General features: G+C 50.4%; 71 protein-coding genes (2 of these 71 cut by a window edge). 17 read left to right on the top strand and 54 right to left on the bottom strand.

Annotation, left to right across the window (positions count from 1 at the left end):
• Positions 1-105 carry the 5' portion of a LysE family translocator gene (locus MUG06_RS03655; RefSeq protein ID WP_243077762.1) on the bottom strand. 519 nt of this gene lie to the left of the window's left edge, so the window shows 105 of its 624 coding nt (coding positions 1-105); the start codon lies at positions 103-105; its stop codon lies beyond the left edge, outside the window.
• A 169-nt stretch (positions 106-274) separates the two neighbouring features.
• Between MUG06_RS03655 and MUG06_RS03650 the strand changes: the two genes are divergently transcribed.
• Positions 275-1,372, top strand: coding sequence for a glycerol dehydrogenase (locus tag MUG06_RS03650; RefSeq protein WP_215846592.1), 1,098 nt, complete (start codon positions 275-277; stop codon positions 1,370-1,372).
• 27 nt (positions 1,373-1,399) lie between these two features.
• Here the strand turns inward: MUG06_RS03650 and MUG06_RS03645 are convergent, their stop codons facing one another.
• Complete coding sequence (locus MUG06_RS03645) at positions 1,400-2,251, bottom strand: hypothetical protein (RefSeq protein ID WP_215846591.1); 852 nt, start codon at positions 2,249-2,251, stop codon at positions 1,400-1,402.
• A 275-nt stretch (positions 2,252-2,526) separates the two neighbouring features.
• On the opposite strand from MUG06_RS03645, the gene MUG06_RS03640 reads away from it, so the two are divergent.
• Both MUG06_RS03640 and MUG06_RS03635 read left to right on the top strand, forming a co-directional pair.
• Positions 2,527-3,642, top strand: a complete 1,116-nt coding sequence (locus MUG06_RS03640; protein ID WP_243077761.1) for a site-specific integrase — start codon at positions 2,527-2,529, stop codon at positions 3,640-3,642.
• Positions 3,632-3,898 carry a hypothetical protein gene (locus MUG06_RS03635; RefSeq protein ID WP_243077760.1) on the top strand — a complete coding sequence of 89 codons (267 nt, stop codon included), beginning with the start codon at positions 3,632-3,634 and terminating at the stop codon, positions 3,896-3,898. The genes MUG06_RS03640 and MUG06_RS03635 overlap by 11 nt, the downstream gene beginning before the upstream one ends.
• Before the next feature lie 643 nt (positions 3,899-4,541).
• Here MUG06_RS03635 and fumD read toward each other — a convergent pair.
• The 4 genes from fumD to MUG06_RS03615 form a co-directional block, all read right to left on the bottom strand.
• A complete protein-coding gene (gene fumD, locus MUG06_RS03630) occupies positions 4,542-4,748 on the bottom strand; it encodes a fumarate hydratase FumD (RefSeq protein WP_243077759.1) in 207 nt (68 codons plus the stop codon).
• Between the two features lie 464 nt (positions 4,749-5,212).
• Complete coding sequence (locus MUG06_RS03625; protein ID WP_243077758.1) at positions 5,213-5,398, bottom strand: general stress protein; 186 nt, start codon at positions 5,396-5,398, stop codon at positions 5,213-5,215.
• A gap of 147 nt (positions 5,399-5,545) precedes the next feature.
• Positions 5,546-6,028 (bottom strand): tail fiber assembly protein, encoded by a 483-nt coding sequence (locus MUG06_RS03620; protein ID WP_243077757.1) that lies wholly within the window; start codon positions 6,026-6,028, stop codon positions 5,546-5,548.
• 1 nt (position 6,029) lies between these two features.
• A complete protein-coding gene (locus MUG06_RS03615) occupies positions 6,030-7,199 on the bottom strand; it encodes a pyocin knob domain-containing protein (RefSeq protein ID WP_243077756.1) in 1,170 nt (389 codons plus the stop codon).
• A gap of 164 nt (positions 7,200-7,363) precedes the next feature.
• Between MUG06_RS03615 and MUG06_RS03610 the strand changes: the two genes are divergently transcribed.
• Positions 7,364-7,588: a lipoprotein gene (locus MUG06_RS03610; RefSeq protein WP_243077755.1), complete on the top strand. Its 225-nt coding sequence runs from the start codon at positions 7,364-7,366 to the stop codon at positions 7,586-7,588.
• Here the strand turns inward: MUG06_RS03610 and MUG06_RS03605 are convergent.
• The 41 genes from MUG06_RS03605 to MUG06_RS03405 all read right to left on the bottom strand — a co-directional run bounded on the left by MUG06_RS03605 (position 7,577) and on the right by MUG06_RS03405 (position 38,405).
• Positions 7,577-8,554 (bottom strand): hypothetical protein, encoded by a 978-nt coding sequence (locus tag MUG06_RS03605; protein WP_243077754.1) that lies wholly within the window; start codon positions 8,552-8,554, stop codon positions 7,577-7,579. The two genes, MUG06_RS03610 and MUG06_RS03605, sit on opposite strands and share 12 nt — an antisense overlap.
• Positions 8,551-11,781, bottom strand: a complete 3,231-nt coding sequence (locus MUG06_RS03600) for a DUF1983 domain-containing protein (protein WP_243077753.1) — start codon at positions 11,779-11,781, stop codon at positions 8,551-8,553. Before MUG06_RS03600 ends, MUG06_RS03605 begins: the two co-directional genes overlap by 4 nt.
• A 55-nt stretch (positions 11,782-11,836) precedes the next feature.
• Positions 11,837-12,460, bottom strand: a complete 624-nt coding sequence (locus MUG06_RS03595) for a tail assembly protein (RefSeq protein WP_243077752.1) — start codon at positions 12,458-12,460, stop codon at positions 11,837-11,839.
• On the bottom strand, positions 12,453-13,172 hold the full coding sequence (locus MUG06_RS03590; RefSeq protein ID WP_243077751.1) for a C40 family peptidase: 720 nt from the start codon (positions 13,170-13,172) through the stop codon (positions 12,453-12,455). Before MUG06_RS03590 ends, MUG06_RS03595 begins: the two co-directional genes overlap by 8 nt.
• 2 nt (positions 13,173-13,174) lie before the next feature.
• Positions 13,175-13,912, bottom strand: coding sequence for a phage minor tail protein L (locus MUG06_RS03585; protein ID WP_243077750.1), 738 nt, complete (start codon positions 13,910-13,912; stop codon positions 13,175-13,177).
• 49 nt (positions 13,913-13,961) lie between these two features.
• On the bottom strand, positions 13,962-14,303 hold the full coding sequence (locus MUG06_RS03580) for a phage tail protein (protein ID WP_243077749.1): 342 nt from the start codon (positions 14,301-14,303) through the stop codon (positions 13,962-13,964).
• A 59-nt stretch (positions 14,304-14,362) separates the two neighbouring features.
• Positions 14,363-14,704: a hypothetical protein gene (locus MUG06_RS03575; protein ID WP_243077748.1), complete on the bottom strand. Its 342-nt coding sequence runs from the start codon at positions 14,702-14,704 to the stop codon at positions 14,363-14,365.
• A 50-nt stretch (positions 14,705-14,754) separates the two neighbouring features.
• The gene (locus MUG06_RS03570) at positions 14,755-18,093 is read right to left on the bottom strand and encodes a phage tail tape measure protein (RefSeq protein WP_243077747.1); all 3,339 of its coding nucleotides are present in this window, start codon (positions 18,091-18,093) and stop codon (positions 14,755-14,757) included.
• A 22-nt stretch (positions 18,094-18,115) separates the two neighbouring features.
• Positions 18,116-18,385 (bottom strand): DUF4035 domain-containing protein, encoded by a 270-nt coding sequence (locus MUG06_RS03565; RefSeq protein WP_243077746.1) that lies wholly within the window; start codon positions 18,383-18,385, stop codon positions 18,116-18,118.
• A gap of 23 nt (positions 18,386-18,408) precedes the next feature.
• Positions 18,409-18,801 (bottom strand): phage tail assembly chaperone, encoded by a 393-nt coding sequence (locus MUG06_RS03560; RefSeq protein WP_243077745.1) that lies wholly within the window; start codon positions 18,799-18,801, stop codon positions 18,409-18,411.
• Between the two features lie 48 nt (positions 18,802-18,849).
• The gene (locus MUG06_RS03555) at positions 18,850-19,305 is read right to left on the bottom strand and encodes a phage tail tube protein (protein ID WP_243077744.1); all 456 of its coding nucleotides are present in this window, start codon (positions 19,303-19,305) and stop codon (positions 18,850-18,852) included.
• Positions 19,306-19,355: 50 nt separating this feature from the next.
• Entirely contained in the window at positions 19,356-19,685 is a 330-nt protein-coding gene (locus MUG06_RS03550) for a DUF3168 domain-containing protein (RefSeq protein WP_243077743.1), read from the bottom strand.
• On the bottom strand, positions 19,682-20,128 hold the full coding sequence (locus MUG06_RS03545) for an HK97-gp10 family putative phage morphogenesis protein (RefSeq protein ID WP_243077742.1): 447 nt from the start codon (positions 20,126-20,128) through the stop codon (positions 19,682-19,684). Before MUG06_RS03545 ends, MUG06_RS03550 begins: the two co-directional genes overlap by 4 nt.
• Positions 20,125-20,466 (bottom strand): phage head closure protein, encoded by a 342-nt coding sequence (locus MUG06_RS03540; protein WP_243077741.1) that lies wholly within the window; start codon positions 20,464-20,466, stop codon positions 20,125-20,127. The genes MUG06_RS03545 and MUG06_RS03540 overlap by 4 nt, the downstream gene beginning before the upstream one ends.
• The gene (locus tag MUG06_RS03535; RefSeq protein WP_243077740.1) at positions 20,463-20,789 is read right to left on the bottom strand and encodes a head-tail connector protein; all 327 of its coding nucleotides are present in this window, start codon (positions 20,787-20,789) and stop codon (positions 20,463-20,465) included. Before MUG06_RS03535 ends, MUG06_RS03540 begins: the two co-directional genes overlap by 4 nt.
• A 9-nt stretch (positions 20,790-20,798) precedes the next feature.
• The gene (locus MUG06_RS03530) at positions 20,799-20,981 is read right to left on the bottom strand and encodes a hypothetical protein (protein WP_243077739.1); all 183 of its coding nucleotides are present in this window, start codon (positions 20,979-20,981) and stop codon (positions 20,799-20,801) included.
• 45 nt (positions 20,982-21,026) lie between these two features.
• Positions 21,027-22,244, bottom strand: a complete 1,218-nt coding sequence (locus MUG06_RS03525) for a phage major capsid protein (RefSeq protein WP_243077738.1) — start codon at positions 22,242-22,244, stop codon at positions 21,027-21,029.
• A 9-nt stretch (positions 22,245-22,253) separates the two neighbouring features.
• Entirely contained in the window at positions 22,254-23,102 is an 849-nt protein-coding gene (locus tag MUG06_RS03520; RefSeq protein ID WP_243077737.1) for a head maturation protease, ClpP-related, read from the bottom strand.
• Positions 23,103-23,113: 11 nt separating this feature from the next.
• Positions 23,114-24,418, bottom strand: a complete 1,305-nt coding sequence (locus MUG06_RS03515; protein ID WP_243077736.1) for a phage portal protein — start codon at positions 24,416-24,418, stop codon at positions 23,114-23,116.
• The gene (locus MUG06_RS03510; RefSeq protein ID WP_243077735.1) at positions 24,418-26,148 is read right to left on the bottom strand and encodes a terminase TerL endonuclease subunit; all 1,731 of its coding nucleotides are present in this window, start codon (positions 26,146-26,148) and stop codon (positions 24,418-24,420) included. Before MUG06_RS03510 ends, MUG06_RS03515 begins: the two co-directional genes overlap by 1 nt.
• 3 nt (positions 26,149-26,151) lie before the next feature.
• Positions 26,152-26,625 (bottom strand): phage terminase small subunit P27 family, encoded by a 474-nt coding sequence (locus MUG06_RS03505; protein WP_243077734.1) that lies wholly within the window; start codon positions 26,623-26,625, stop codon positions 26,152-26,154.
• A gap of 196 nt (positions 26,626-26,821) precedes the next feature.
• Positions 26,822-27,487 (bottom strand): HNH endonuclease, encoded by a 666-nt coding sequence (locus MUG06_RS03500; protein WP_243077733.1) that lies wholly within the window; start codon positions 27,485-27,487, stop codon positions 26,822-26,824.
• Positions 27,488-27,504: 17 nt separating this feature from the next.
• Complete coding sequence (locus tag MUG06_RS03495; protein WP_243077732.1) at positions 27,505-27,861, bottom strand: HNH endonuclease; 357 nt, start codon at positions 27,859-27,861, stop codon at positions 27,505-27,507.
• Entirely contained in the window at positions 27,861-28,322 is a 462-nt protein-coding gene (locus MUG06_RS03490; protein ID WP_243077731.1) for a hypothetical protein, read from the bottom strand. The genes MUG06_RS03495 and MUG06_RS03490 overlap by 1 nt, the downstream gene beginning before the upstream one ends.
• Positions 28,323-28,349: 27 nt before the next feature.
• Complete coding sequence (locus tag MUG06_RS03485; RefSeq protein ID WP_243077730.1) at positions 28,350-28,679, bottom strand: GIY-YIG nuclease family protein; 330 nt, start codon at positions 28,677-28,679, stop codon at positions 28,350-28,352.
• 295 nt (positions 28,680-28,974) lie between these two features.
• Positions 28,975-29,136 (bottom strand): YnfU family zinc-binding protein, encoded by a 162-nt coding sequence (locus tag MUG06_RS03480; RefSeq protein WP_279233915.1) that lies wholly within the window; start codon positions 29,134-29,136, stop codon positions 28,975-28,977.
• 307 nt (positions 29,137-29,443) lie between these two features.
• The gene (locus MUG06_RS03475) at positions 29,444-29,725 is read right to left on the bottom strand and encodes a hypothetical protein (protein ID WP_243077729.1); all 282 of its coding nucleotides are present in this window, start codon (positions 29,723-29,725) and stop codon (positions 29,444-29,446) included.
• A gap of 12 nt (positions 29,726-29,737) precedes the next feature.
• Positions 29,738-30,208, bottom strand: a complete 471-nt coding sequence (locus MUG06_RS03465) for a lysis protein (RefSeq protein ID WP_279233914.1) — start codon at positions 30,206-30,208, stop codon at positions 29,738-29,740.
• Positions 30,192-30,701 carry a lysozyme gene (locus tag MUG06_RS03460; protein WP_279233913.1) on the bottom strand — a complete coding sequence of 170 codons (510 nt, stop codon included), beginning with the start codon at positions 30,699-30,701 and terminating at the stop codon, positions 30,192-30,194. Before MUG06_RS03460 ends, MUG06_RS03465 begins: the two co-directional genes overlap by 17 nt.
• A 3-nt stretch (positions 30,702-30,704) precedes the next feature.
• On the bottom strand, positions 30,705-30,947 hold the full coding sequence (locus MUG06_RS03455) for a phage holin (protein WP_215846368.1): 243 nt from the start codon (positions 30,945-30,947) through the stop codon (positions 30,705-30,707).
• A 558-nt stretch (positions 30,948-31,505) separates the two neighbouring features.
• A complete protein-coding gene (locus MUG06_RS03450; RefSeq protein ID WP_243077728.1) occupies positions 31,506-31,922 on the bottom strand; it encodes an antiterminator Q family protein in 417 nt (138 codons plus the stop codon).
• 21 nt (positions 31,923-31,943) lie between these two features.
• Entirely contained in the window at positions 31,944-32,960 is a 1,017-nt protein-coding gene (locus MUG06_RS03445; protein WP_243077727.1) for a DUF968 domain-containing protein, read from the bottom strand.
• A complete protein-coding gene (locus MUG06_RS03440) occupies positions 32,957-33,841 on the bottom strand; it encodes an ORF6N domain-containing protein (protein WP_243077726.1) in 885 nt (294 codons plus the stop codon). Before MUG06_RS03440 ends, MUG06_RS03445 begins: the two co-directional genes overlap by 4 nt.
• Positions 33,842-33,988: 147 nt before the next feature.
• Positions 33,989-34,354, bottom strand: a complete 366-nt coding sequence (locus MUG06_RS03435; protein WP_243077725.1) for a RusA family crossover junction endodeoxyribonuclease — start codon at positions 34,352-34,354, stop codon at positions 33,989-33,991.
• On the bottom strand, positions 34,351-34,548 hold the full coding sequence (locus MUG06_RS03430) for a hypothetical protein (protein ID WP_243077724.1): 198 nt from the start codon (positions 34,546-34,548) through the stop codon (positions 34,351-34,353). Before MUG06_RS03430 ends, MUG06_RS03435 begins: the two co-directional genes overlap by 4 nt.
• Positions 34,545-35,858, bottom strand: a complete 1,314-nt coding sequence (locus MUG06_RS03425) for a ParB N-terminal domain-containing protein (RefSeq protein ID WP_243077723.1) — start codon at positions 35,856-35,858, stop codon at positions 34,545-34,547. The genes MUG06_RS03430 and MUG06_RS03425 overlap by 4 nt, the downstream gene beginning before the upstream one ends.
• A complete protein-coding gene (locus MUG06_RS22790; protein ID WP_279233912.1) occupies positions 35,855-35,977 on the bottom strand; it encodes a hypothetical protein in 123 nt (40 codons plus the stop codon). Before MUG06_RS22790 ends, MUG06_RS03425 begins: the two co-directional genes overlap by 4 nt.
• Positions 35,974-36,405, bottom strand: a complete 432-nt coding sequence (locus tag MUG06_RS03420; RefSeq protein WP_243077722.1) for a PerC family transcriptional regulator — start codon at positions 36,403-36,405, stop codon at positions 35,974-35,976. The genes MUG06_RS22790 and MUG06_RS03420 overlap by 4 nt, the downstream gene beginning before the upstream one ends.
• Before the next feature lie 11 nt (positions 36,406-36,416).
• Complete coding sequence (locus MUG06_RS03415; protein ID WP_243077721.1) at positions 36,417-37,370, bottom strand: replication protein 15; 954 nt, start codon at positions 37,368-37,370, stop codon at positions 36,417-36,419.
• 186 nt (positions 37,371-37,556) lie between these two features.
• On the bottom strand, positions 37,557-38,135 hold the full coding sequence (locus MUG06_RS03410; RefSeq protein WP_243077720.1) for a YmfL family putative regulatory protein: 579 nt from the start codon (positions 38,133-38,135) through the stop codon (positions 37,557-37,559).
• A 51-nt stretch (positions 38,136-38,186) separates the two neighbouring features.
• Positions 38,187-38,405: a helix-turn-helix transcriptional regulator gene (locus MUG06_RS03405; RefSeq protein ID WP_243077719.1), complete on the bottom strand. Its 219-nt coding sequence runs from the start codon at positions 38,403-38,405 to the stop codon at positions 38,187-38,189.
• Between the two features lie 107 nt (positions 38,406-38,512).
• Here MUG06_RS03405 and MUG06_RS03400 point away from each other — a divergent pair, with 107 nt between their 5' ends.
• The 10 genes from MUG06_RS03400 (at position 38,513) to MUG06_RS03355 (ending at position 43,881) form a co-directional block, all read left to right on the top strand.
• Positions 38,513-39,160 (top strand): LexA family transcriptional regulator, encoded by a 648-nt coding sequence (locus MUG06_RS03400; protein ID WP_243077718.1) that lies wholly within the window; start codon positions 38,513-38,515, stop codon positions 39,158-39,160.
• A 128-nt stretch (positions 39,161-39,288) separates the two neighbouring features.
• Positions 39,289-39,987: a hypothetical protein gene (locus tag MUG06_RS03395; RefSeq protein ID WP_243077717.1), complete on the top strand. Its 699-nt coding sequence runs from the start codon at positions 39,289-39,291 to the stop codon at positions 39,985-39,987.
• Entirely contained in the window at positions 39,984-40,565 is a 582-nt protein-coding gene (locus MUG06_RS03390; RefSeq protein WP_243077716.1) for a type II toxin-antitoxin system VapC family toxin, read from the top strand. The genes MUG06_RS03395 and MUG06_RS03390 overlap by 4 nt, the downstream gene beginning before the upstream one ends.
• 803 nt (positions 40,566-41,368) lie before the next feature.
• Positions 41,369-41,905: a hypothetical protein gene (locus MUG06_RS03385; protein ID WP_243077715.1), complete on the top strand. Its 537-nt coding sequence runs from the start codon at positions 41,369-41,371 to the stop codon at positions 41,903-41,905.
• A 29-nt stretch (positions 41,906-41,934) separates the two neighbouring features.
• Complete coding sequence (locus MUG06_RS03380; protein WP_243077714.1) at positions 41,935-42,099, top strand: DUF1317 family protein; 165 nt, start codon at positions 41,935-41,937, stop codon at positions 42,097-42,099.
• Positions 42,100-42,110: 11 nt separating this feature from the next.
• The gene (locus MUG06_RS03375; RefSeq protein ID WP_243077713.1) at positions 42,111-42,551 is read left to right on the top strand and encodes a hypothetical protein; all 441 of its coding nucleotides are present in this window, start codon (positions 42,111-42,113) and stop codon (positions 42,549-42,551) included.
• Positions 42,548-42,952 (top strand): hypothetical protein, encoded by a 405-nt coding sequence (locus MUG06_RS03370; RefSeq protein WP_243077712.1) that lies wholly within the window; start codon positions 42,548-42,550, stop codon positions 42,950-42,952. The genes MUG06_RS03375 and MUG06_RS03370 overlap by 4 nt, the downstream gene beginning before the upstream one ends.
• Positions 42,953-42,961: 9 nt before the next feature.
• The gene (locus MUG06_RS03365) at positions 42,962-43,231 is read left to right on the top strand and encodes a phage protein NinX family protein (RefSeq protein ID WP_243077711.1); all 270 of its coding nucleotides are present in this window, start codon (positions 42,962-42,964) and stop codon (positions 43,229-43,231) included.
• On the top strand, positions 43,224-43,571 hold the full coding sequence (locus MUG06_RS03360) for a hypothetical protein (protein ID WP_243077710.1): 348 nt from the start codon (positions 43,224-43,226) through the stop codon (positions 43,569-43,571). Before MUG06_RS03365 ends, MUG06_RS03360 begins: the two co-directional genes overlap by 8 nt.
• A 52-nt stretch (positions 43,572-43,623) precedes the next feature.
• Entirely contained in the window at positions 43,624-43,881 is a 258-nt protein-coding gene (locus MUG06_RS03355; RefSeq protein ID WP_243077709.1) for a pyocin activator PrtN family protein, read from the top strand.
• Positions 43,882-44,120: 239 nt separating this feature from the next.
• On the opposite strand, the gene cutC is transcribed toward MUG06_RS03355, so the two are convergent.
• The gene (cutC, locus tag MUG06_RS03350; RefSeq protein ID WP_215846590.1) at positions 44,121-44,873 is read right to left on the bottom strand and encodes a copper homeostasis protein CutC; all 753 of its coding nucleotides are present in this window, start codon (positions 44,871-44,873) and stop codon (positions 44,121-44,123) included.
• 86 nt (positions 44,874-44,959) lie between these two features.
• On the opposite strand from cutC, the gene MUG06_RS03345 reads away from it, so the two are divergent.
• Positions 44,960-46,105 (top strand): PatB family C-S lyase, encoded by a 1,146-nt coding sequence (locus MUG06_RS03345; RefSeq protein ID WP_215846589.1) that lies wholly within the window; start codon positions 44,960-44,962, stop codon positions 46,103-46,105.
• On the opposite strand, the gene MUG06_RS03340 is transcribed toward MUG06_RS03345, so the two are convergent.
• Positions 46,102-46,662, bottom strand: coding sequence for a VOC family protein (locus MUG06_RS03340; protein ID WP_243077708.1), 561 nt, complete (start codon positions 46,660-46,662; stop codon positions 46,102-46,104). The genes MUG06_RS03345 and MUG06_RS03340 overlap by 4 nt on opposite strands.
• 314 nt (positions 46,663-46,976) lie before the next feature.
• On the opposite strand from MUG06_RS03340, the gene MUG06_RS22785 reads away from it, so the two are divergent.
• On the top strand, positions 46,977-47,099 hold the full coding sequence (locus MUG06_RS22785) for a hypothetical protein (protein ID WP_256449270.1): 123 nt from the start codon (positions 46,977-46,979) through the stop codon (positions 47,097-47,099).
• A 186-nt stretch (positions 47,100-47,285) separates the two neighbouring features.
• Complete coding sequence (argS, locus tag MUG06_RS03335) at positions 47,286-49,016, top strand: arginine--tRNA ligase (protein WP_243078491.1); 1,731 nt, start codon at positions 47,286-47,288, stop codon at positions 49,014-49,016.
• A gap of 50 nt (positions 49,017-49,066) precedes the next feature.
• On the opposite strand, the gene MUG06_RS03330 is transcribed toward argS, so the two are convergent.
• From MUG06_RS03330 to cheY, 5 genes are all read right to left on the bottom strand, one after another.
• Positions 49,067-49,459, bottom strand: coding sequence for a flagellar protein FlhE (locus MUG06_RS03330; protein WP_215846587.1), 393 nt, complete (start codon positions 49,457-49,459; stop codon positions 49,067-49,069).
• Entirely contained in the window at positions 49,459-51,558 is a 2,100-nt protein-coding gene (gene flhA, locus MUG06_RS03325; protein WP_215846586.1) for a flagellar biosynthesis protein FlhA, read from the bottom strand. The genes MUG06_RS03330 and flhA overlap by 1 nt, the downstream gene beginning before the upstream one ends.
• Positions 51,551-52,699: a flagellar biosynthesis protein FlhB gene (gene flhB, locus MUG06_RS03320; RefSeq protein ID WP_243077707.1), complete on the bottom strand. Its 1,149-nt coding sequence runs from the start codon at positions 52,697-52,699 to the stop codon at positions 51,551-51,553. The genes flhA and flhB overlap by 8 nt, the downstream gene beginning before the upstream one ends.
• Before the next feature lie 212 nt (positions 52,700-52,911).
• On the bottom strand, positions 52,912-53,553 hold the full coding sequence (cheZ, locus tag MUG06_RS03315; RefSeq protein WP_215846585.1) for a protein phosphatase CheZ: 642 nt from the start codon (positions 53,551-53,553) through the stop codon (positions 52,912-52,914).
• A 9-nt stretch (positions 53,554-53,562) separates the two neighbouring features.
• Positions 53,563-53,575, bottom strand: partial view of a chemotaxis response regulator CheY gene (gene cheY / locus MUG06_RS03310; RefSeq protein WP_215846584.1) — the final stretch only. The gene runs 377 nt beyond the window's last position; only the last 13 of its 390 coding nucleotides appear in the window; its start codon lies off the right edge, out of view; its stop codon occupies positions 53,563-53,565.

Raw genomic sequence — 53,575 nt, 5'->3', positions numbered from 1 at the left:
CCATCCCTGCGCCGCAGCAGATCGCAGTACCAACGCGGTGTCGAATCCTGGTGTTAGCGTCAAAATCGTAATGGCGAACAGAAAAGAGATCAAAGTCGTGGTCATGTATAGCGTCCTGATTGATTCAGCACAACATAGCAAGATCTGTGGCTGGTGTAACCTTAACGTAATAAATGAGACGTATTTTCATTACCCCAACTAGTACTAAAGCAGCGAAAGCATTTTGTGCCAGGCTGATATCGGCCTTCTATTTTCATATCAAGGAGTTGTGATCATGAGTAAATTTATCTTCTCTTCACCCCGTAAATATGTGCAAGGCGCTGGTGTGTTGGACGAACTGGGTCCTTACATCGCTGAATTGGGCAATCATGCTTTTCTGGTCGCGGATGATATCGTCTGGAAATTGATTGGTGAGCGTGCACAACAGGCGCTGAAAACCGCCAATATTGACTTCGTCTGGCAACAGTTCAATGGCGAAGCCTCTAGCAACGAAATTAACCGCCTGAGCGAATTAGCCAAAGCGCAAGGCTGTAACGTGATTGTTGGCCTTGGCGGCGGTAAAACGCTGGATACGGTGAAAGCCATTGCTGACGAATTGAAGCAGCCGGTGGTGATTGTGCCGACGATCGCCTCAACCGATGCGCCTTGTAGCGCCCTTTCAGTGATCTATTCCGACAGCGGCGTGTTTGAAAGCTATCGCTTTTACAACAAAAACCCTGATTTGGTGTTGGTCGATACCGCCGTGTGCGCCAATGCGCCTGCGCGACTGTTTGCTTCAGGTATTGCCGATGGTTTGGCAACCTGGGTCGAAGCACAAGCCGTGGCCCGCTCACATGCGAAATCAATGGTCAACGGCGATCCCACCATTGCCGGTTTGGCGATTGCGCGTGCCTGTGAAGAAACGCTGCTGAAATGGGGTTTCAGTGCCTATACTGCCGTCAGTGAGAAACGTGTTACCCCTGCGGTGGAAGCGGTAGTGGAAGCTAACACGCTGCTTTCCGGTTTAGGATTTGAAAATGGTGGACTGGCGGGTGCCCATGCGATCCACAACGGCTTTACGGCCATCGACGGCGAGATTCATCACCTCACGCACGGCGAGAAAGTCGCTTACGGCACGTTAACGCAAATGGTATTAGAACAGCGCCCGGATGAAGAGATTGCCCGCTATATTCGCTTCTATCGCTCCATCAATATGCCTACCACGTTGAAAGCGTTGCATCTTGAAAACGAGAGTTGGGAGAATTTAGTTAAAATCGGTGCGCTAGCCAACAGTGACGGCGACACGCTGAAAAACCTCAACCCGAATCTCTCGCCAGAAGATATCGCTAATGCGATTGTGGCGTTGGACGCGTTTAGTAAAACAGTTAACTAATCTGTTCGGGGCGATCGGTGGATCGCCCTATTCTTCTGACGCTGCCGGATTATCCCAATACTGATATTTGTATGCTGAGCTAAGGTGTCGCTCAATCGTGCCTTTATCGAAAATTTCGGTTTCGTGCAGGTAACTCAGTGTGCAGTTTCCCACTTCGTCCCACAATTGACACTCATCTACCGAACGGATTGTACTGACCGGTGTGCTGGCAGTGCCATTAAGGCGCAACTCACGGAATTGCTGATCGTAGGTATAGGTATCTTTGCTGCGCGATGAACTGGCGCTTACCACTAAACCTTGCGGATTCCAGCGATAATGGTTTTCACCGTTGGTCATTTCATCGGTGCCGCGCGCCACGCTTTTTTCCAGCCGATACTGTGCGTCGTAGCGATACGTGGTGTCAGTGAAACCGTTTTGTCCCATGCTGATAAATTTGTCTGAGGAGCTGACAATGTTACCGTTTTTGCCCATTTGCCAGTTGATGGTGCCTTGACGATTGTCGACCACCACTTCTTTGCCTTCCTTCAGCACTTTGACCAAATAGGCATACTCTGCAACCCAACCGCCTTGTACCCGAGCAATATGTTGCTCCATGCTGAGAATCACGTTGCGCTCATTCTTGTCATAGCTGACATCGGCAACCATCAAATCGCCGCAGGGATCAAACTGACCGAGCACGCGTTTTTGCGAGTTTACATCTTTGCCAAATTCTCCGGCGATGACCTGCCGCACTGCACCTTTCGCACTGCCGCCTAACATAATCCAGTTATTGCTGCTGGCAATGACGCCGCTTTGTGGTCCGCAATTGCTGGCCGCAAAAAGTGGACTGCTCAACGCAGCCGCTAACAAGGATACGGCAGAGATCAGGAAGCTTTTCATGATGTAAGTCCCAGACAACAGTACGTTAAGTGTAATCGCAACGGCGTTTATCGGCGGGAAAAAGCGTAAATAGCAGGCAAAAAATACCCCAGCAAGCGTGTTGTGTAACGAACTTAACCAGCAGATAAAAAGCTATTTAAATACAGCAAGTTGAATGTATGTGTGAATATTTAAACTTGCTTATTGCTGTATATTATTACAGTATTTTATATCTTAATTTGCCGCTCAGGTCCCCTCACAGCACCCCTTGGGGTTCCCTTAATTCTGGTGGAGATATGGCCTTTTATTCAATTGAAAAACGCACAACCTCTGAAGGTGAAATTCGCTATCGCTGTACCGTTGGCGTAAAGAAAGATGGCAAGTATCTTTTCCGTGAGAGACAAACGTTTAGCAAGCAGGCTCTTGCTAAAACTTGGGGCGTTTCTCGCGTTGCAGATTTGGAAGCTAATGGCCTCCCCTCTGAATCAAAAGTCTCGACCATGACATTTGGTGATTTGATGGATTTATATATGAAGCACCCTCACATCACGTATGGAAAAACAAAATCCGAGACTCTCAGCTTAATCCGTAAGTGTGAGATAGCCAATACACCTTTGTCAGAAATGAATCAGAACACCTACATTCAGCATTGTCAGTTTCGCGCTTCACAAGGTGCAGGCCCGGCCACAACTAGGAATGATATAGTTTTTATAGGTTCTGTACTTTCTGCAGCTAAACCCATGTTCAACGTAGATGTCAGGCTGGATGATTTTAGCTATGCGAAGTATCAAATGAATAAGCTTCGCATGACCACCTCCTCTCAAAAAAGAAGTCGCCGGCCAACGCAGGACGAAACAGATCGTCTTATTGAATCCCTAAAAGCCAGAGAAAAAAGTTCATATAAAAACATTCCTTTCTCCGAAATATTCATGTTTTCAATTTTGACATGCATGCGAGTTGGAGAGGTCACCCGCATTCGGTGGGAAGATATAGATCACGTGCAGAAGGCGGTAGTTGTACGAGACAGAAAAGACCCTCGCAAAAAGATAGGGAATCATATGAAAGTGGCCTTGCTTGGTGAGGCGTGGGAGATTGTTATGCGTCAGCCTAAACGTGAGGAGTGTATTTTCCCATTCAGACCAAAAAACATTTCCCTTACGTTTGCTCAGGAACGTAACAGGCTGGGTATTTCCGATCTGCGCTACCACGATTTGAGAAGAGAGGGAGTTAGTAGATTGTTCGAAGCTGGGTTCACTATTGAGGAAGTTGCGCAGGTGAGCGGACATCGCTCTCTTAGCACGCTGTGGCAGGTCTATACCGAGCTTTTCCCTAAATCTCTGCATGATCGATACGATGAATTGCAGAAAATTAAGCTTTCATTAAAACAAGAGGAGCCTGTTGATGAAAAATGAAAGAGAGTCCAATGTTGGAAGAATGCGCGATTTAGTTGAATTCGGTTCAATTTACAGCTCTATGGCTCAACTGATGGTGCTCAAGATGTCCTTCAAGGATACCCTAGCCGAGCACGTATTAACCGAAGAAGAGTTTCCTGACGTTTCTATGTCGATATCCTTAGATATGGCAAAGAAGCTAATTACTGAAATGCAGCGTAACGTAGATGCTATTGAGGCGGGACTGAATCATCCATCCCTTAAGTTTATGGACTGAGCAATTCCAAGGGTAACACCTGATAAATTTACAGCTAAGTCCTGTGGATAACAGGTGATATCATCTCCCCCGCCTATTATTTCAGATACCAAATTTTATCTAACAAACCAACACCAGGGTTTGTCAGGACGATAGCACCTCACGGATGAGTCCCCTTTAGTGGACGAAAGAGAGGTTTGCCTAACCAGTTGTGTTTACTTCTGGTTCTAACTCAGAAACTTCCCAAGGGAGCATAACATGAAGATTTATCTGCCTCCTTTTTGTGCGGCGATAGTAGTACTCATGCTGATTGATGCATTGCTGCAAAAGGGGCTTTACTTTTCATAGGAGCCGGAGGGTGAAATGAGGTCGTAGAGATGCGGCTTTTTGTGCGCCAGCAAGCGTTAAAATAACTCACATCACATAATCAAGACAGAGTGATTTCTTTACCAAAATCTGGCGATTAATATCATACGGTAACGCACAGCAAGTGTTGCGAACGATAAGATAAAGACACCTCTTAGCCCGCCTTGTGCGGGTTTTTTTGTCTCTCAGCCTGAAGGATGACTGATCCATGTCGATAACAATCTTACCAGGGAAATTAAACCCAAATAAGATCGACAGCATTACGTTTCAAGCCCGCCATGTGCGGGCTTTTTTGTGACTAACGATCCAGCACCCGCACCGCAGCTTCCATTGCCTTTACCATCAACTCCGTCCTTTCCTCTCCCTTATGCGCCAGCGCGGTTCTCAGCGCATCGGCTATCACGATTTGCTTAGAATCAACGCCAAAATCATGCAGCGTGAACACCATATCGCCTACTACGCGGCACATCTCATCGTAGAGTTCATCTGCTTCGTTTGAGTACATAGCCCACCCCACTCGCTTTTCGACCAAATCACGATATCACGTTCTGTTATGGCGGGTTTCTTATGGCCTCATAAAACTCCGCATCAGTCTGACTTACGATTCCCTCACAAAATATAAAGCGAAGTCGGGACGATTTAGTGTTTAGCTGTGCAGGTTATGTGTGTTTTTTCATCTAAATAGATGACCCGGTGTCCATACCGGGCTTTTTTATCTCTTCGGGCCGCCTCTCTGATTTACGTGAGCCTGATATTTAATCACTCACCCCGTAAGCCTGCTCAGACAGAAGCAGAACTCTCACTGCCCGGTCGCTATGCATTTTCATGGCTAATAATTAACCATGTGCTTTACTGGGGTCACGGATAAAATTTGTTGGTGAACATTGCCACACCCGCCTACGCGGGTTTTTTATATTCGCGATTTCAGACGGCTAATATGTACGGAATTCAAAGTTAATCCGGACCCTCTTATTGGTCTGGTTGTTCTACTTTGCCCCTCCGGCTTATTGCTCCACCTTTACGACCGGCTTCAGCCGCACGCTTGGTGTCATTCTTAAAATTTCCACCGCTGACTTTACCGCCTTTGCTACCCGCTTCTTTAGCTCGCTCAGGATTTTCCGCAAAGTTACCAATTCCACCACGATGTGCAGTCATTGTTCCTCCCGTCTGGGTTAGATAAATCCCTATAAGCATAGAACCATTTCTTACCCTTAGCGCTTTATGTATGTGTATTAAGCTATTTGCCACATGCCTGTGAAATGGCAGAGATGTAACGGTAATAACCGAGCCACTGATACTTCTCTAATTTGAAGGCTTTGCAGGCCACTGCACATCAGGCGCATCACTTAAGTCAGTGTCATTAAGCACGTCGATATAATCCATCCATGCATTGAGTGAGGCTGACTCTTTCTCGGTAAGTTTGCGGCTCATAAGCAGCTTAGTTTGCCAGACGGTAATCGCCTGCGTAGCCTGGTCTAGGAGGGCTTGCTTATCTTTGTCAGCTAAAGCCTTATAATCCGGTTCTGGTATCTTCTCCAGATGGGGGCCAGACTCATCGAATACGCTGCTGTAACCTTCGGGTGGATTAAAGAAGGCCGCATAGTCTTCATCGCTGATATCAGTTAAGTCACCGGGTAAGCTCCCCGCATCAACATAAGGCTGCTGCGAAATAATCCCTTTCGGATAGAACGCCCGCGCGCTCAGGCTGTACATGTAGCCTGTTTCTTCTTTCGGGATTTCTTCTGTAATCACTGCATCTTGCGTGCTTTCGATTTCTTCCGGCATATTAATAACCTATCGCGATAAAGTTGATGCGGCATGCGGAACTGGTCTGATTCCACACGTGTATGTCAAAGTTACCCGTTCTGCTCTGGGCAAAGTTAATTCCTGCCACGCTCGTGGCTCCCGTATTATCCCCAAGGCATGGTATTACCGCGCAAACAGCTGTGGGGAAAGCCGTAGGATATGGCACGGTAGCTTCTCCCGATGAGTTCAGGGTGATCACAGCTGTACCGTACATTATCCTGAATGTCCTGACCGAAGAGACCAAATCAAAGTACCCGTTTCCTGACGCAGAAGTGCCGTTGAATCCCGCCGCTGCCATTGATGCTCTTGCTGCTGCTGTACTAATCCAGCTCATTACGTTGATGTTAGAAATATTACTACCGGACATATTAATGCCAGCGCTGCCACCCATAACGATAGCGCCAGTCATAGTTCCGCCAGCAAGGGGTAAGGCTCCGATATCAGCAGCGGTTGGCTTATTGTTGGGGCCATATGATCCCACCCATCCAGACCATGGGCCGTCAGAACCATTCCAGGTGCCACTTAAATATCTGGTATAAATAATCCCGTTATTATGAAAAGCGGATTGCTGAGTGCCATTAGGCCCCCACATAACTAATATCGTCCCAATAAATCCGTTAACCGGATATCCTTTTGCCGTCGTTGCCGCAGAAACACCACTCACTCCGTAATGGCCTAAATCTCTGAGCGAGTTTGGAGAATCACTCGAAGATAAATTATTCTTAATTTGGTATGCGGAAGCTATATCAGCAGTAAGCTTCGATAAACTGCTTATTGTTACACTCGTGCCATCGGGCGCGGTCAGCGTCACATTTCCGGTTCCGGTCATAATCTGCTGCCATCCATCCATCTGTGACTGGTAGTAACTCAGTTGTGCGGCCAGACGTCGAGCAAAGTCAGGAACTGAGTCGTTATAGAAAGAGAGGATGGCGTAAGCCTGCCCCGCAGCAATCGTGCCGGGTGATGTCTTGAGCGTAAGCTTAGTTGCGCTGGTTACACTCGCAATCTCATACATCTTAACCGTGCCAGAGCCGGGAATAAGCAGAGCCTGACCTGCACCAATCGACTGTTTGTTATCCAGCCAGTTTTTACCTGTGCCTGTTACTGTCGTTCCTGATACGGCAATCGTGCCGGTGGTATACCATGCCATTTACTTTTCTCCGGGCAATAAAAAACCCGGCACAATGGCCGGGCTGGATTATTTACATTTCAATTCAAATGAATATACAGATCGTTATGATCTAAATCATTCATTTAAATACAAATGAATTAGGTGTTCTTATATGAGCCAGACTAAATTCACAGAAAGCGAATATGAAAAAGATTATTACACTTGCTGTAATTACTCTGGCTTTAGCCGGATGTGCATCAGGCACGCCGCCTGTTTGTTATAACAAGGCCAATATTGCAAATCACTTTTATGACATACCCGTATTTAAAACAGAGAATGGAAGATATCTTGCCGGTTATCCTTTCCATACATGGACAAATAAATCTGAGTTTGTCGATACCGGTGAGTGCGACAGGTTAAACCCCTAACGCCTGCCGGTAATAGGCATCGTAATAATTGCACTCAGTGTAACCTATCGTTCCGGCCACCCATGTTGGTGGCCTTGAAGTCCCGTTATAAGTCGTTTGCTGGTACCTGTCATTTGCTGTGGCCGCGTAATTACCTGCTGAGTTCATGCCCCCACTGGCACATTCAAACCATTGAGTTCCGACAGAAGGAAAGCTCGGGTCGCTAGGCTGAAATAAGCAGCTTGTAACTCCATTAGTTGAAGCAAGAGGCACAGAGGAAGTAATCGTTCCACCGTTCAGGATACTCATCCGCAGGGGCAGGCAGTTACTGTGCCATACCATTTTGTCCGCGCCGCCGTTGTAAAGAAAGAATCCCCAGTTAGGTATATTCACCAGCATCTTTGCAAATAAATAAATTCTGCACGGCTGCATGGGAAATAAGCCAGTATTACCCCTGAACTGTAATGCCCAGTATCCGTTCTGATTTATTTCATTCCACCATACATGATCGTAACTATTATTCGTTGCGCGATGAAAAGCAATCATCGGGACCGAAGCCGGAATACTGGTTTGCAGAACCTGATTGTACGCCGGGGTCAGGTCGATTACCTGAACCAGATTATAGGGCGTAAAGTCAGGAGCCAGCTTCAGTGTTCTCGGGTTCGTACTGTTATCATAAAGAGCAAAGCCAAAATATTTAGAACTGTCTGAACCGGGTGCCGGTGTGGCCGTCACCATAATTTTGCAGGCATTCGCCACGTTCCATAAGACGGTCTGGCCGCTGACAGAGACGTTATAGCTTCGGGCATCAGTGCCTACAGCCGAGAACGTATTCATCAACGCCGCGCTAATTACAAAGTTCGGATACGAATAGGTTTTACTTCCGGCACCTGAAATAGTTGTGATATCAACTACGAAGTTGAATGACATTGAAGCAAGGACATCAAATGATGTCCCCTTGATGAAAGTCTGAAGCCCAAAACTCATAGTCTTCTACCCATGACGGCAGCGGGATTATTATTTTCGTCGTAAGATACGATACGTATATTCGTCTGAACCATCCTCCCCTCACCGGCCACAGAACCGTTATTTTCAAACGTTCCATTTTTATCAAGCCGCCATCCTGTGGTGCTGGCCACATAGTTTGTAGACTGAATGTAATTCCCGATCATGGCGTTTGTTATCCAGCCCTCACCTATGAAAGCCTGACTGATAAACACCTGGCCGTTCTGTACGGTAAACGGGGAGAAAAAATTCTGCCCGGCAGCGGACATTATTGAAAAGCGGTCAGCAAGAAAGAGAACCTGAGACTGCATTCCCTCTGGCGTGCTCTCAACACCGATGCCCATTCCCGCAGCGTACTGCCTGCCGTTCTGATCGACGGCGACCTTAATTGAATACTGGGCTGAAAGCTTACCGTCGAGCGTCGCCATAGCCGAAGACGTTTCCTGAACAACAGCCGTGTTATCATCTACGCTTGCCTGTACCTGGCTGAACTTCTCCGCATAAGCCATATCATTGGTCACAATAGTTTTATTGGTTTCAATGATTTCAGCCTTGCGATTCCCGTCCTGCGAGCGCCAGCGCTGGATATCGGCATCGTTGGCAAGGGAGTTTTCGATATCAGCCCAGTACATGGCTTCTATCGCGTCAATACTGGTATCAACTTTTGAAACAAGTTCCTTACCGGCATCTGTTTCAAGAACACGGTCAACAATATCGCCTAATAACTCATCTGCATTTACATTACTCGCTCCCCCAATAAAACCTGTCCAGTCACCCGTATTGCCGATGCGGTCTACAAGGCGCGCACGATACCAGCGGCGAACGCCAGCAGGCATAGGGCCGTGTTGATAGCTGACACCAGGATAAGGAACATAAGCAAGGAACTGCGGGTTTTGTCCGTCGGCTGTCGTGGCCACCTGTATTTCTGTGTAAGACGTATCACCGGCCCCGTCAGGAAATGCCCATGTCACGTCAATTGCCCAAACAACATTATCCGTCGCAAACAGATTTACCGGCGTACCGGGCTTTCCTGCCTTACCGTTTAGCGTTGTAGAATCCGCATATCCCCACGGTGAAGAAACTTCCACTGCATTGACACCACGTACACGAACGTCATAAACGCCCGTATAAATACCCTGAATACTGAAGCCCTGAGCGCTTGTCTGGCTGACATTAACCCAGTCACCTTTATCCTTACGCCACTGCGCTACGTAACTGATCGCTCCTACAACACGATCCCACGTAACCTGCATTGAAGAAACTGACAGGCCCTGCTCAACGAAACTGACTTCAGAAATTTTGATATTAGCTGGCGCTTTCAGCACGCTGATTGGGGTTACTGTTATCGGGGCTGGCTCAATACGTACACCATCATCAATGTATCGATACTTATTAGGGTCATGCTGAACGCCTGAGATAGTGAATGTGCCGTCATCGTTTCCGGCAACGGATGTTACTCGGAAATATTGAATAGCCAGATTATCGCTGTCGATTGCCCAGACTGCGCCAGTAACAGGTGTGATACGGAAGGCAGTGTTAACGCTCACCGTTTTTTTATCAGCGCTGATGCTGCCAATAGTTCGCGTCTGTGCAGTGCCATCAGGCAGGTTTACAACAAGCCTGTCACCGGAAGAATAATCAATGGACCGGTCGAGGGTTATCCGCTGACCATTAACCTCGCTGATGCGGCCACCATTCTGCTTGCCGGACCTGAACGGGTCAGCGACGCCGATAATCTCTGCTGGTATCGGGATATAGCCATCAAGTCCCACACCAAAAGAAACTGTACCGTCTTTGGCATTGGACAGGATGGCCCAGCGACCGCGCCGGTGAGCTTCGCTCTGCGACGTGCAACCAACAGCTGTCAGACTCATTTCACGTACATCGTAGCGCTGCACCAGGTCAGAATCGTAAACGCCCTCAACAGTATCTGAGTAGTGATTGACCGGATCGGACCAGCTCACCTGACAGGATGAGTAACGGTTTTTGTAGCTGCCACCTGCATAGGTGAACAGCCCGTCAATCACGTTAGAAGCGTGGTAAATAAAATCAACGTCAACGTTGCCGTCAGAATCAACCTGCGGCACATCGGCGTTAACAAAAATCTGACTGTTACCCCAGAACGTGATGCCACGGAATATCGCCGCTATGTCCTTCAGGACCGTGTAAGCATCCTGCTGGCTCTGGATGAAGACGTTACAGGTAAAGCGAGGCTCCGTGCCGCCAGCGCCGTCCGGCACCATCTGATCGCAGTACTGCGCAATGCTGTACAGCTCCCATTTGTCGATCATGGAGGCATCGACTCGCGTACCCATACCGAATATTTTATCCAGCACCAGGTCATAGAAAATCCATGCCGGGTTATTGGTGTAGGCGTATTTGAAATCACCCTGCCAGGTTCCGGCATACGTGTGTGAAACCGGGTCATAGGTTGTCGGCGCCCGGACCAGGCGGCCTTTGGGCTTGCAGGTCACTTTAGGTGCCTGCCCGCTGAACTGGCTCGCATCGACCTCAATATAAAGCAGAGCGGTATTGGGATAGCGCAGCTTGCTGTCAATAACCTCTGCGAAAGAGAAAACCTTGAAGCCGTTTACCAGCTTCGATGAGGTTGAGTCAGCCGTAATGCGACGAACGCGCAAAGCCCATCCGCTTGAGGCTTTCGGTAAATCTATACGATGGTCGCGCTGATATTCAGAGGTGGTTTTACCGTTGAAGCTGCTGTCTACAACCGTGACCCATGAGCCACCATCGGTTGACAGGTCTATAGCGTACTGCGTAACCGTACCAACCATGTCACCGTTATCTTTGTACTGATACTGGACCGGAAGACTTAACTTAATACGCACAGCATCGAGTGACAGATTGCTGTACTGGCGGGTCCAGGGTACTGACTGCGTAACCGCAATATTCACAGAAAGTTCGTTATCGACTTCCGGCATGCCCTGAATATAATCCTGATCCTGCGTACCTTTGCGCCAGTCCCAGATTACGCCGGTGAAGTTATAAGTACCGTCATCATTTGCGAGCTGCGTATCATTCAGGTAAATCTGCTGCGCGGTTAATTCACCCTGAATTTCACCTTCAGAAATGGCGAGAAGCATTTTTAATTTTGCAATGGAGAGCAAATCATCCGCCTGCTCTACCGGCGTGTGCGCGCTACCGCCGCCGCCTTTACTACCCTGAATAATGGCACCTTCAAGAAGTCGCATATCTCACCCATAAAAAAAGCCACCCGAAGGTGGCCTGAAATGTAATGCAGTTGTTTTACTGCTGGTCGCTGGTAAAGCTGCCTGCGCTGATAATTGCGCCGCCGATCTCTCGCTGTCCATACAGCACGGGCACGGGATACCCCATCGCCACGGTATTAACCGGCGCGCCAAAAGCGTAGTTAGGCTTATTATCCGTACTGGATGAAGCGCCTATGTTGTATTTAGGCTGCGGCGTAAGCATCTGCACTACACCGCCCAGCAGCATACTGATACCCAGGCTGGTTAATGCTGTTGTGGCAAGCCCAACGGCTGTTGTAGTTCCTAATGCAGCACCGTATGCAGCAAGTGATGCACCAGCGGTAAAGAATGCTGCAACGATAGCGACCGCCCCAATAATAATTTGCAATGTGCCGCCACGTTTCGAACCTTCAAGAACAGGCTCCATTTCAAATTCAGTTTCAGCAGAGGACATATCAAATTCCTGCAAGCCGATATTTTCTTTACCGCTGAAGAAGGCGAAACGCACACCGTTGAAATGCGCATTTGATACGTACTTTTTGAAACCAGGTATCTGTGAGCACATAGCCCGCAAAAGCTCCCGCAAATCGGCCACGTGAAACTGATGTGAATGGCCAAACATTTTTGCCATCGGCCCTTTGAGGCGCATTGTTTTAAGCATCCACCAGCTCCTTTCTCCGTACTACTCTTACCGTGCGGGTTCGCCAGTATTCTCCATACGGAACACGGGAAGAGAGATTGCCCAAGTTATGATGAAGAATAATATTATCACCCAGATAAACAGCGGCATGGTTAGTAACCGGCGCGCCTATCTGCATCATGATCATGTCGCCCTTGCGCATCTCTGCCGCAGGCACTTCGACAAAACCTTCTGACTGCCAGTTATCGTCATAACGGTTTTCTTTGCCATCAATCCACCACTCATAATCAACTGACCAGTTATTAAGGTGGAGACCATGTTCCTGCTGGTAGTAATCCATAATGAGCGTCCAGCAGTCGGCAAAACCCAGCACCCAACGTCTCCCGACTAATTCGCGGTTTACTCGCGGGGAAAATGTGCAAAAGTCGCCGTCTGGCCATGACATAATTCCCCATTCCACCCCTGAGTAATCACACATTACCCTGTCTCTTTCTGACGGGATAAGTTGCGGCACATCCGGGTGTGAATGAATGACCATTAGAATCGTGCCTTCTGATTCAGCGGCACGTTTATCTTCCGGTGACAGAATGAAATGCGCGGTGGGTTCTTCCGAGATGTTGCGGCACGGGACATATTTTTGCGTTCTGCCGCACTGAATAATGAGCCCGCACGCTTCTTTGGGGTACTCCGCAGCAACATGCTCGCGTATCGCATCCATAATCTTTTTGCGCATGGCTATTTCCCCTGAAGGTTTGCGGCAGGAAAACCGCCATAGGGTAACGGCTGGTCTTCCCCGAACCTCGCCTTACAGTCCGCTAACCGGCCACCGCAAATATCTTTCGATGGGTCAGCCGTTGGCGTGCCGTCTTTGGCAAAATATTTACTTCCGGCGTAATCGCAGCCTGTACCTGTTCTGTACCATCCACGCATGCACCAGGTGCAGACAGGGGTAATCTGACGGGATGGGAGCTGAAGGCTCTGAATATCGAACGGGGAACACAGTTCAAAATCCACCTGAACGCGGTTTTCAGACGATTTGGCATTCACATAAAAAAGCTGAACGCGCTCTTCCTGCGGGTTTGCATTGGGATTACCCGCCGTCCAGTTTGCCGCATCAAGATATTTTGCCAGCGTGGTGTGGATGCGTACCTTTGCCTTCACCATGTCGTCAAACTGAAGGCACAGCGCTGTTACATAGTTCCCCACGTTACCCACCGATAACTTTGGCGTGGGCTGCGAACCAGAGCTGCTCATTTCGAGTCCGGTCAGCTCGTAAGGGTGCGGATCGTACTCGTTTCCCTGCCAGATAATGGAGGGAAGGTTTTCAGCTGCAAAAGACTTCCATCCTTCAGTTGGCAGGTTGTAGGCATGAAAGCGCAGGATGATATCCATCCCGAACTCTGTACCGTCAATCTCAATCAACTGAACTAACTGACCGGGCTCTAATGCCTGAACGTCCTGAATAAAGCTCATGTTTCACCCATAAAAAAAGGCGCCGAAGCGCCTGAATATTTGTGACATGTCACGGTGCAAAGGATTGCTCAAAAGTGAAAGCAACCTCGACAAAGTTTCCGTTAATAAACTTGGGGTTTATCGAGTCGGATTTAACCCGATAGAGCTTTTTTTCACCCCATGGATTCGTCCACCAGAAAGATGCCGTTACGTGAGCTTTAAGAAATTCCCTGACCGGAGCCATGGCGCTAACTTTACCATTGCAACTAAGAGACCAGCTTTCAGCAGCATCATTAATCCCTTTCCCCGCGATCTGTTTATAGCCATCTCCGAACTGCGCCTGAATCGCGGAAACGTTTAGCTGCTCGCTTGCTTCAGTTCTGGCGCACCAAATGAATGTATCAATAGCCATCGTTTCTCCGGACATAAAAAAACCACCCGCAGGTGGCTATTTAAAATAGACATTTAATATTAAGAGCAAAATAGCCTGAACCTTTCGTTAGCTACCTTATCCTTTTCACCCGCGATTATTACCGGGCCATGCTCTTTAATTTTTTTATCGACAACCTTAATATAAACGTAGAAATTACTTCTTCCGGTATATCCACCATAAGAATTTTTAGCATTGATAGTTCCACACACGTAACCTTCGCCGTCAGAACTCTCGCGGAAAAATGATTCAAACTTGGCGCTATCAGGGTCTTTAAGGGTTTCCCTAACGGTGTCTTGACCAAGTGCTATCATATCTTTTTCGCTAGGCTTGCAGGCGCTAAGCGATAAAGCAGTTAATACAATAAAATAAACCTTCTTCATATTTTATCCTTCGAAATATAAAGAAGATTATCTTATCAATGTCGCGCTTGTCACCCTCTATATAGAACCCCGCCTGGCGACATTTCTTTGCGCAACCTTTCGGTTATTGTAGTCTGCACTATCGATTTTAGTTGTATTGCCGCACTGGTTGTATTTGCAGTTGAAGTATCGCCTGAACCTTCACCCTGAACGATGCTTACCGGCGCATCAACGTGAATAATTGTGCTCCCTTTGCCAGACGCATTATCAACGCCGGAAGAGTACGCGCTGATACCCGCAGCACCATCCACGACCCCACCATTTGCATAACCTTTCATCAGACTGTAAAGGTTAGAAACGCCGATGCGATCAGTGGCTTCTTTCGTGAATACAAATTCCCCTTTATGCACGATGCCAGCAGGATCAAACTTTCCGCCTGTGCCGGTAAATCCGCCTCCATCATATGCGCTGAAGCTTGTAGACATGCCCATTGCACCCGTTGATGCTGCCGAACTTGCACCGGCAGCTCCTGCCGCTGCGCCGCCAAAACTGCTGGCAACCGAACCCAGAATGCTTCCCCACGATGAACCCGCGCTGCTCATAGCGTTCACTATGGCCATCTGAAGCGCTACCTTGGAAATCATCTGAAGAACTGAAAGCCCCCACGACTTCCAGTCGGCCTGACTGCCCACCAGCATGGCTGACATGTTATCCAGCGCACTGTCCATCGTGGTGGTAATGCCCTGCGATACAGTACCGGCTACATCACTGGTGCTGCTCAGCCAGTTCTGATACCCACGCGATGCACCGGATAACCAGTCCTGTTCAGCCGCAGCGGTTGCCTGATACTTTTTATCGAGGGCGTCCAGCGCCGCAGAGCGAGCAGCCATGGCTTCCGCCCCCTTGTCGGTTTTATCAAAGACGCGCTCAACCTGCTGCTGCTCGTTAAACCGATCACGCTGGCGGTCTCCCATACCTGCGGTACCGGAAGTAAGCGCTGCATCATCACTGTATTTACGCGCGGCTTCACGCAGGTCCTTAAGGGATTCAGTCATTTCACGCTGCTTGCGGACAGCCTCGTCAGCTTTCTGTGACCAGATAGCCAGCTGTGTTGAAGCAGCCTGAATAGCCTTTCTTTGCTCGTCAGTCCACTTGGCCCCGTTCTCATGTGAAGCGGCGTAAAGGTCTGCGGCCTTTTCCCCCTGAGACGCTCTGATGCGCTGAACCTCTGTGGCAACGCTGAGGTCAGCTATTTTGCGGGAATACTGTTCAGCCACCTGAGTGGCAGAACGCTCTTCCTTGGCCTGATCGCTCAGCGCCTTTTTACCTGCCTTCAGAGATTCAGAAAGGTTTTCCTGCTTCTGCCACGCCTCCACCGTATTACTGATGAACTTCTGGCGCGCCTCTGTATATTCCGGCGTATTCGTCAGCCCGGCATCATCAGCTGAGTATTCAGCCTGCCTTCTGATGCGGTTGACGCCAGAGAGACCGGCAATCTCACTGTCCCGCTCAGACTTCTGAATAAGCGCGCTTTGTTTGGTGCTCAGCTGAGCGGCGGGAATGCGAAACGGTGCACTGCCCAGACCGCTTCTGGCTTCCAGCAGCTGATTGCCCAGAGACATGAGCCGGTTAAATTCGGTGTGCTGGCCGTTCATCATAAGAAGCGACTGGTAAACAGAGTTCTGCTCTGATGCCTGTTGCCTCAGCAAAAAGACGCGTCGGTTTTCCAGCGTTTCAAGAACAGACTGCACGTCCTGAGATCGCGACTGCATCTGGTTCAGCCGTTCCTGCTCTACCGCAAGGCTTGATGTAGCCTCCTCCAGACCCGACGAAACCGACTCCATGCTGACTAGGTGATTAATGAGGTAACCGCCCACGGAGGGGCCGGGGCTGGCAATAATCTGCTGATAGCCCTGAATCTCCGTTTTAAGCTGACTTACTTTTTGAGCCTGTTCATCGACCAGCCGGTTCTGTTCCGCCAGTGATGTTTTGGTCTGCGCCTGATTATCAGAAACTTCCGGCAGCGCCATGCCCGGAGCCGCTTTTTTTACGTCCTCCAGGGTATTCATATAAGCCCGCGCAGATTCGCGGGCCTGCTCCTGCCGCTGGTACATTGTGTACCATGCCCCGGCACCCAGCATCACCAGACCGGGGATACCCCCGACCAGACCCAGCGCATTGCTGGTCAGCCGGGAACCCAGCGATGTCATGCTGTTGAGTCGCTCCTGAGCGGCGGTGCGGGCGGCGGCGTTTCTCGTAACAGCCAGCTGCGCCGCAGCCAGACGACGTTCTGCCGCCTCCTGCGCTGTCGTGCCCCGTGCCGCAACCAGCGCCTGTTGTGCCCGATAGATTGCGGCTCGCGCCCGCGCCGTGGAAATCTGTGTCCCGTGTATCTGCGCCTGCGTCAGGGCCACTTCATTTTTATAAGCGGTAATGATACCCGCAGAGGCAGAAAGCGCACCCGACGCCATGCCGCCAAAGAAGCGGGCAGCCCCCACCGCGACCAGTGCCCCGGCGACGGTCGCAACGGTATCGATGTTTTTGGCAACGCCTTCCAGCGCACCTGACAGGCTGGCAGTGGCACCCGATGTGGTATTCGCTTCACCGACCCATTGCTCAAAGGCGTTCTGCACTTTGGTGACTGAACCCGCCACGGAAGCTGGCAGGGAAGCAAACTCGCTCTGAAGTTTACCCAGCTGGCTGGTCAGCGCCGGGACAACCTTATCAATGGTCAGCTGACCCTGATCGGCCATCGCCTTTAAATCTTTTCGCGCAACGCCCATGCCTGCTGCCAGCGCACGAATGACGCGATCACCGGCTTCGTTCACCGCGTTAAATTCTTCGCCTCGCAGTACGCCCTGTGCAAGCGCCTGGCTGAACTGCGTGATGACAGAACTGCTTTCCTCAGTGCTGGCACCGGAAAGCTTCAGGCCGGTTGATACGGCTTCAGTGACTTTCAGTACATCCTGAGCGCTGTAGCCAAATTCGCGCATTGAGGCAGCAGAACGGGCATACAGATCGGCATTGTCCCCAAAGGCAGTGCCGGTGCGCTGACTGATTTCCATCAGCGACTTCTGCACCGTGCTGAACTCACTGGTGGATTGTGAAGCCTGCTTCAGTCGCGCATTAACGGCATTCCAGTTGTCTGCCAGCTCGATAAGATGCCCGGTCGCAAAGGCACCCGCAAACACGCCGGTCATCTCCAGCGCCGTTTCGCGGGTTGTCACCAGTTGCTCATTAAGTTCCTGAATGGCCCGCTGACTTTCGCGGGCAGCTGCCGCTGCCTTACGGCCACCCTGCTCCATTGAGCGGTAATAGTCCGTCCCCATACGGGACGCCCGCGCAATCTCACTCTGAAATGAAGAGGAGTTAGCAGATATTTTGATGATAAGTTCGCGCAGCGTAGCCATAAATTACCCTGTAATGGCTGCGCTAACCTGCCAGCGCAGCAAAGAAGTTTTCGAGCCCGTCAGATTCCTCCACAAGTTCAGGCTCCCGCCACTGAAGCAGCACATCATCCAGCTTCACTTTTGCCCCCTGAGAATTCAGCACGGCAGTAGCAACCTGAGCAGCCTGAATATCACCACGCCGGTCACTGATTGGATTCACGCGGTCGAACTCAATCCACATTCTGAGCTCACTTGCCGTCAGGGTGCTTTTAAGTTCGTGCAGGGTGCGCCCCAGACGCAGCGCCAGCGCCATCAGGAAAAACGTGCCGGGCTCTTTTACTTTGCTTCCGCAGCGGCCTGCGACGTACTCAGGTCAAGCGCCTGCTTCAGAAGTCGCGCATGAACCGGACCATAAATCTGCTCAACCTGCGGGCGATCCTCGGCGGTGAATACCGGCATATCTTCTTCATCAAGCAGTACGTCAATGAACAGCACGACATCGGCACTTTTATTGCGCAGTGCACGCTGAGCGGCGGTCAGGATTTCCTCTTCGCCTTCAGGGCCTGGATTAATAATCTGCTGCCACTCAAGCCAGCCTTCACCGGAGGGCTCACGCAGCTTAACTTTTGCATTTTCCCACTCAGGGACCGCAACGATCTTGCTGCGAAATCCCGCCATCGGAGCCAGTGCCAGAGCGCGAAGAGGATTGCGTGATGCGTCTTTTGCCATTTTATTCTTCTCGTAATGAGTCAGGAAAAGCGGCTTTCGCCGCTGCCATTAAGGTGTTACAGGCGCAGGAAGAACGGGAACGGGCTTGCCCTTAACGCGCAGGGTAAAGGATGCCGTCACGACGCCAGCCGTTGAGACGCTCCAGCTGTTCTGGCGCACTTCTGCCAGAAACGCATAGCCATTACCGGAAGGGAAAATTACCTGGAAGGCATGCAGCGTGTCGCCGTCATAGGCCTGACGCAGCGTTTCCTGTCCCACCTCATCAGCAGACCAGTTTCCCGACAGGGTGACTTCACCCGGTGCGGCCAGCCCGTTTGTCATCTCCTGCTCAGTGGAGCAGAGCGTGGTGGTTTCAATGTCGGACTTCTGTCCGCCAGTAAAGCTGATCTCCTTGGTAGAGCAGTTGATGCTCTGCCAGGTCGCCCCTGACGGATTCGCCTCGGTTGCAGGCTCGGCGGAAACGTTGATTTTCGTTCCCTGCGTTTTTTCGTACTTTGAGGACATGGGTATCTCCAGATAGTAAAAAGCCGCCCGGAGGCGGCTGATTCAGGGGGTTAAGTCCAGAGCTGAACTTCCAGCGTTGCCCGGTAAAGGGACGTGTCAGACTCGTAGTCGTTGCTTTCATTAAGAGATACGGGATGCAGCGGCTGAAGCGCAGCCTGCACCTGATTGCGAATGGTGCGGGCTTCATCAGTGGATTGTGACCAGACGTCTACTTGCAGCGTAGTAACCTTCTCCGCCTGGCCGCAAAACACGTCCTCCGAAACAGCAGATGGAAGCAGGAAAACGATCCACGGCGCTGACGTCCCGGACGGCGCGACGTAAGGGAAAACATTACCGCCAGCCAGCTCGCCAATAAGCGGATAAATATCGGCTTCGGTCATTTCGACAGCACCTCATCAATCGCTTTATTGAGCTCGTCAAAAGCCGCTTTAGCGGCCTCTTCCTGCTTCTTGTCGTAAGCCGGTCGGACAAACGGATGTGCAGCCATTTTAGATGTCCCGTTCTCCAGATAACGCCAGTAAAAAGCGTTATTAGGCGATGAGGCTTTCATTTTGTTATCGCTGTTGCCCGTATCGGGATTTGTGCCGCGAATATGAATGCCCGCAACCGCTTCACCCGGCGCGCCTTTACCAAAGAGCACAACGATATTTCGTTTAAGTTTGCCGGTTTTTTCCGGCGCTGTGTCTGCGACTTCCTGCTGAATGATTTCGGCACCAGCCCGGACAGAACGACGCAATACTTGTTTGCTCTCGGCCTTACTCAGCAACTCAAGTTCGCGGGCAATGTCATTCAGCCCGGAAAAATCGAGGTTAGAGCTAATCACTGTTTAACCCCCTTCTCACAAAGCAGTTCCAGACGTGTGCCGTTTTCAGCCGTTATGGCTGACTTAATGTCATAGGCCTCACCGTTTCCGGTAGGTGGATTATGAACAACACGCCAGCCAGCACTGATAACCACTCCTGGCACATGGCGAATCCAGATGCGTGATGTGGTCCCTGAAATTTCCGCGCCTGAGTCCAGCAGTTCGCGACCAGAAACATCACTAATCGACGCTCTCACGCTCTTAATATCGACCCACCCGGTTGCTGGCTGACCTGAAGGAAGACGACCTGTAGCGGGTTTTTGCAGCGTAACCCGGTAACGCAGAGGTCCGGCTCTCATACGCCATAAATCCGGTAAGGCTGTAAAAGCGCCTCAACAGCAAAGTCCAGTGATGAAGTTATATTGCCAACGTTCACTGCTTCACGGTTTGCATACCAGTGAGCAATCAACATCAGCATGGCCGTTTCAATATCTTCGCCATATAACAGTGAGTCAGGGTCGGCCAGATATTGTGGATCATCAGCCTTTTCATAAAGCCTGCGGCGGGTATATTTTTCCACATACCGTGCCGCAGCTTTAATGCGGGCCGTTATCCAGGGGTCATCCTCAGTGAATTCCTGCTCAAGGTTGCAGTGATATTTCACCTGTTCAACGGTCAGCATGGAAACCCCTTACTTAGATTTAGCCTTGGGTTTTTTATCACCTTCATTGTCAGATGATTTCTTCGTGCCGGGCTCTTCGGCATAGCCACGCTCCACCAGCTGACGCCCGTGTTGCTCAAGCGTTTCAAATTCAGTGCCTTCGGTAAGAACCGTGCCGCCGTGATAGATAGGCTTAATAGATCGCAGTTTCATGGTGTGCTCCTCAATGAAAAGCGGCCCGCAGGCCGCCGTCATGAATTACGCGCCAGCGGCTGCCGGTGCGGTAAAGGTGCCGTAGATAAATGCTTCCGGGCGCTTCACAGCAAGTGCCAGACGCTCTTCACAACGAATTGAGATCATGTTTTTCTCAAAGTCGTCGGCGTTCTCAGTGGAAATAACCACGTTGGCATCTTCACGATCAAACAACTGCGCGGCAGCGTTAAACGCACCGGTCAGGAATTTCCCCTGGAATGCGGCAGCTTCGGTGGCGACAACCGGCAGGCCCCACAGCGTCGGGCCTGTCAGCGCGGACGGGTTTGCCAGAATATAACGGCCCAGCGTGTCTTTGGTCAGTTCGATCTTCGCCCAGTCAATGAAGTGCAGAACGTGACCGGACGCCGGGAAGCGGGCCAGCTGAGCCTGAAGCATTGCCAGACGCAGATCATCAATGCCGTTCTGCTGCTCAACGCTGAACGCAGCACTGAACGCGGTAGCCTGCGGCACGATGCCATGCAGGTGCGCCCCGGTACCGTCACCGAACAGAATTTCCTGCTCTTCGACATACTTCAGGCCGTAACGCATTTCAGCATCGACCGTGGATTGCAGCTGCGCGAAATCGTCCAGAATCTGTTTGGACGCTTTGAACATGTGCGCGATGGTCGTGACTGGCGTGATTTTGGTTGCGAACTCAATGTTGCTGTAAGGTTTAGCCGTCCCTTCAGGAACCACCTTCGCAGCGTTAGTAAATCCGGTCTGTTGTACCCAGAAAATAGCCGGTGAAGAAGTACGGCCTGGCGCGATCAGATCACGGATAAACAGGCGTTGTTTCGGTGCAGTATCAATACCTGGCTGGCGCTGAGGCTCAACCACGCCATCTGCGACATCCGTTGACAGCAGCGCGGCATTAACCGGAATGCTGACGCGCTTGCCGCCTTCCACACTGGCTGCGAAATTCTTCAGTGCTTCATTGCTGATAACAACATGACCGACTGTCTCAATAACCTTTTTAGCGCTATTCAGCGGCATGTTGGCAACGTGCTGCTCAAGCTCACCCAGTGAAGATTTGATGGTTTTGTTCGCTTCAGTCAGCGCATTGAATTCGGTGGCGATCTTGTCCACCGCTTCTTTGGTCTGGGCAGACAGCTGACCAGAGTTTTTCGCTTCTTTCAGCGCATCTTCAGCCTTCTGGCTGAAAGTGCCGGACACTTCTTCCAGTTTTGCTGAAACCTTCTTCAGTAAATCATTTACATCTGACATGGTGTTTCCTTATTTGCCGAACGCGGCCAGCGCGTTTTGAAGTTGTTGAATGTTTTCAGGGTTTATTTCGTCGGTAGCGCCCGGCATACCTTCAGGACTGGCAGCAGCGCCCGGCTTGCTGCCCGTTAATGCTTTAAGAAGTTTTCGACGTTCAGAGCGTGGCGTGTCGGTTTTTGACAAAAGCGCGTCAAGCTTACGCAGCGCCGCAGCGGGGCTGTCGTTGTCGTCGGCGATTTCATCGGCTGACATCAGGCGATCTGCAAAACCTTTATCAACTGCATCGCTGCCGCCGATATAGGTTTCGCCGTCCATCATTACGGCCACATCCTCTGAGCTGAGGCCGGTCCGGTGTGAATAGATATCGCCCATGGCTTTATCAAACGGCTCCATGTCAGCAGCGATTTGCGCCAGATCGTGTCGGTTGCCCATCGCATAAACCCAGCAGTTATGGATCATCAGAAAAGCACCCCGCCCAATCTGGATATCATCCCCGGCCATCGCGATGATGGAGGCAGCTGATGCCGCAAGGCCCAGCACTTTTACGGTGACCTTTCCTTTGTATTCCCGCAGCAGGTTATAAATCGCCAGACCTTCAAACATGTCCCCGCCAGGCGAATTAATGTTGACCGTGACGTCTGCGCCGCCCATGGAACGCAGCGCGCCAGCAATACGGCTGGCGGTCACACCCTCGCCCCAGTAATCAGCGCCGATCACATCAAAGATTGAAATGCTGTTTTCATCAGCGTTAGCGGCCTTAATACCGCCGTTCCAGCGCTCCATAGCAGCAGACGGCAAATCCCGTTTTGAGAGTGCAGAAGGCCGCCCCGCCGGTGCTGCCGGAAGGCTTTTCAGTGTCATGGGAATTGCTCCTAAGCCGCTTTTTTAAGCGGAGATTGTTCGAACGGAATATCGGGAAAAACGTAGTTATGGATTTTCAGAAGCGTTGCCGCCTGTGCGGCCTGACTGTTTTTCTTCAGGTCTTCAAGTGGCGTCAGGTTCAGCTGAACGGTGTACAAATCGCCGCCTTCAATCGGAGGCATGTTTTCAAGGCGGCGAACGTCATTGCGGGACATCCAGCCATTTTGCAGCGCCGTTGTGTAGTAAGCCGACCGTCCGGCACTGTCGGCGCGCAACAGACCTTCAACCGAGAACTCAGCAAACAGGTCTTCATCACCATCCAGCAGGCAGCGCGAAATCTCCTGCTCAATATTTACCAGCAGTGGGCGAAGCGTATTGGTCAGGAACTGAAGGTTCATCCCTTCCACGCTGGACGCCCAGCTGCTCTGCTTGTCTGCGTGCCCGACCATAAACGCCGGAACGCGAAACCAGCGGCATATCTCCTCAATGCTGAAAGCGCGTGATTCCAGCATCTGGGCGGCTTCTGGGTTCATGGTGACGTTCTGATATTTCAGACCGCCTTCCAGCACCATAATCTTCCCGGCATTTTTCGAGCCGGTAAAAGCCTGCATATAGCCGCGCAGCCTTTCCCTTTGCTCTGCATCCAGCGCATTTTCAGCGGACAGGAAGCCGGAACTTTGCAGGCCGTTCTCAAAGATTTTTGCCGCCGACTCTTCGACCGCCATCGCCGCGCCAATGACGTCACGCCCCTCCTTCATTGGCATCATGCCGCAGACACCGTCCAGGCCGAATCCACGGATGTGCATCAGGTTCTTTTCAGGGATGACTCGCTTTTGCCCGTTTTCGGTATAGGTGTACTCAAGCCGCCCACTTTCAAGCCGCTTCACCACCATGTTTTGTGGCAACAGAGGAAGCAGTGAAACAAGCTTGATGCCTATCATCTTTTTTTCGATAAAGGCATTCCCGCGAAGGCATATACTGGCAACCAGCATCAACATAAAGCGCGACGGCGTCATTTCCATGTTAGGACGGCGACACAGCACCTGATATGCAGGATGACTGGTTGCCGGTTTTCGTGACCCGTCCTTCTGACGCTCGTAAATTTTGAGCGGTAGCGTAGATACGGATTCACTCAGCAGCCTTACACAGGCCCAGACGGCGGAAAGGTGGATCGCTTTATCAGTCGATACCACCTTCCCGCTGCTGCTCATCCCCATCCATTCCTGCCAGAACGTCCCGGTCGTAAGCTCAATCGGCACGCCGAGCCAGTTCAGCAAGGCGCTTCTAACCCTGCCCGGCTGCTTGTTCTTGTTCATCAGACACCTATCATTATCGGATTTTCAAAGAAACCACTCAGGTCTTGTGCGTCATTGCCGCCATTAACCAGCAACCGGCTTTTGGCAGTAAACAACGCGACCGGCCCGTCGATTTTGTTTTCAGGCGTGGATTTGTTCGGGAAGATGTTGTCGTTCTTGTCGGGCTTGACGGTTATGTTTGACATCATCCAGGTCATCACGGGATTACCGTCATGATGGATTTTGCTGCCATAAACTTCGGCCTGAACAGACTTCATAGATTCCGAAAGGTTTTTTACTGTCTGGGCGACTTCAACCAGAGGTAACCCTTCTTCGGCAAGCGCCAGGCTGAATTGCGTGGCACTCCATGGGTCGAAGGCTATTTCTTTCAGGCTTTCACCTTTCACCCACTCAACGATTTCTGCTTTGATGAAGCCGTGATCGATAACGTCTCCGTCAGTCAGTTCCAGAAAACCGGCGTCAGACCATTTGCGGTACAGCTCAGCAATATGGTTAGGAGCCGTTTCTATGCGGCCTTCGGGAAGCCAGAACCTCGGTTCCGTATGGGTTTTTCCTGTCGGGTCTCGCCATACTTTCACCGCAGCGCAGATATCAATTTTGTTAGCCAAATCGACGCCAACCCATAGCGGCCATTTTTTACGCTCTTCAGAATCTGCAATGCCCTCCCTTTTTGCCCAGCGATCCATATCCATCCAGGCGCTTTCAGCGGTTACCCAGATGTTCAGGTGTTTGGTAAAGAAGTTTGGCCGGGCGGCTACCTGTTCTCTGGCTTTTTTAGCCAGTCGCCGCATGTCGTCCCAGCGCTTACAAATGCCGAGTCCGGGGTTCGCCTTGGGCCAGTTAGCCTCATCGAACGGATCGTCTTCTTCATCCAGCGTGTAAATCACGGCAAAATACGTGTCATCGTCAACTACGCCGCGCAACACTTTTATGGCGTAGTCGCGCTGTTCAAAGCAGATCCCCTCTTTGTTGGTTCCGGCTGTGGTTATGGCAAAAAGCAGCGACTGGAGGCGTGCGCCGGTTGCGGTTTCCAGAACGTCCCAGACATCACGCGTACGGTGAGCGTGGAGCTCATCGACAATGCCACAGTGAATGTTGAGGCCGTCCAGGTTATTCGCGTCGCTTGAGAGCGGCTCAAACTTTGAAGCGGAACGTTCCTGATGAATATTCAGTTTTACATGACCAAATAACCGGCCCAGCGTGCGCGGGGCCTTCTTGATCATGTTCTTCGCATCATCAAAAACTATTCGTGCCTGATCGCGGGTCGTTGCGGCTGAATAGACCTCCGCGCCCCCTTCTCCGTCAGCGCCGGTCATGTAAAGACCGATACCTGAAGACACTGTTGATTTAGCGTTTTTACGTGCGACTTCGTTATAAGCCGTCCTGAACCTGCGAACCATGACGCCGTCGCCATCTTCGTCCAGCACCTGTTCACCCGTGATTTCATCAATCAGCGGGATAATGAAGCCAAAAAGGTTAATCAGAATGAAGACATGCCACGGCATCAGCTCAATCGGCTTGCCTGCCAGTGCGCCTTTGACGTGCGGAACAAAATTGTAAAAGTCGAGAATGTGCTGAGCGCGGTCCTCACTGAAGTAGATACCGCGTTCCGGCCCATGCTCTAAATCATTGAGGAATCGCTGGCACGCGAGGCGTACCAGTTCGCCAGCAACAATCTCGCCAGACAGCACGCGCTCGGCGTACTGAATTCCAGCTTGAACGGTTGCCATTCATCATTTGCGCTTTTTAAGAAATTCTTCCAGAGGATCGGCCTCCCCCTGCCCGTCGCTGCTAACTTTGCTGCGAGAAGCTGGAGTCATGCCGAATTCAGACATCATTGCCCGCAGACGTTTCCAGGCATCGGACATCATCGCAACCTGCGGATGAGCCTTTACCAAAGTTTCCCCCGCCATATTGGTTACGTTGTAAGTCTCACCAACCTGATCGATTACGTCGCGGTGTTTACGCCATTCAACATATGCGCCAATTAATAGCTCAAGCGCCATGCCATCAAGTTTGGAAATAACCCCGGAGCAGTCCAGCTCCTCACCGATCCGTTTGAACCAGTACTTTTCCTGTTTATTAAAATGCTTCGGAATTAGGGGTACCCCTGAAGGCGGTTTTGGCTCAGCCTTGTTCAAAGCCCGTTTGGATGGGTTCCCCTTGACCAAACGCAGAGCCGTCGGGATTCTCGGCGGTCCAGACATGATTGAAAACTCCTATTGATCTAACCTTCAGGGTCCCCTAAAAAAGTTTTGTAACCTGCGGCGGTGTGAAAAAAGGTTAGGCGGCGGTCCTTTGAGGCCAGAGCCCTGAACTTTTCCCCCGCCCCACCCTCAAATGATAATGAATATCATTCACATCAAAATGATTGCATTTGAAATCATTTTCCGATGGTGATTCTCATTTGATGTTGTCATGCGCCGCTCTGGCAAGCTTCCTGCTTGGCGGGCCGCTGTTCCCGATGCGTGGACTGAATACTTTGTTGATATCCCAGCCTGCCTTCAGTCGGTACTCAATCGAGTTGCGGGAAATGCCAAGATGCTCAGCCCACTCATTGAGACACATAGTCTTGCCATGAGCCGTATAACGTCGGTGCGACTTATTTCTGTGGGTGGCCTTCATCTTTTCACTGCCGCGCTTCTGATTACACACGGCGCAGCTGGCAACAAGGTTTGACTCAGCATTGTTGGTTTTGCAGTCATCGAGATGATCGACATGCATATCATCCCAGGTAACCATGGTGCCGCACCAATGGCAGCTGAAAGGGCCGTCACCATGCTGTTGGTGGTAGACGACGCGATGCTCATAGGCTCGGTTACTGTTACGGCTTAACGGGTGAGTGGGAGCGTTTACCAGTACATAACCACCCGAGTGGATGAGATTACCCGGCTTGAGCGTGCTTAACTTTTCTGTCGAGCCATGTCGGCGAACGCGCATGTAATGTTTTTCACAATACGGAGTGTTGTTGGCTCTGATTAGCAACCCACACCCCTCAACGGAACAAGCAGGTCGCAATGCCTTAGCACCGACGTGCGCGCGCCCTGAATCACTTAATGAATCAGTCATGCTTTTACCTTTAAGGGTTAGTTTTGGTTTAAACGATCCCGCGCGGTTTTGGCCTTATGGCACTTGAAGCAGATCGCAATCAGATTACTATCGCTATCATTGCCGCCATGTGCTTTAGGTTTGATGTGGTCAACCGTGGATGCGGGAACAGGCTTGCCGTTCTTCAGGCATTGCTGGCAGATGTGTCGGTCACGCTTCAGGATGCGAGCTCGGATAGCTTCCCACTTGCTGCCGTAACCTCGCTGATGTCGGGTCTGACCTCTCTGATGTTGCTGCCACCCTTCATTACGGTGGGCTTCACAATATCCAGAACGGTCAGTTGTTGTTTTACCGCAGCCAAGCTTTCTGCAAGCGCGTGGGATGGCTGAAGGCATTAGTGATTAGCCTTGTACAGCAGTCCGCCCGGCTTCAGTTCTTTGTTCAAAAGTTCTTCGATGGCTTTCGCTAGCATGCCATCTTGGATATTCACTTCTTGAGAGAAGGTAATGATCATTGAGCCTGTGGGTGAAAACCACTGGTCGATATGAATTGGCAAGCTGTCCCAGCAGGGTATTCCGAGATCATCAAATTTCAGAGCCACCAGCTCATGACCTTCAGGAAGAGGGACATCCAAAGAGCGTTTATATGGTGATTCTGTATAACCCTGCCCACTCAGACCACCTACATATAACATGTCGCGAAAAGACTTCTTCTCTTTCCAGTCAGGTTTAGCGGCATAAACCCTGATAAGATATTTCTCGCCGTGTTTTATAACTTCGCCGCATTCGTCACGACTGACTGTTCCTAAAATTGGCAGCGTCACAATTGCCTTAACAATACGTGTAGTCGTAGTCATTTAGAATTTCCTGCTGGCTGGATGTGTTTAAGGTTTCACGTTTCCGCTGAAGCCATGAGAGTCCATCTCGATGATTACTTCATTCACCGCGCGAACTCCGTCAGCAAATGAGGCTGAGAAGAACTCGTTGTTTAGTCGGAAAGCTGACAGCTTTTCATGCGCCGCCTGCTCTATTAGCCGGTAATCAAAACGCGTTTCGGTGATGAAGCTATCGGTGACTCTAAATCCGAACTGTTTCTTCAGCTCAGAAAACCGGCTCAGGCACTTGCCTCTGCTGGACATGCCGATCTTAATTAGCTGTCCATCAGTGGCGACATAGACTCTTCCGCCCTGTCTCTCTCTTCGACGTAATGACATCTGCTTTCCTTTCGGTGGTGAGCCTAAGTTCACGCGGATAAAAGCAGCCCACAGAGTGAAAACATTACTGCTTACCCCATAGACTCACCCCGCAAGGCTCTGTGGTTTGTTGCCCCGTGACGGGCGCTTAGAATTTTATTCTGGAAGGATTTGAGTTAATGATTACTTGGCCGGGCAATGGTGAGACCACCAGTCGATGATTCATTGTGTTTATGCTAAAAAGTGAACTCATTGAATGCAGTTTTCAGCATAAAATAAAAAACCGCCCGTAGGCGGCTTAGTGGTTTTGCTTTCATTATCCGTGAATAACGAACAGAGCCTTACAATGCGGGCAGAGTAAAGGCTGCTCTCGGGAAATCTTTGTAATCGATTGCTTAGAGGTTTTTTCACAAATAGGGCATTTGGCTTCAGTTTTGATTTTGGCAATACGGTCCATCATCTGAGCGAAGTAGGACATGGTATTCGGCCTTTTTTTGTGAGTGGAGCTCATCATAACACAGACGGTTAATCTTTAGCTTCTTGTTACTCTTGCCTGATTAACCCGCCGCCGCAACGCTTCACAGCGTGGCTAATCGTACCCCTTGTCGGAGGATTCTTAATCGCATAAAAAAGCAACCGCTTACGCTTGTTGTCGCCTGAGCATTAGCTAATTTATTTTATGTAAAACCTAAAACCATAAAGAACTCCTACCATGTCCTTGGCCCACGGATGGGCCGCTTTTTTCATCATTAGGCACACTCGCAAATGGGCCTTGTGATGCTTACTCAGCAATCTGCATCTGGACGGGCGACGGCGCGACAAGCCCACATACATGCTTCCTGCATTTTGGTGCGAGCGATAGATAAGCATCGGCCTGCTTCATGCGCTTCTACTGAGTGGTTGCCTGTCACAGAAAGCTCGTCTTGCACCCAGGCTTTTTGCTTTTCGAGTAACTGGCAGAAATCACGGCTGGTTTTCTTCAGTTCGTTCATGTCTTCAATTTCTTTTGGGCCAAGTGTCCGATAGCCCTTAACGGTGCTGCCATCTTGCGGCTTTGCTTCGCTCATACCTTCCTCTGCTTAATTTAGACATTGCTCATTGATATATTCTTGCAACCCGGCTATCTGCTTTCCGGCTGTTTCGATTCGCTCTCTGAGGGCGAAATAATCCCGTTGAGCGGCGTCAGTAAGTCGGGGGCTGGCTGCATCATCCAGGCTGGCGGTGCCGGTGGAGGATTGTTCCGGGCAGGTTGCGTTGAGCTGCAACCGACGCTTGCCAGCAATAACGTCGTCATGAAGCAGATCGATAGTCGCTTTAGCATCAGCTAGTTCCTTTGTGTATTTCGCACCTAGCGCAGCAACATTTCGCTGGCGTGTCTGCATGTCACTGATAGTGGCGTTCGCCAGCTCCAGCGCGTCTTTGGATTTATCTCGCTGTGCTTTGTAATCAATGGCGTTGCCCCGGTAATAAAGAGCTACTGACATGGCTGTCACGATTGCTATAACAGCCACCAGAGCGGGAAATATTGAAGCCTTAGCCTTTGAGATCATCTTTGCTTTCCGCCAGACACATTGAACGCTCCATGTCGCGACGGTTCATCAGGCCGCGCCATTTCTGTCCGCCAGCGTAAATCCAGCGGCGAAGCTCTTCACACGCACCATCAACATCACCAGCGTTAAGCTTTTTCAGGAGCGTTGATTTTGAGAAAGCACTTGAACCAACGTTGTAAGTGAAGCTATAGAGTGCTGCCCGTTGATACTCGCCCAAAGGAATCCTGACCATGCTGTCTACAGACTTCTTAACCGGCTGAAGGTCATTCCATAACAGTCGATCACATTCGCGGTCGGTGTACTTTTTGCCCTTGATGATGTCGGTTCCGGTATGACCATCACAGACTGTCCAGACACCAACTATATCTTTGTAAGGCTCATACACCCGACCCTCTACTCCATCTTTACCACCAAGAAATACTGTGGCGATAAGCATGGAGCCGCCCCCCGCAGCAGCTATTAGCGTGTTGCGCAGGCTGTTTGACATCCCCATAGCTTATTCCTCAGTCAGGTCTGGTGCGGTAGGCCAGCGTTGAAGCGCCTGAATCTGCGCGAGTGTTGCTTTGCGTTTGTAATACCAGTTGATACCGAGCGTCAGTAGCGCGACCAGAATACCGGCCAGAACGCCAACAGCACTCCATTCATCGGGACTCAGCCTGGTCAAAAGACCGTTGGCAATCGTCCCGGCTGATGCGCCGTATGCCGCGCCTGATGCCAGTTTGCTCATATCGATACTCATATACACCTCCGTGATAACGGGCGGTGCTGTTTGTAGTCTTAGAAAAGATGCGCAACGCCACGGCGTCAAAGTGTGTGTGGAGACTGTTTGGCGTGCGCAAAAACGAAAAAAGGCCGCTCTGATGGCGACCTCTTTGTATTGGACCCTGATGCTATAGCGGTAAGTACCTTGCCCGTCGGCAACAGGATTTAAATCATCTTTTAGGAAAGATTAAAATTAAATTTGGTTAACTCAGCCATGTCTTAAATTCCCTTGATTATGAAAATTCAGAGGGCATAGCTGAGTTAAAGTTGCCGCCCCGGGTGCCTCCCGGTAAGCCACATAATGATCAATATGGCTTGTGCAAGATTACCCACAGCGTTAGCTATGAAGACCATTTCACCCCGCCGCTTAGGGGGATTAGCAGCAACTCAAAAAAATTAACATAAATTTATTTTCAGTAACTCCTGACAAATTCTGAAAACATTGGGGCATAAAAAAACCCCGCCAATTGGCGAGGTTTCGAATGTTATGTGTCAGTGCGTAGTGACAACTCATAGCAGATTAAAGCCGGTTTTGTCATGACACAACCCTTTTCATCAATGGCGTGACGATATTTTCTTTTTTGCACTCACGATCCATTTCAAGGGTGATATTCAGCGCACTGAGACAACCATCAATAAAGCTTTCCGCTTTCTGAATACGCAGGGAAACCGTGTTGTAAGAGACCCCGCATTTCTTTTCCAGTGCCCGTAACGGCAGTCTGTCGATGTAGTACCATTCCACCAGTGCACAAAGGTGCTCATCGCTCTTACAGAGCCGTATCATGGCCTCGTTGATGAACATACCGTCATCATCGCAGCAGGAAGGCTTACCGGCCCGACTGGCTGGAAGTAACCGTGAAAGCCCCGCAGCAATACGTGGATAGCCGATATTCGTCTTGCCGCTTGCTGCCCATACACCCCAACGCTCTAATACCTGTGACATGTCACGCATAGTTAATCCTCTCCACACACTTTATTTTTTGTCTGTCCCAATCACACCGACTGCAATCGCGTGATCGAGGAATCTGAACAGCAGTTCAATCTGACTGCCAAATTTTTCTTCAAACGCTTTCATATCCCGGTGCAGTTCATCGTGATGCGCTCTGCATAGCGGTATCACAAATAAGTCATGCGCCTTGGTACCCATTCCTCCCTGTCCGTGTCCGATGATGTGATGCGGGTCGTCTGCCTGCGTGCCGCAGCATGCGCACTTCTGTGACTTAACCCACCGCGTATACGTCGTACTTTCCCAGCGCTTACGCCTGGGGCGTTTCATGAATGATTCCGGCGACTCAGGATCGGCGTGAAGGCTGATTATCTTTTTGACCACCAGCGCGGCATCCTGAATTACTTCGGTTGCACGTCGCTCTGGCGCGATGAAAGACTCTTTTAGCGTGCCGGTGCCTGCTTTGTCCTTTGGCATGCGGAGAACGCGCCTTGCCGGTGCCTCCGGTATCAGGTCGATTACGTCATTCAGGGATGCCCACCAGCACAGTTCAGGCAGCGTTAAGTGGTGCTCACCTGTCAGGCCCAGTTCATAACTGGCGGTTCTGATGATCCATAGCGCCATATTGCTTTTAGCTATGTTTTCAACTGACAGCGGAATGCCGTTTTCCCGGAGTTCATTATCATGGCTATAACACAATGACACCAGGCCGATTTCGGTCTCAAGCAGCGTATATTCGTGGTGATGCCACGTTTTCGCATCATGCAGCTGGCAACACTCAAAGGTACGGACGAAAGCCGTCAGTGCATTCATCCCACCAGCAGCTTTGATTACGCGTTCATGGCTAAAGAATGGCTCTAACGAGGTTTCGTCCAGCAATGGCTGTGTGCCGTCATTGATGCGACCGGATGGCAGGTCTTCCATGTCAGGTGTCGGTGTGCAGACCAGAACGCGGTTACGGAACAGGTGAAGCAAGTCCGAGCCAGGCTTAAGCAGCACAATCCCCGTGCGCGGTGCGATTTCAGGTGTAAGCAGTGCTCTCATGCGTTACCTGCCAGCTCTTTGTCGTGGGTGTACTCCCCATTCCATGACTTTTTCATTGGCATCTGGCCTTTGAGGTACTTCCGGTAAAGCCAGACAGCGCCATCACGAAGCAGTACCGGCTGGTGAGTAGTGAAGCTTGCCGCTGACGTTGGGTTAATCTTGCTGCTTTTCTCGGTCAGATATTTATCACGGGCCTGAGAACGAACACGCCACTGCGCATGGTTGCCATTAGGGTTATCGTCATAGAGCCAGTTTGCATCCTGAAGCCAGGCGCTTATCTTGCTGGTATTGACACCGTTCAGGCGCTTGCAGAACTGAACTGGTGACAGGCCATCACTGAACAGGTTCTCAAGGTGATCGATATACTGTGCCTGTCGGTGAGTCAGCACTTCTGCCTGTTGTTTGGCTTCCATTGCATCAGCCCATGCACGAGCCAGCTTAATCGGGTCAGAGATATCAGGCAGCATCACTCCATGGACTTCACGCAGGCTGAAGTAGCTTTCCTCAAGCTTTTCGTAGAATGACCATGCCTCGTCCGTATCGACGATCTTTGACATTCGGGCTGCGCCCTTCTCGGTCCAGAGAATCAGCTGACTTGTGCGTTTATCAACCACACCACTTACAGTGGGTAGGTTCTTAAAGTCACGGAGCTGGTCGCCCTTAAGCATGAAATAGTGACGCCCCTCTTCGAAGCGAGTGCCATTTCTCATGAGGTTCATGTGAATACTTTTTGAATCGGCACCATAACCTTTAGCGAGAAGGTCAGTTGTGATCACCCGCTGCTCTCGGTACATGATGACAGGCACGCTTAATGAGGTGCTTGATGAAAGGATTACTGAGTTTGATGCAGGCGTAGCTACGCCCATTGCCTGATTTGGCATGTTCTCTTCTCCACACACTGTTTTTAACCGGTCCCGCCCCATCATCTGCAAATGAACGGGACCAACCTTTGCCTGTGGCGACTGCAATTCGCCAGTAAGCCCTTTTACTATAACCACTTTTACTGTTCATGTAACCAGGTGCGGACCTCATACGGCCACTGCTACAAATGGCTTGATAGTTACCTCTGCTTTGCCCTTTTTGGTCTGCTCGCCCCACTCTACAGAGAACCGCTTTATCTGACTGTCATCCACCCATATACCTGCATGTGTCAGGCTGTCGAACAGCGCTTTCTGGTAGTTATCAAGGTCACGGTTCCGCTTGTCTGGCGGGAACAGCAGCACGTTAACTTCTACGTTCACTGTAATGGGCTGAGGTGCACGCTTTAGCTGTTCCATAACGGCGGCAAAGGCATTGATGCGAAAAGAGCGCCCGGAGGCGCTAATTTTCATACCCATACTCGTTGCCCGCCAGTAGCCGTTTACGCTTGGCGGGAACGGCAGGATTAACTTCACAGTCCACCCCATAACATAAGCACGAGATATTTAAATGCCACCAGCGGCCAAGCCAGCCCTCGCAGAAGAGAGGGGAGCGGGCTGCTGATGTCCATGTATTTATTTGAACAACTATGCTCAGCCACAAGGCCAGCTACAAAAAAGTAAATGGCAGTGAATGCAAAGGCTCCAATTAACGTTTCATAGCTGCTCATGACACACTCCCAACATCTGGAATGGTCATCTGCCCGGCTACCTCACGAACTGCCTGACGCAGCATGCGAATGTTTGACCAGCATTCACGATCCGTTTGCTCCACCAGCGCGGTGAATTCCTGAACCGTGCACGGCTTATCCAGGCGGGTTTCAATCAGTACCGATGAGAAGCGTTGAAAATGGGTACCCTCACTGTCTGGCTCTTCGAACTGGTCAGCAATCCAGAGCTTCAGCTCAAGGTTATCCTCATGCTCTTTAATGAGGCGTAGAGCCTTTTTAATGGTATCGGCTGGCACAACCATCATTACTGGCGCTTCGACTGAATCTGAGGCCCATACGTGCGCGTATTTCGACTCTGCGAAGCTGTATTCGGGTTTGAGTCCGAAGCAGGCAATGGCACAGGCCCATGTTTCAACGCCACTCTGCTCAAGGATGTCCTGACGGGTCAGCGGTAGTTCATCGTCGCAATCCTGCTGCGGCTGCTCCGCTTCTTTGAACGCCTGCGGCATCCCTTCGCGGTACTCATTGATGATTGCCAAAACTTCTTCGCGGCGATCTTTTCCGACATAGAGAGCAAACGCACCATCCTCTACGTTATCCATATCGGACACACTGAGCAGTTCTAACAGGCGGCGTGCTTTGGCTGCGCTGAACTGTGGCATAGCGTCGGCCTTCGTCAGCTTCTTCTTGCCTGCTGCTTTGGCCTTCTGCATCTGCTCCTGGGCAACGGTTGATGCTTTCACGCCGTGTTCACGCTGCATGGCAATAGCTGTGGTTGCGGCCACTTCTCCAGCCTTCACCATTTCAATCAGCGGCTCGCCAACGGTCAGTAGTTGCAGGTGTTGCTCAACGTCGGTGATCGAACGCTTAACCTTGGTGGCGATTTCGGATGGCTCTAACCCCTGATTAATCAGGCGCTGATATGCGGCTGCACGTTCAAGCGGCAACAAGGCGCGACCCTGACTACTGGTGACCATGAACGCCACGCTGTCAGCCTCACTGCCTACGAAGTCTTTGCACTCAAGGCGCAGTTCATACCCTGCTGCCTGAGCCAGCTTCGCGCCGTAGTATCGGTGATGGCCGTCGATAATCTTGATGCCCTTCTCCGTGACCTTAACAGCCAGCGGAGGCACGTGCTCACCAGCGATAAAGGCGTCGCGGAATTCCTCGACGTGGGTCTGGTCAATCTCCCGGATGTTGTAATTATTTTCGACGTAGAGCTCATCAACGCCCAGCAAATAAGTTTTGCGGGTAGTGATGTTGGTATCAGTGTTCTTCTTGTCGTCGTAAATCTTTGCCAGTGTGCTCATGCTGTTTTCAGCTCCCATGCCAGGACAATAATCAGCGCGGTAATCATCAGTGCCGCAGTGCGAATGCTTTGGTAAAAAACCACGTTCAGTTCGTAGTGGTGCATCAACCGGTTGTTCATCTGATAACCTCGCGAAGATTGCTCTCACTGACCCGACCGCTGTTTATTCCGGCGTAGCGTTCGCAGCGTACCGAACCCATCACGATGCAGTGCGTACGACGCAGAACGGCCTTTTGACGCAGCCCCTCTTTGCGGGTTGAATCCATTGCACGCAGCCAGACTTCCGCAGCACGACGCCAGAGCTTCTTTTCTTCAAGGCGATAAGCCTTATAGCTCAGTAATGAAAAGCTGTCATCACCCTCACTGGCTGGCTCAGACACAAAGTAACGGCACTGGTTATCGCGGAAGACATCGCCGATAAGAGTCAGGGTGCCAATAGACTTGCTCACCTGAATACGGCGGACACCGGTAGACTTAGCCAGCTGCGCCGTTGTCTGCCCCGGGTTGGCTAACAGGTGCGTCACAATCATTGCTTCAATATTCATCATGTTCACTCCTGTTACTCGGTTCGGAAGCCAACTGGCTCGCTGTAGGTTTCTGGGATATCAGTGATGCTGCGTGGTGTGGCGCTCTGACTAAGCTTTAATGACAGTTCGTCCCATTTCTTACGCAGCTTCGATGGGCTAAGGATGTTGCGGCACCAGAAGGCATCGCGGTTAGCTCGCCCGAATAATTCGCAGATTTGACGATGGTTGCGACCGTCCTGAGAGCGCATCAGGCGCACTTCGTTTGCCCAGTCTGTCCAGTTAGGTTCTTTGGGCTTAACGACCTCGCCATCTGACTCAGCGGCTTCTTCATAAAGCTTTGAGATGCGCGACCAAATCCACTCAGCACAACGCAAATCCTCCTGGCTGGCCCACTGGCGCTTCTTAGCGCTGAAAATTACAGCTTCAGGATGAGAAGATTTAAAAGCAGACTCTGCGTCAGGTTGCGCAGCGACCGGACATGAAGGTTTATTAGTCTGTAAGTCATAGTCTGTTTTAAAGTCTGTATAGAGAAAGGATTCCGCGACTTCGCGGTTTCCAAGATTCCGCGATTCCACGTTTTCTATTTCGCAGCTTCGCGGTTTTGATTTCGCAGCTTCGCGGTTTGGTTTTCGCGACTTCGCGGTTTCAGAAAACCCTTTGAAAATGCGAGAAATTAATTCGTCGCCATTGATTTTGTAATGGGTTGTTGGTGTTCCGTTCACCTTTTTCACGCGCATGGAAATAGCGTTAGATAAATGGGTTCTGACCAGCTTTTTAACCAGGCGCTCAGTTTGGTCTTTGCTTAAACCACCAGCTTCCTCACCAAGCTCTTCATAGGTTTTGTAGAACCAGCCATCCTCATCACCATGAGCCGACCAGAACACTAAATTGTTCAAAACCGCAGCGAGAGCATGCGCCTGCTGCTCACCTCTGAAGAAATCCAGATAAGGGCGAGGCAGAACCACCACGTTTTTTTGTCCAGACATTGACTGAACTATGTCGAATATCCTGCTCATGGCTAAATCTTCCGTAAGTTATTAAATTCACCCACAGCCCAGCTAACGAAGCTGTGGTTAACTTCTTCGCTGCATCCAGGTACATTGAGTACATACCGCAACGGCTGGCCGTTCTGACGGCCACCAGCCACAGGAAGGCAACGAAATTGCGGAGTTTTAGTTTTTCTGGTTAAATTGATCACGCGATTGATTCTCCACACACGTTGATTTAGTCGCATCGAGCGCCACGGGCTGCAATCCTGTGGCGTTCACCTTTTCCGGCCTGCAAAAAACGCGATACAGCAGCGTTGCATGCTCCTGAAGCTTTACTATTGAGCGGTAAAGCTCGCTTTCGATTTGCTCCTTCTCTTCGCAGTCAATCACACCATCTTCGATAGCTGCCCTGACCTGCTGTGAATACGAGCCAATCTGCTCCAGCGCTTCGAGAAGGCGCACATTGATGTCGGCGTTCTCTACCTCTTCAACCTCCACCAGCGGCACGTTCACGCTGTTTGAATTGCGTGATACAGCATCGGCAATGTGTTTAGTGCCGCTTGCCTTCTGAAGGACCATTGCCCAACCGAAGGGAAATATCTGATCTCCATCGACACGAAGACGATTGAATAAAGCATTCTCAGTAACGCCCAGCCAATCAGCTGCTTCTGCATATCCGCCAGGCAAATCGGTGATGGTTTTCTTAATAGCAACCACAAGCCAGGCCGGTTGCCTTTCTATCTGCCATTCAGGTTTACCCACTGTTGAACTCCTCTTACTGTGGTTACAGAAAATTAACGGAATGCTTTAAATTCATTTCTTCTTGGATTTGCGTGGGGGGAATACATCATCTAAGGAGCAGTTGACTCCAAGCTTGTTTAGTCCGCTCACAATCATGCGACATTCATCCAAGCCTGGTTTTCGGATGCTCAACTCATAATTGGCAACTCTTGATTGTCCCCAGCCGATTACATCTGCCAATGCCGCTTGGGATATGGCGAGCTTTTTTCTTTGCTCGGCGATAGTGTTCATTGTCTTCTCCGCGAATTAATCACCACCCAATTACACACAATTCGTGATTAAGTGTCAATGACAATACGTGTAGATACAGCAATCACGCTTCGTGTTAAATTTAGGGGATGAAAACAATGCATGAATTGATTGGGGAAAGGATTAAATCCCTAAGAGAAAGCAAAGGATTGAGTCAGGCTCAGCTTGCCAAACTTTGTGGCTGGGCGGCTCCTTCACGCTTGGGCAACTATGAGGTCGGAGCGAGAAAAGTTAGCGCCGATGATGCTGTACTATTAGGGGCTGCTCTCGGCGTGTCTCCGGCAAGAATTATGTTTGGTGACGATTCAGCTACTGTTTTCAAACAATACGACTACCCTCTCTTTGCATCGGTCCAAGCAGGCCCATTCTCAGAAGTGGGAAGCTATACAGCCAGTGATGCTAAGGCATGGGTAGCCACAACTAAAAAAGCCAGCGAAAAATCTTTTTGGCTCGAAGTGAAAGGCCACTCTATGACTGCGCCACAGGGCGTGCGACCTAGCTTTCCTGAAGGCATGCTAATTTTGGTTGATCCGGCAGAACCAGTAGTGACAGGTGATTTCTGCGTTGCTTCAGCGAACGGCGATTCAGAAGTAACGTTCAAGAAGTATGAGCTGGATGGCGGAGTTAGCTATCTGGTGCCGCTGAACCCCTCGTACAGGATCCTGGATTGCGACCACAGTTGTCGCATAATTGGAAAGGTGGTTAAGGCTCAGTGGCCAGAAGAGACATTTAGCTAAGGAGAAGGCGAGTCTGTAGCCGGAAGAGACGCTTGGGAGAGGTTGCAAAGATACCACTCAGCGTTATTTACAACAATGGCATATGCTTTATAGTTATGCATTAGTACCCCTATCTTATAGGCTTTTTTATGAGCGAGTTACTTAGTTTAAAGCTAGTAATAAATGGCATTAGCCCAGCCGAAATTCCAATGAATAAGCTGGCTGGCTATCTTGCCGATCTCGCTGCACTTTATGGAGAAGAAAAGGACGTCAGATTCGAGTCTGTTACGGAGGGGTGCGTCGAAATTAATACGTATACGACCAATGCCGTTGCCCACAACGTAATTTGTGCGAACATAATCGAAAACCTTGAGGTTAGTAAATTAGCAAAACGAATTTCAAAGGATAATTTCTCAGCAGAAATTTACTCTAATAATAATCTCTTAAGCTCAGTTAGAGCTGCTGCTGATGAAAAACCGATACTCATAACAAAGAAAAACACCAAAATACAAGGTGAGCTTTATCATATAGTTGAAAAGAACAGAGACTCAGTATCAGTAAGGCTTAGGGGCAATGGTGGTGAAATTTTAATTTGCACTGCCACCAAACCAGATGCAGTAAGACTGGCTAAATACTTATTTAAAAAAATTAGAGTTTGCGGCGATTCCCAGCACGAAAAGAGGGACGGTGCATGGAAGCTTAAAAACCTTAAAATTGAAAAATTCGTTGAACTACAAGATACAAAATTATCAGAGGGACTTGATCGCTTATCCAGTGATCCTGCTAACAAATGGGATGAAATTGAAAATCAGGGTGAGCTAATACTGAAAGACAGGAGTTTCAGTTGAAAAAAATAATAGTAGACACCAACATCTTAATTTGTTTGATGAAAAAAAATTCATCTAGTACAAATCTCCTTGGTGAAGATGGGTTTACAACGATAGATAACCTTGAGCTTAGAGCTAAGGCATTACTTGAGCATATTGAACGTAACGGAGGGACTATAATAATCCCAACCCCTGTTCTTGCTGAGTATCTCCTTGGTATTGATGGTGAAAAAAACAAGCATGCCCATATAGCAGAAATATCAAGTATGAACTGTTTTGAAATAATTCCCTTCGAGGAGTTAGCTGCTATTGAGTGTTCATTACTCCCTTCTCTTCAAGAATTTAAGCAATTTGCTAAACAGATAGATTCTAATCAAACAGCCAATAAAATAAGATTTGATAGGCAAATCTTATCAATTGCTAAAGCGAATGGAATCACAGAGATTTGGAGTTGTGATGGTGAGGTGATAAAGAAAGGCAAAGAGGTTGGGATCGAGGTCAAATCGATCGCAGAAATGCACCCGATACCTTTATCTGACCAATTCGCCCTGAATTTACTTGACGACACTCCTGCAAAAAATAAGAGTCAAATGAATTAACTATCAACTCGGCCATTGTGCCGGGTTCTCATACCTACATACCTACCTAATGAATTAGCCCGCCACTAAGCGGGCTTTTTTATATGCATAAAACCCATCGAGCGATATTAATCGTTTTATACATTCAAATAAATATTTAAATCACAAGTATTTCATGCACATAGTGTGTTTTTAAACAATAAATCACATTTTGTGTTTGACATTAAAATCACATAATGTGTACATTGTCATCATCGGAAGCGATGGAAGATACTCATGAAGCTCACAAAGAACATGTCCAACACGAATTTCTGGGATTTGATCACGTTCCTTTATCTCTTCCCTGATGCCGAGTTGGTTTGTGATGGTGATATCGGTGTTGTGAGTATGCAGTGCAGCTGTGAAGGTCTGGCTTACGGACCTGTGTTTTAGGGTAGAGAGATTGATGTGTTGGCGGTTACTCCGGGAGTTTGGTTTAACCGCTCTTTTTCACAACGATAAGGACATTTGCAAAGCGGGTGTTTTCGAACGCTTTAGAGACGTGGAGTAAGTGCCCTTCTCGTTGTGGTGAATGCGGCTAGCGCACGCGGAAGACTGTCAAACAGCGCATGCTAAAAGTCTAAAAGAGTTCCGCTCTGGAGTTTGTCAGTCTGACCAGAGCACCGGGAGGCACCCGGCACCGCAGCAACCTTTCATGTGTGGAGTAATCAGGCTGTGGGTTATTGCAGTAGCCCACCAGCCAACTTAAACGAATCCCAAAAGTTTTTTATTGCCGTCAATGGCAAGGGATTCATGCAACTAAAAATCGCGTGTGGAGAATTTTAATGCTACTGACGCTAACGAAACCAGCCTTGTTATCTGCTGTGCTTTTTCAGGCAAAGAACGACCCACGTTATTACTTGATGGGCTTCTGCTTTGCTCCTGGCAAAGAACTTTATTCTACCGATGGTCACCGTTTATTTATCGGTGAACATCAAACCGATGGGCTTGAACAGAACATTATTGTTCGACTTAAGGGCCCACGCTTCACTCGTTTCGATAAAGCCACTTTTGACACTGAATCAGGCGTTGTTACTTACCTGGATGAATTTGGTGTTCGTCAAAACCTCGGGCTCTGTGAAGTGGTTGATGGCAAATACCCGGATGTTAAACGCGTAATCCCTACTGATAACAAACCAGTTTCTGAGATTGGTTTTAACGCTAAATATCTGGCGGATGTCGAGCGCGTTGCCCGGCTTTATAACCCTAAATTCGAATCAATACGCATCAAACCTAATGGCAGCTCTACAGGGTCGCTGATTGAAATCAGGAACCCATGGGAAACCGCAAAAATTATTGTCATGCCAATGCGTCTTGATTAACCACGCCTCACTAGCGACTGGAGAATTTCATGGAAAAGCCAAACGACCATATCACCGTTGGCATCATTACCCTGCCCTACAGCCACATCCTGAACGGCTGGATCATGCCTGATGGCTCGGTAATCAGTAACCCTATCAAGGCGCAGAACGAAGCTGAGCGTCTTAATAAAACCATCAATATTACTGTTCACTGAGGGCCATCAGAATGCTTTCAAATAAATCCAACAAAGAATTGGTGGCCGCTGGCCATCAGTTCGCCCGAAACCTCGGTGCTGATACGCCACTGCTTGAAATGGCAAAGATGGTTAGCGAGTTGTCTTCTCGCCTGGACGTTGCGAATGTTCGGGCCAACCTGATGGCCGCAGAAGTTTTGCGTATCAACAGTGTTCTGCCCGAAACCATCAGCGCCCTTCAGGCAGCTGGTGCTGACCTGACACTTATTGATGACCTGAACGTCGCTCTGTCTACACCTGCCAGCGACCAGTGGATACGTACGATGCGTGGTGAGGCTATCGGTGAAGTACGTCGTGCAGTCTGCACGCTGACTAATCACCACCAGCCAGGCATTTCTCACGCTATCAACATCATCTCGCAGATGGAAATGGATTTGCTTCGCTCACGTCCGTCTTTGAAGGTGGTGTCATGAAAAAGATTGCCCAATACCGCCGCAGCAATGGACCCAATTCAGGCTTCAGTGAAAAGCTGGCGTGGCAGTTATCGAAAGGACCAGCAACAGGCCGTGAACTGTCAGCCAAGCTAGGTATTTCACTCATTGAGTTCAACAGGCTGATTCTCAATACCATGCAGCGTGGCGGTCAAACCTTACGGATTGAAGCATCCAATCTGGTTCGCCTGGAAGGTGGTTCGATTGACCGCACCTACACGTTAATCAGGAAGCCGCGCCGTGTTGCGCCAATGCCAACTAAATCAATGGTCATCAATTACCGCAATGACCGGTCAGATGAAGCCATTGCTAAGTTCAGGAAAGCAGCCGAACGCCGGGCGCGACTGATCGCCAATGGCATCTACCTTGAATGTATGGGTTAAGGGAGAGTGATGCAAAACTACAGCGATATGCTCGACTTTGAAATCAACTTCTGGGTTGCTGAAGTGACGGGCAAGACCGCTGATTATTGTAATTCATGGGCCGATGCTGGCCCTGTTATCCAGCAGGCTTCGATTGCTGTCTGTTGCTTCAAGAATTCTTTGGCCGATGCATTCCCTACAGCTGAAGGTTTGATGAGCAATAAATTCGTTTCACACCCTAACCCGCTTCGGGCAGCAATGATTGTTTTCCTGATGATAAAGGATAAAGCCATTGGGTAAGTCCGCAGCAGAACGCAAAGCCGAGCAGCGGAAACGTCAGGCCGCTGCCGGTAATCACAAGATTGAACTGATACTGGATGATCAGGAGCTGGTAATGCTCGACCATGATTGCGCCGCTCGTCGTCCGGGTCGTGATCCATATGACCGTTCAGAACTGATAGCACTGATGATTCGCAAATATCATGGCGAGCTGAAGAAGCAATTAGAAGTGTTGGCTGAAAGCCAGTGTGAGAAGTGTCTTGAAAGTTTGCCGGTGAATGATTGCCCATGTCAGGGCGATGCAAAATGTTGGACCACCAGCGGCTGGCACAAAGTGAAATTAACTATCGATACGCCGTGACATGTCACGGCTTTAACAAACCTGATGCAGCAGGAATGTGTGGAGAACCAATATGAACACAATGTTTTTATTAATGGCTGAGTATGAAAGCGCGACCGTGCCGCTCAGCAATGTTTGTGAGAAATATTTCGGTATGAAACCAGCAACAGCTGAGCGTAAGGCTTGGCAGAATCAGTTGCCCATTCCGACATTCAGAGCTGGCGACAGTCAGAAGGCCCCGCGACTTATCCATATTTCTGACCTGGCTGATTATATCGACAAGCAAAGACAGGAAAGCCGAGAAGTTCATCAAGCAATTTACCGCGAATGAAAAAATGGGCCATCAAAGGCCCTTTTTTATACCTGTGCCCTAACAATTCTAAAGAGCATTTGTAGTTGATTGATGGTTTTAATCGGTATATTTTTGATGGCATCAGCTCCCCAAGGGCACCCCTTAGGGGCCTAACTTACTGTTTTAAATAAAAAGAACCCCAGCAAGCGTGCTGGGGTTTGGTACTTGCAAACATCACGTCAATGATCGGCGTGCTGCGCGGCAAAATCTGGGGTGATTCAGGCGACCCGAACGCTGTTCATCTGCATCACACTTCTCATCGCTTCCACCACATCACTATCTACGCAATAGCGACTGAACTCATCGGTTTCGGCTTCAGAACACATTGAAACACCGGCTTTTCGGTAACGCATCGGCGATACCACAAGGTGGCTGGCCGAGCTGTGAACTTCACGAATACCCATATCGAGAAACTTCTGTAGGTTACTCAGGCGAACGCCTGCACCTGCCATGATAATAGGACCTTCACTGAGATCATTTAGTTCCTTCAACAATGCAATTCCGTTTTCCGCGCTTTGCTGCTGGCCTGAAGTCAGAATGCGCGCGACGCCGAGATCGGTCAACTCCTTCAATGCACGTTTAGGACTATGGCACAGGTCAAATGCACGATGGAATGTCACTGAAACACCGTCGCACAGCGCCATGATTTGCCGCATTTGCGCATGGTTGATGTGGGCATCTTCATCCAGCATTCCCACCACCAGCCCCGGAAAGCCCAATTCACGGATCAACGCCACATCCGATTTCATTACTTCAAATTCGCGGGCGGTATAGCAAAAATCGCCACCGCGCGGCCTGACAATCGGATGAACCGGAATCGAAAGTTCGCGTCGGGCTGCTTCCAGCGTCCCAGCCGAGGGTGTTAATCCCCCTTCACGCGGCGCTGCGCACAGCTCAACGCGATCGGCTCCAGCCTGCTGCGCGGTCATTGCGCAATCCACGCCGTAACAACAAATTTCCAGTTTGGTCATTCTCTTCTCCTTTACATGACGTCTGGTTCGAACCAAGTTCATCGGTTAGTCTGACTGCTGGAATGATTTTACGCGGAAAGGTAACTATGGCATTCAATTTTGACCAACGGATAGACCGTCGTCACAGCGATAGCCTTAAATGGCACAAATATGCGGACCAGGACATTCTGCCATTGTGGGTAGCTGATACTGATTTCCGTTCGCCCGAGTGCATTATCGACGCGATCAAAGCCCGCGTTGAACATGGAATTTTTGGCTATGGCGATAAGCCAAACGGTCTTATTGATATTGCCGTTCAGCGCTTCGCCTCGCGCTATCAGTGGCACGTCGATCCGGCATGGATCGTTCCATTACCGGGCGTCGTCAGCGGGTTAAATATTTCGGTTCGCGCGTTTACCGCAGCCGATGAAATCACCGTTGCGCCAACGCCCATTTATCCGCCCTTTCGCGGTGCTGCCAAACTCGCTGAACGCGGCCAGCTGAATCTGCCGTTAGTGCTTAACGAGCATCGTTGGGTCATGGACATTGATGCCGCCAACCAACAGATGAGTGGCAAAGAGAAATTACTGATGCTGTGTAACCCACAGAATCCTGGCGGAACTGTCTATCGTCGTGATGAACTGGAAGCGCAGCTTGCTTTTGCTCAGCAACATGATTTGATTGTTTGCACCGATGAAATTCACTGCGATTTATTGCTGGAACCGGGCGTGCAGCACATTCCTTTCGCCTCGCTCAGTGAAGATGCCGCGCAGCGCAGCATTACGCTTATTTCCCCCTCAAAAACCTTCAACATCGCCGGATTGGGCGCTTCACTGGCGATCATTCCTAATGCTGAATTACGTGCCCGCTTCAATCGCGTGCGTCAGGGCATTGTCCCTTCCGTGGATATTCTGTCGCTGGTTGCTGCCGAAGCCGCGTGGCGGGACGGCGATGCGTGGTTAGAAGCACAACTCGTCTATTTACGGCGTAATCGCGACTGGCTGGTCGAGCAGGTTAATGCGCTGCCGGGCCTGACGATGACATCACCCGAAGCCACCTATTTGGGTTGGATCGATGCCAGCGCGCTCAACGTCGCCAGCCCGGCGCTCTATTTTGAAAAATATGGACTTGGCTTTTCACCAGGTCGTGACTTTGGCGATGATAAGTTTGTACGGCTGAATTTTGGCTGCACCCGTGCGCTGCTGGAAGAAGCGGTAGTGCGGCTGGGCAAAGCCGTCAACGCCCGCGTTTAATCTGCCTCGCTGGCGACAATCTCTTCCAGTCGCCACGGATGAAACTTTATTGTGGTTTGCCCATCTGTTACCGCTAAGGTCGGGTTGGGCAAACGCTCATTTTCTCCTTTCGGCGAACTGGTTTTAAATGAGATGCCCGGCTGCGTTAGCGCGTCATCTGATAACAGCGCCATCGCTCGCATGCCCAGCGTTTCAGGTTCGCCGCGCAGGACGATTTCAACATGTTCCCAACCTTCATGACGATAGCGTTTTTCACCTGGCCAAGGCAGTTCAATCACGTCCAGTTGCCAGCCAGCGACCTGAATGGGCTGATGTAACTTAAACAGGCAAATCGGCCGGCCGTTGATCATCGCTTCAGAAAACTGGCAGCCAATTTGTAAAAAACCCTGCTTCCAGCGCTCTGCCGTTGCGTTTTGGTGACAACGAACAGCAATGTGATCAGATTCGAGATCGCCTAATGAGAGACCTAAGCGTTCAGAAAAACTCTCTAACGATTTCTCGAATCGCACTAAATCTGCCTTTAAATCGTCTAATTGTGGGGGAAAAGTGCTCTTCACTGCGTAAAATCTCCTTAAATAATGCAATATTTCTAATCAATATAACATGCTGTCAGCGCTGAGTTAGGGACACCAAAAGCGTAGGATTCATCCGATTTGACGCGTAAATTGCCGCAAAAGGATATAAACAGACCTTTTAATTCGGATTTATCCTCTCTTTAGGTCCAGCAGTTTCTGGATGAAAACACCTTAACTACATGTTTTGTATCAGCTTCTTTAATACAATGAGATAAGTCTTATTTGGGCAGAGAACAATTGCAGCCATGCGGTCTTTCTTATAAATTTGACCTAACACAACTCAAAGGAATAGCTCAATGACCATGCTAATTGTTGTCGCAGTCCTAATCGCACTGATGGGATTTGCTATTTCCCGCCATTGGAAGGTGCGTGAAGACAAAAGTGTTAAAAATCCTCGCCGCCATCTGCGCCGTCGTTAAATCAAGCGGGAAACATTTTAGGCTCTGTTTCCCTGCTTTATCCAACTGCTGACGCCCACAGACAATTCACGTATACTTTCCCCCTCATTTTTTTCCGTTTTGTCTGGGTCATTAACGCCAGGCAAGATGATGATGACGGCTCGTCATCGTTCAGACGAGCGTTTTTCAGCATATGAAGGTAACTCGGTGAATATTCAGGCACTTCTTTCCGCAAAAGTCAGTCAGGCAATGGTTTTAGCCGGCGCGCCCGCCGATTGCGAACCTCAGGTTCGTCAGTCAGCCAAGGTTCAGTTTGGTGATTATCAGGCAAACGGCATTATGGCCGTGGCGAAAAAACTGGGACAAGCGCCGCGACAATTAGCTGAGACCGTGTTGCAGAATCTTGATCTGACAGGCATCGCCAGCAAAGTTGAGATTGCCGGACCGGGCTTCATCAATATTTTCCTTGACCGTCAATGGCTGGCTGAAAACGCTAAGCAAGCGCTGCGTTTGCCTCGTTTAGGCGTGACGCTGGCTGAACCTCAAACTATCGTGATCGATTACTCTGCGCCCAATGTCGCGAAAGAGATGCACGTTGGTCACGTGCGCTCCACCATCATCGGTGATGCCGCCGTACGCACGCTGGAGTTTCTGGGACATAACGTGATTCGTGCTAATCACGTTGGCGACTGGGGAACGCAGTTCGGCATGCTGATCGCCTTTCTTGAGAAGCAGCAGAACGAAGATCATGCAGAAATGGCGCTGGCAGATCTGGAAGAGTTTTATCGTGAAGCGAAACGTACCTATGACGAAGATCCTGCGTTTGCCGAGCGTGCACGTGGTTACGTGGTAAAACTGCAAGGTGGCGATGCCTATTGCCGTGAGATGTGGAAGAAGCTGGTCGACATCACCATGAGTCAGAACCAGAAAATTTATGACCGTCTGAACGTGACGCTGAGCCGTAAAGATGTCATGGGTGAAAGCCTCTACAACGATATGCTGCCAGGCATCGTCAGCGATCTGAAAGAGAAAGGCTTAGCCGTCGAAAGCGAAGGCGCAACCGTGGTGTTTCTGGACGAGTTCCAGAACAAAGAAGGCGATCCCATGGGCGTTATCATCCAGAAAAAGGATGGCGGATACCTTTACACCACTACCGATATTGCCTGTGCCAAATACCGTTATGAAACACTGCATGCCGATCGTGTGCTGTATTACATCGATTCTCGTCAGCATCAGCATCTGCTGCAAGCATGGACTATCGTGCGTAAAGCGGGTTATGTCCCGGAGAATGTGCCGCTTGAGCACCATGCGTTTGGCATGATGTTAGGTAAAGATGGACGTCCTTTCAAAACGCGTAGCGGCGGCACCATTAAACTCGCCGATCTGCTGGATGAAGCTTATCAGCGTGCTTACACGCTGGTGCGTGAGAAAAATCCTGAGATGCGTGAAGAAGAGGTGAAACAGCTGGCGGAAATCGTCGGTATTGGCGCCGTGAAATACGCTGACCTGTCGAAAAGCCGTACCACGGATTACATCTTCGACTGGGATAACATGCTGGCCTTTGAAGGCAATACTGCCCCGTACTTGCTGTATGCCTACACTCGCGTGCTGTCGGTCTTCCGCAAAGCGGGTATCGATGCAGAAACGCTGGATGCCGATCTGTTTATCACTGAAGATCGCGAAGCGCTGCTGGCGACCCGTTTGTTGCAGTTCGAAGAAGTGATCACCCAAGTCGCGCGTGATGGTACGCCGCATGTGATGTGTGCTTACCTGTATGACCTCGCGGGTCTCTTCTCTGGCTTCTATGAGCATTGCCCCATTCTCAGCGCGGAAGAAGAACGTACCCGCCTGAGCCGTTTGCAGCTAGCGGCGCTTACTGCTAAAACCTTGCAGCAAGGTCTCGATACCTTGGGTATCGAAACCGTCGAACGTATGTAAACACAAAAAAACCCCGCTTCGGCGGGGTTTTTTATGCATTTCACCGCGTCTTAGCGGTAGTTCACCATCACTTCACTGCTCACCACGCGCAAGCCCGGCGGCAAACGTCCCGTACCGGCAAAACCAAATACCATATGCAAGGTTTCGTCTGCCGACAGATGCGCCAGGCCGCGGGTGCTGCCGCTGCCTCCGTCAAGCGAAGTGCAGCGCTGCGCTGCGCACAGCTTCACTTCCAGTCCCGCTGGCGCAGGTTTGCTGAGTTGATAACGCCAGTTCACAACGTCGATATAACCGTCTGTATTTTTCGGCGGCAGTAAAGGCTGCGAACGTTGCCAGCCGCCTCGATTCGCCAACAGCGGGCCATTAGCGCTCGCGTGCCATGCGCCGCCCGCAGCCTGGGAACAAAGCGGTAACATGCACAGCAGCCACAGCCAGCGCTTCATTATTTGCCTCCAATGGTCGCCGTCATGCGAATTTGGCGATTGTCGCTCAGCTCCATGTTTGACAGCACCACCAGTTGCGGCAGATTGCGGCGCAGGAAGCGCGCCAGCAACGCACGTAGCGGATGATTCACCAACAATACTGGCGGCGCGCCCAGCATCTCCTGGCGTTGTAATGCATCTTGCGCCTGGCTTAACAGGCGATCGGCAAGGCCCGGTTCAAGTCCACCACCGCCTTGTAACGCCTGTAATAACAAGCGCTCCAACGTGGCGTCCAGACCAATAACCTGCACTTCATCATTACCCGGGAACCACTGCTGCGTAATCGCGCGGCCCAAGGCTACGCGTACGACACTGGTGAGTTCTTGTGGATCGTTCTGAATCGGCGCATGTTCCGCCAGCGTTTCAATAATGGTGCGCATATCGCGAATCGATACACGTTCTATCAGCAAGTTTTGCAGTACTTTGTGCATCGTGGTCAGGGAGATCACGCCTGGCACTAAATCTTCAGTGAGTTTCGGCATCTCTTGCGTTACGCGATCCAACAACTGCTGCGCTTCCTGACGACCAAACAGCTCGCTGGCGTATTGACCAATCAGATGATTCAGATGCGTAGCGACCACGGTACTGGCTTCAACTACGGTAAAGCCCTGAATCTGCGCCTGCTCTTTCAGCGCACTGTCAATCCAGATTGCTGCCAGACCAAAGGCGGGATCCACCGTGGCTTCGCCCGGCAAAGTCCCTGCCGCCGTGCCTGGGTTAATCGCCATCCAACGTCCTGGATAAGCATCACCGCTGCCAATTTCCACACCTTTCATCAGAATACGGTAGCGCGCAGGCGGCAGTTCCATGTTGTCACGGATATGCACCACCGGCGGCAAGAAGCCAACATCCTGCGCCACTTTTTTACGAATACTGCGGATACGGCCTAACAGCTCGCCATTTTGCAGGTGATCGACCATCGGAATCAGGCGATAACCCACTTCCATGCCCAGCGTGTCCTCCAGTTGTACGTCAGTCCAGGACGCTTCCGCAGTCGCTGCGGTTGCCGGGGTATTCTGGGTTTTATTGATGCTGTTGGTCGCCTCGGCACTTTTCTTCGGCTGCATTTCACGTCCGCGCAGCCACCACGCCAGACCCAACAGCGCAGCGGTAAACATCAGGAACACCAGATTTGGCATACCCGGCACCAGACCAAGCAGACCGATGACGCCGCCACTCAGCATTAATACCCGGGGATCCTTGAACAGTTGGCCAACCATCTGCTCGCCAACATCCTGATCGGTCGCAACACGCGTTACGATAACACCCGCTGCCGTTGAAATGACCAGTGCGGGAATCTGTGCAACCAGGCCGTCACCGATAGTCAACAGCGTGTACGTTTCACCCGCATGACCGACATCCATACCATGCTGCACCACACCCACCAACAGGCCGCCGATCACGTTAATCACCATGATCATGATGCCCGCGATAGCATCACCACGCACAAACTTACTGGCACCGTCCATCGAACCATAGAAGTCCGCTTCTTGCGTCACTTCCATACGACGGCGTTTGGCTTCCTCTTCACCAATCAAACCCGCGTTGAGGTCGGCATCAATCGCCATCTGCTTGCCGGGCATCCCGTCAAGCACGAAGCGCGCGCCCACTTCGGCGATACGGCCCGCACCTTTGGTGATAACCATAAAGTTAATGATCACCAAAATGATGAAGACCACGATACCGATGGCGAAGTTACCGCCCACCAGGAAGTGGCCAAACGCTTCCACTACCCGGCCCGCTGCCGCCCCGCCGGTATGCCCTTCCATCAGGATGATACGGGTTGAGGCGACGTTCAGCGCCAGTCGCAGTAAGGTGGAGAACAGCAGAATGGTAGGGAACGCCGCGAACTCCAGCGTGCGCTGGGTAAACATCGCCACCAGCAGCACCATGATGGAGAGCGCGATATTAAAGGTAAACAACAGGTCGAGGATGAACGGTGGCAGAGGCAACACCATCATCGACAGAATCATCAGGATCAGCACCGGACCGGCTAATACCTGCCATTGCATATCTTTAAAGTTTCCCGGTAAACGCAATTTTGCGGCCAGATTAGCCATCGTTTCTGTTCTCTCCTGCAAAGTCCATATCTACCGGAACCGGCAGATCTTTTGGTTTGGTTGGGATGAGGCCGCCTTCGCGTTTCCAGCGACGCAACTGCCAAACCCACGCCAGCACTTCCGCCACCGCCGCATACAGCGCGCCGGGAATATGTTGACCAATTTCAGTATGACGATACAACGCACGCGCCAGCGGCGGTGCCTCCAAAACCGGGATGCGATGTTCAGCCCCCAGTTCACGAATTCTCAAAGCAATTTCCCCTGCGCCTTTTGCGACGACTTTCGGCGCACTCATTTTTTTCTCGTTATATTGCAGCGCCACAGAATAGTGCGTTGGGTTAGTCACGATGACGTCGGCTTTTGGCACATCAGCCATCATGCGACGGCGCGCAGCGGCGCGCATTTGCTGACGAATACGCCCTTTAACGTGCGGATCGCCCTCTTGTTGTTTGTGTTCATCGCGAATTTCCTGGCGAGACATACGCAGTTTTTTGTAATAGCTGTAGAGCTGCCAAAAAACGTCATAACCCACCATCGGCACCAGCCCAAGGATCACTAATGCACAGCACACCGCAATCATATCCATGCCGTGAATCAGCGCGCTGGTTGGCGACTCGCTGATTAAACGCAGCATTTCCGGCCAGTGTGACAAGATGTACCAAACGCCTACCGACCCCACCAGGATGGTTTTCAAAATCCCTTTAAACAGTTCAGTCCAGGCCTGCGCGGCAAACATGCGCTTAAAACCTGGCAACGGATTGAGCTTGGTGAAATCAACTTTGATCGACTTGCCGCTGAAGACGATACCGCCAAGCAGCATCGGAGAAGCAATCGCCACTAACACCAAACCACCCATTAAAGGCAGCAGCGCCAGAATCGCCTGGCCGATCAGGCTACTGATATGGGCAATAATGATTTTGTCATCCGTCACCATGCCATGGTCAAAATGGAGACCCGCAGCCACCATGCCCGCTAATCGATGCGCCATCATGTTGCCGCCCATCCACAGGATCATGATGCCAGCCAGCAGCATTAACAGTGACGTCAGCTCGCGCGAACGCGGAATATCACCTTCCTCACGCGCTTTCTCAAGTCGGTGGGGCGAGGGCGATTCTGTTTTGTCCTCGTCGCTATCAGCCACGAAAAACCTCGGTGGAGTGGAATTCTGAGCATAGGATGCCAAATTTGAGTTTGGTTAAAGCGGGGATAAGACGCGCAAAAGCGCTGTTCTTTTGCGGATGGAAAAGAGATGGGATGAAAGTCCGCCGTTAAGCGGACCTTTCTAACTGCCGGTGTGACGTTAAGCCTGAACGACTTAACGCCACACCGGCAGGTAAAACACCATTAGCAAAATCAAAAGCCTAAGCTATCCAGTAAATCATCAACCTGATCCTGGTTCGCGACCACGCCCGGTGCATCGGAGTGAATCTGCGGCCCGTTCAGCAGGCTGGTGCCTTCCTGACGCTTCTCGGCGCTGACTTCAGGCATGTTTTCCAGCAGCACCATTAATAACTGGCGCTCAATTTCCTGAATCACATCCATCATGCGCTTGATTACCTGACCGGTAAGGTCCTGGAAATCCTGCGCCATCATGATTTCGAGCAGCTGCTTGTTGGTAAAGGACGTGTGACCTGGCACGGCACCGAGGTATTCGCGCGTATCCGTCACCAACTCACGTGCATCGGCCAGTTCGATTGGGTTTTCAAACCATGCATCCCAACGCCCTTTCAGCTGGGTTGCGCCGGCTTCCATTTTGTCCTGATGCGGTTGTGCCGCTTCCACGCAGTTTAACGCACGGTCAGCGGCCTGCGCCGTCATTTGAACCACATAGTCCAGACGATCGCGGGCATCAGGAATTGCTTCGGCGGCTTCGGCAATGGCTTGATCAAGCCCCAGCTCGCGCAGACTTTCACGCAACATACGCGTGAGCGAGCCAATGCGGCTAATAATGTCGTGTGCCGAGGCATCCTCAGTTGATTTCGGAAGGTCGCTCATCACATCTCCTTACAGGCCCAGT

Source organism: Pantoea sp. MQR6 (assembly GCF_022761075.1).
GTDB lineage: Bacteria > Pseudomonadota > Gammaproteobacteria > Enterobacterales > Enterobacteriaceae > Pantoea > Pantoea phytostimulans.
The sequence above is the reverse complement of the archived record's forward strand: the minus strand, read 5'-3'. Positions and strand labels throughout refer to the sequence as shown.

Excerpts from the sequence above, each read along its gene's own strand:
- MUG06_RS03650 (WP_215846592.1), top strand. The coding sequence starts at position 275 with ATGAGTAAATTTATCTTCTCTTCACCCCGTAAATATGTGCAAGGCGCT.
- MUG06_RS03645 (WP_215846591.1), bottom strand. The coding sequence starts at position 2,251 with ATGAAAAGCTTCCTGATCTCTGCCGTATCCTTGTTAGCGGCTGCGTTG.
- MUG06_RS03640 (WP_243077761.1), top strand. The coding sequence starts at position 2,527 with ATGGCCTTTTATTCAATTGAAAAACGCACAACCTCTGAAGGTGAAATT.
- MUG06_RS03635 (WP_243077760.1), top strand. The coding sequence starts at position 3,632 with ATGAAAAATGAAAGAGAGTCCAATGTTGGAAGAATGCGCGATTTAGTT.
- fumD (WP_243077759.1), bottom strand. The coding sequence starts at position 4,748 with ATGTACTCAAACGAAGCAGATGAACTCTACGATGAGATGTGCCGCGTA.
- MUG06_RS03625 (WP_243077758.1), bottom strand. The coding sequence starts at position 5,398 with ATGACTGCACATCGTGGTGGAATTGGTAACTTTGCGGAAAATCCTGAG.
- MUG06_RS03620 (WP_243077757.1), bottom strand. The coding sequence starts at position 6,028 with ATGCCGGAAGAAATCGAAAGCACGCAAGATGCAGTGATTACAGAAGAA.
- MUG06_RS03615 (WP_243077756.1), bottom strand. The coding sequence starts at position 7,199 with ATGGCATGGTATACCACCGGCACGATTGCCGTATCAGGAACGACAGTA.
- MUG06_RS03610 (WP_243077755.1), top strand. The coding sequence starts at position 7,364 with ATGAAAAAGATTATTACACTTGCTGTAATTACTCTGGCTTTAGCCGGA.
- MUG06_RS03605 (WP_243077754.1), bottom strand. The coding sequence starts at position 8,554 with ATGAGTTTTGGGCTTCAGACTTTCATCAAGGGGACATCATTTGATGTC.
- MUG06_RS03600 (WP_243077753.1), bottom strand. The coding sequence starts at position 11,781 with ATGCGACTTCTTGAAGGTGCCATTATTCAGGGTAGTAAAGGCGGCGGC.
- MUG06_RS03595 (WP_243077752.1), bottom strand. The coding sequence starts at position 12,460 with ATGCTTAAAACAATGCGCCTCAAAGGGCCGATGGCAAAAATGTTTGGC.
- MUG06_RS03590 (WP_243077751.1), bottom strand. The coding sequence starts at position 13,172 with ATGCGCAAAAAGATTATGGATGCGATACGCGAGCATGTTGCTGCGGAG.
- MUG06_RS03585 (WP_243077750.1), bottom strand. The coding sequence starts at position 13,912 with ATGAGCTTTATTCAGGACGTTCAGGCATTAGAGCCCGGTCAGTTAGTT.
- MUG06_RS03580 (WP_243077749.1), bottom strand. The coding sequence starts at position 14,303 with ATGGCTATTGATACATTCATTTGGTGCGCCAGAACTGAAGCAAGCGAG.
- MUG06_RS03575 (WP_243077748.1), bottom strand. The coding sequence starts at position 14,704 with ATGAAGAAGGTTTATTTTATTGTATTAACTGCTTTATCGCTTAGCGCC.
- MUG06_RS03570 (WP_243077747.1), bottom strand. The coding sequence starts at position 18,093 with ATGGCTACGCTGCGCGAACTTATCATCAAAATATCTGCTAACTCCTCT.
- MUG06_RS03565 (WP_243077746.1), bottom strand. The coding sequence starts at position 18,385 with ATGGCGCTGGCGCTGCGTCTGGGGCGCACCCTGCACGAACTTAAAAGC.
- MUG06_RS03560 (WP_243077745.1), bottom strand. The coding sequence starts at position 18,801 with ATGGCAAAAGACGCATCACGCAATCCTCTTCGCGCTCTGGCACTGGCT.
- MUG06_RS03555 (WP_243077744.1), bottom strand. The coding sequence starts at position 19,305 with ATGTCCTCAAAGTACGAAAAAACGCAGGGAACGAAAATCAACGTTTCC.
- MUG06_RS03550 (WP_243077743.1), bottom strand. The coding sequence starts at position 19,685 with ATGACCGAAGCCGATATTTATCCGCTTATTGGCGAGCTGGCTGGCGGT.
- MUG06_RS03540 (WP_243077741.1), bottom strand. The coding sequence starts at position 20,466 with ATGAGAGCCGGACCTCTGCGTTACCGGGTTACGCTGCAAAAACCCGCT.
- MUG06_RS03535 (WP_243077740.1), bottom strand. The coding sequence starts at position 20,789 with ATGCTGACCGTTGAACAGGTGAAATATCACTGCAACCTTGAGCAGGAA.
- MUG06_RS03530 (WP_243077739.1), bottom strand. The coding sequence starts at position 20,981 with ATGAAACTGCGATCTATTAAGCCTATCTATCACGGCGGCACGGTTCTT.
- MUG06_RS03525 (WP_243077738.1), bottom strand. The coding sequence starts at position 22,244 with ATGTCAGATGTAAATGATTTACTGAAGAAGGTTTCAGCAAAACTGGAA.
- MUG06_RS03520 (WP_243077737.1), bottom strand. The coding sequence starts at position 23,102 with ATGACACTGAAAAGCCTTCCGGCAGCACCGGCGGGGCGGCCTTCTGCA.
- MUG06_RS03515 (WP_243077736.1), bottom strand. The coding sequence starts at position 24,418 with ATGAACAAGAACAAGCAGCCGGGCAGGGTTAGAAGCGCCTTGCTGAAC.
- MUG06_RS03510 (WP_243077735.1), bottom strand. The coding sequence starts at position 26,148 with ATGGCAACCGTTCAAGCTGGAATTCAGTACGCCGAGCGCGTGCTGTCT.
- MUG06_RS03505 (WP_243077734.1), bottom strand. The coding sequence starts at position 26,625 with ATGTCTGGACCGCCGAGAATCCCGACGGCTCTGCGTTTGGTCAAGGGG.
- MUG06_RS03500 (WP_243077733.1), bottom strand. The coding sequence starts at position 27,487 with ATGACTGATTCATTAAGTGATTCAGGGCGCGCGCACGTCGGTGCTAAG.
- MUG06_RS03495 (WP_243077732.1), bottom strand. The coding sequence starts at position 27,861 with ATGCCTTCAGCCATCCCACGCGCTTGCAGAAAGCTTGGCTGCGGTAAA.
- MUG06_RS03490 (WP_243077731.1), bottom strand. The coding sequence starts at position 28,322 with ATGACTACGACTACACGTATTGTTAAGGCAATTGTGACGCTGCCAATT.
- MUG06_RS03485 (WP_243077730.1), bottom strand. The coding sequence starts at position 28,679 with ATGTCATTACGTCGAAGAGAGAGACAGGGCGGAAGAGTCTATGTCGCC.
- MUG06_RS03480 (WP_279233915.1), bottom strand. The coding sequence starts at position 29,136 with ATGTCCTACTTCGCTCAGATGATGGACCGTATTGCCAAAATCAAAACT.
- MUG06_RS03475 (WP_243077729.1), bottom strand. The coding sequence starts at position 29,725 with ATGAGCGAAGCAAAGCCGCAAGATGGCAGCACCGTTAAGGGCTATCGG.
- MUG06_RS03465 (WP_279233914.1), bottom strand. The coding sequence starts at position 30,208 with ATGATCTCAAAGGCTAAGGCTTCAATATTTCCCGCTCTGGTGGCTGTT.
- MUG06_RS03460 (WP_279233913.1), bottom strand. The coding sequence starts at position 30,701 with ATGGGGATGTCAAACAGCCTGCGCAACACGCTAATAGCTGCTGCGGGG.
- MUG06_RS03455 (WP_215846368.1), bottom strand. The coding sequence starts at position 30,947 with ATGAGTATCGATATGAGCAAACTGGCATCAGGCGCGGCATACGGCGCA.
- MUG06_RS03450 (WP_243077728.1), bottom strand. The coding sequence starts at position 31,922 with ATGCGTGACATGTCACAGGTATTAGAGCGTTGGGGTGTATGGGCAGCA.
- MUG06_RS03445 (WP_243077727.1), bottom strand. The coding sequence starts at position 32,960 with ATGAGAGCACTGCTTACACCTGAAATCGCACCGCGCACGGGGATTGTG.
- MUG06_RS03440 (WP_243077726.1), bottom strand. The coding sequence starts at position 33,841 with ATGCCAAATCAGGCAATGGGCGTAGCTACGCCTGCATCAAACTCAGTA.
- MUG06_RS03430 (WP_243077724.1), bottom strand. The coding sequence starts at position 34,548 with ATGAGCAGCTATGAAACGTTAATTGGAGCCTTTGCATTCACTGCCATT.
- MUG06_RS03425 (WP_243077723.1), bottom strand. The coding sequence starts at position 35,858 with ATGAGCACACTGGCAAAGATTTACGACGACAAGAAGAACACTGATACC.
- MUG06_RS22790 (WP_279233912.1), bottom strand. The coding sequence starts at position 35,977 with ATGAACAACCGGTTGATGCACCACTACGAACTGAACGTGGTTTTTTAC.
- MUG06_RS03420 (WP_243077722.1), bottom strand. The coding sequence starts at position 36,405 with ATGATGAATATTGAAGCAATGATTGTGACGCACCTGTTAGCCAACCCG.
- MUG06_RS03415 (WP_243077721.1), bottom strand. The coding sequence starts at position 37,370 with ATGTCTGGACAAAAAAACGTGGTGGTTCTGCCTCGCCCTTATCTGGAT.
- MUG06_RS03405 (WP_243077719.1), bottom strand. The coding sequence starts at position 38,405 with ATGAACACTATCGCCGAGCAAAGAAAAAAGCTCGCCATATCCCAAGCG.
- MUG06_RS03400 (WP_243077718.1), top strand. The coding sequence starts at position 38,513 with ATGAAAACAATGCATGAATTGATTGGGGAAAGGATTAAATCCCTAAGA.
- MUG06_RS03395 (WP_243077717.1), top strand. The coding sequence starts at position 39,289 with ATGAGCGAGTTACTTAGTTTAAAGCTAGTAATAAATGGCATTAGCCCA.
- MUG06_RS03385 (WP_243077715.1), top strand. The coding sequence starts at position 41,369 with ATGCTACTGACGCTAACGAAACCAGCCTTGTTATCTGCTGTGCTTTTT.
- MUG06_RS03380 (WP_243077714.1), top strand. The coding sequence starts at position 41,935 with ATGGAAAAGCCAAACGACCATATCACCGTTGGCATCATTACCCTGCCC.
- MUG06_RS03375 (WP_243077713.1), top strand. The coding sequence starts at position 42,111 with ATGCTTTCAAATAAATCCAACAAAGAATTGGTGGCCGCTGGCCATCAG.
- MUG06_RS03370 (WP_243077712.1), top strand. The coding sequence starts at position 42,548 with ATGAAAAAGATTGCCCAATACCGCCGCAGCAATGGACCCAATTCAGGC.
- MUG06_RS03365 (WP_243077711.1), top strand. The coding sequence starts at position 42,962 with ATGCAAAACTACAGCGATATGCTCGACTTTGAAATCAACTTCTGGGTT.
- MUG06_RS03355 (WP_243077709.1), top strand. The coding sequence starts at position 43,624 with ATGAACACAATGTTTTTATTAATGGCTGAGTATGAAAGCGCGACCGTG.
- cutC (WP_215846590.1), bottom strand. The coding sequence starts at position 44,873 with ATGACCAAACTGGAAATTTGTTGTTACGGCGTGGATTGCGCAATGACC.
- MUG06_RS03345 (WP_215846589.1), top strand. The coding sequence starts at position 44,960 with ATGGCATTCAATTTTGACCAACGGATAGACCGTCGTCACAGCGATAGC.
- MUG06_RS22785 (WP_256449270.1), top strand. The coding sequence starts at position 46,977 with ATGACCATGCTAATTGTTGTCGCAGTCCTAATCGCACTGATGGGATTT.
- MUG06_RS03330 (WP_215846587.1), bottom strand. The coding sequence starts at position 49,459 with ATGAAGCGCTGGCTGTGGCTGCTGTGCATGTTACCGCTTTGTTCCCAG.
- flhA (WP_215846586.1), bottom strand. The coding sequence starts at position 51,558 with ATGGCTAATCTGGCCGCAAAATTGCGTTTACCGGGAAACTTTAAAGAT.
- cheZ (WP_215846585.1), bottom strand. The coding sequence starts at position 53,553 with ATGAGCGACCTTCCGAAATCAACTGAGGATGCCTCGGCACACGACATT.